Origin of the sequence: Acidiphilium rubrum (genome assembly GCF_900156265.1) — a bacterium.
Classification (GTDB): domain Bacteria; phylum Pseudomonadota; class Alphaproteobacteria; order Acetobacterales; family Acetobacteraceae; genus Acidiphilium; species Acidiphilium rubrum.
On sequence record NZ_FTNE01000022.1, the window covers coordinates 14985 to 60722 of the forward strand.

The following is a 45738-nucleotide window of genomic DNA, read 5'->3' on the forward strand; positions in this document are numbered from 1 at the left end:
GGGCCGTGGATTTTGAGGCGGTAGCCGTTGTCGGCCACGGAGCGTTGCAGGGCGCGGAAGATCATCGCGAAGCGCTCGGACGGGTCGGCGGGCATGAAGGGCGCGTTCGAGATCATGGCGGGAGATAAGCATGGGGGGTGGGGGGTGAGAAAGGGGTTTGTTAGGGGTTACGTTAGAATTTGAGGTTGTTGGGTGTGGCGGGGCTGGATTGCCGCGCTGCGCTCGCAATGACGTGGTGGGGTTGGGGGTGAGACGGGTTTTGTTAGGGTGTTTGTTAGACTCTTTGGTTTGGGTTTTGGTGGGGGTGGATTGGTGGGGATCGCGGGAGACAAATCGTACGGCTTGCTGTGGTGTTGTGATTGATGGGCTTCGCAAGGGCTCTGCCCATCCTACTTCCTGCTACTTCCTGCTACGTCTTGCTATCAGTTGGCTTGGGCGCAGATTTCGTCGGCCAGGGACAAGGGGTCGACCAGCGTAAAACTTGTCCAGGCGGTGACGTTTGAGTAGGGCCGCAGCGCCGGCGCGATAAAACTTTGTTGGAGGTTTCTGGCGCGCGCCACGGCATTGTAGAAGGGCTTGCCGATGCCGGGGCGCTCGACGAGCAACAATCGGGCGCGGGGCGATGTTGATAGCAGGGCTGCATGAAATGCCGAGCCCATGCATCCGGCGATGACATCCGCGGTGGCGAATCGGTCGACCTGTGCCGCGACAGTCAGGGTCTCCGGGCGCAGGATGTCCCAGCCGCGTGACGCCAATGCGGCTTCGAGCCGATCTTCGCCCTCCAACCGGCCGAATTGCGCCGGCAAGCCGCGGCGCGACAGCCAGACACGGTTGTTGGAACGGGCGTTGGCACGGGCGTTGTCACGGGCGTTGTCTGGCGGCTGATGCGTTGCCAGGGCGTCGACCTGTCTCTCATGCAGGAGATCGGGTGCGACCAGACCCGATTGCGGCAGGATGATTCGCGCGACGGACAGCGGCGCCGAGACGAAGACATGCTCCATCTGATCGAGGCCGAGAAGGCGCCAGAGCTGCTCAAGCCAGCCGGGCCATGCGCGATGTGGCACGGGTAGATCGATCCAGTGCCAGAGCACGGGCAGGTCGGGCCGCTCGCGGATGAACCATAGGCTTGCCAGGGAATCGCGGATGACATGGCCGAAATGGTCCATGAGGACGCCGCCATAGATAAAAATCCGGTGATCGCGCGAAGGGGTCTCGCTGGGCTGGCGCATGGTGAACCAGGGATGGGCGAAATCGGCGATGGGCGCGCCCGATCGGTCGAGAACGCCGAAGCTGTATCCATAGCGACCCGCGCCGTCACGGCGGGACGGCAACAATGTGACATCCGCATGGCTCGACGTTGCGAGCGGGTAGGCCCGTAATGCGGGGATGCCTGGGATGACGCCCGGCGATCCGCCGTCGCCCGCCGGAACGTAACGCCGCTGTTCATCGCGGCCATGCGCCAGGAAATGGGCATAGCCGTTTCTGAATTGTTTGGCATCGACGGCCTGGGCGACATCGGCGTGCTCCAGCAGGTAGCCGCGCTCGGAGAAGTTCGGCGACGGGTCGAACGCGGTTGGCGAGTCGTTCGCGAGGTAGTGATGCAGCGGGCAGGTCCAGACGCCTTGCATGATGGCTTGCGCGACGCTCGGGTATCGTTTGAGATACCATGCGGGATCGAACATGGTGGAGGCGATGGGCGTGAAGCCGGGCACTCGGCTGTGGCGCAGGAATGTGGTGAACGGGCCATCCTGTGCGATCCTGCAGGCGATGTCGTAGGTCGCCAGGGCCTGATAGACATCGGGGTCGAACAGGGGGTGGCCGGAGAGCCCCTCGAACTGTCCGAACTTCAGGAAATGGGCGTAGGCATCGCCGTGGGTGGAGGGGTCGAACGCCTGAGCGTGACGGCGGGCGAACCGGGCGGCGTAATAACCGGCATCGAACAGCCAGGCGGGGTGGGGGTCGAAAGGGTCTGGCATCGCACGACGGTCGTTCACGCCGGCAGTATTCATGGAAAACCGGGATTTGTCGAACCCGGCGTCACGGGGTTGGGGATGGGTATCGAGCGATAGCCATCCCGCCCCGGTTTATTGGTGGGCGAGCGCGTCGATGCGGGCCTGGGCGGTGATCAGGCGATCGGAAGCGTTGCGCCAGGCGGTGGGGTCGGCTTCGTCGACGTCGCGGTATTCGGTTTCGGCGGCGGCGAGTTGTTCGGCGGCGGTGTCACGGTTGATGTCCGCGAGTTTCATGATTTCGTCGGCGAGGACCGTGCAGCGGGTTTCGGTGATTTCCGCGAAGCCGCCGGAGACGAAGAAGCGGTCGATGATTTCATCGTCCTCGTAGATGTCGATCATGCCGCCGCGCAGCGAGGTGATGAGTTTGGCGTGTTCGGGCAGGATGCCGAGGTCGCCTTCGGTGCCGGGGATGACGACCATGGAGACCTGCCGCGCGAGCAGCAGGCGTTCCGGGCTGATGATTTCGAGCGCGAGGGTCATGATGCGGTTGTTTCGGCTCAGACGTTGGCGTTGAGGGATTCGGCTTTTTTCACCGCGTCCTCGATGGTGCCGACCATGTAGAAGGCGGATTCCGGCAGATGATCGTATTCGCCGGCGCAGATGGCCTTGAAGCTGCGGACGGTGTCTTCGACGGCGACGAACAGGCCGGGCGAGCCGGTGAAAACCTCGGCGACGTGGAAGGGCTGCGAGAGGAAGCGTTCGATCTTGCGGGCGCGGGCGACGGTGAGTTTGTCGTCCTCCGAAAGCTCGTCCATGCCGAGAATGGCGATGATGTCCTGCAGGGATTTGTAGCTTTGCAGGATGCGCTGGACTTCGCGGGCGGTGTTGTAGTGTTCCTCGCCGACGATGCGCGGGTCGAGCGCGCGGGAGGTGGAGTCGAGCGGGTCGACCGCCGGGTAGATGCCTTTTTCGGAGATCGCGCGGTTGAGCGTGGTGGTGGCATCGAGATGGGCGAAGGAGGCGGCGGGGGCGGGGTCGGTGAGGTCGTCGGCGGGGACGTAGATCGCCTGGACCGAGGTGATCGAGCCTTTTTTGGTCGAGGTGATGCGTTCCTGGAGCGCGCCCATGTCGGTCGCGAGTGTCGGTTGATAGCCGACGGCGGAGGGAATGCGGCCGAGCAGGGCGGAAACCTCGGCGCCGGCCTGGGTGAAGCGGAAGATGTTGTCGACGAAGAACAGCACGTCCTGGCCTTCCTCGTCGCGGAAATATTCGGCCATGGTGAGGCCGGAGAGGCCGACGCGCATGCGGGCACCGGGCGGCTCGTTCATCTGGCCGTAGACCAGGGCGACTTTGGAGCCTTCGGTGGTGTTCTCGCCGAGTTTGATCACGCCGGCATCGATCATTTCGTGGTAGAGGTCATTGCCTTCGCGGGTGCGTTCGCCGACGCCGGCGAACACCGAGACGCCGCCGTGGCCTTTGGCGATATTGTTGATCAGTTCCTGGATGAGCACGGTTTTGCCGACGCCGGCGCCGCCGAACAGGCCGATCTTGCCGCCTTTGAGGTAGGGGGCGAGCAGGTCGATGACTTTGATGCCGGTGACCAGGATTTCCGAGGAGGTGGCCTGATCCTGGAAGCTGGGGGCGTCGCGGTGGATCGGCATGGTGGTTTTCGCACCGATCGGGCCGCGTTCGTCGATCGCTTCGCCGATCACGTTGAGGATGCGGCCGAGCACTTCGGGGCCGACCGGGACGGAGATGGCGGCACCGGTGTCGGACACTTCGGCGCCGCGGGCGAGACCATCGGTGCTGTCCATCGCGATGCAGCGGACGGTGCGTTCGCCGATTTCCTGGGCGACTTCGAGCACCAAGCGGCGGTCGCCGACCTTGGTTTCGAGCGCGTTGAGGATGAAGGGGAGCTCGCCTTCGAACTGAACGTCGATCACGGGGCCCATGATCTGGGTGATGCGGCCGGTGTTGTTGCTTGCCATGATATTGTTTTCCTATCTCGGGCTCACAGCGCTTCGGCGCCGGAGATGATCTCGATCAGTTCGCGGGTGATGTTGGCCTGACGGGTGCGGTTGTAGTTCATGGTCAGGCGGTTGATCATGTCGCCGGCGTTGCGGCTGGCGCCATCCATCGCGGTCATCTGGCTCGCGTAGAAGCCGGCGCTGCTCTCGAGCAAAGCGCGGTAGATCTGGATGGCGAGGTTGCGCGGCAGCAGGCGGTCGAGCAGGGAGCCGTCATCGGGTTCGATTTCGTAGTCGGCCGTGCCGGATTGTTCGGGTTTTTCGTTGTCGTTCGCGGGGCCGCCGGCGGCCGGGATGAGCGGGGTTTCGGCGACGGTCTGGACCATGACCGAGACGAATTTGTTGAACATCAATGTGCAGACGTCGAATTGGCCGTCGTTGAAGGCAGCGATGATGCGATCGGCGATCGCTTCGGCGTCCTTGAACTCGACGGTTTTGCGGCCGACGAAATTGACGTCGCCCATCATGATGTCCGCCATGTCGCGGCGGAAGGAATCGCGGCCCTTGCGGCCGACCGCGAAGAGCTGGACGGTTTTGCCTTCGGCCTGCAGGGCGCGGACGCGGGCTTTGGCGGCGCGGCTGAGCGAGGAATTGAACGGGCCGGCGAGGCCGCGATCGGCGGTGACGGCGACGATCAGGTGGCGCTTGTCCGCCCCGGTGCCGACCAGGAGTTTCGGCGCGTTGGGATTGCTGGCGGCACCCTGGGCGAGGGCCGCCATCATTGACGCCATGCGGGTGGCATAGGGTTGCGCGGCCTCGGCCTGGCTCTGGGCGCGGCGCAGCTTGGCGGCCGCGACCATTTTCATCGCCTTGGTGATCTTTTGCGTCGATTTGACGCTGGAGATCCGGTTGCGGAGGGATTTCAGGCTGGGCATCGGTTGGGTCCGCCGATCACGCGAAGCTGTTGGCGAAGGATTTGATGAAGTCGATCAGTTTCGCCTCGGTGTCCTTCTTGATTTCACGGTCGTTGCGGATCGCGTCCATGATTTCGGGCGACTGGGCTTTCAGCTCGGAGAGGAGTTGGGCTTCGAAATCGCCGATCCGGTCGATCGCGATGGTATCGAGATAGCCGCGGGTGCCGACGAAGATGGAGACGACCTGCTCTTCGACCGGCAGCGGCTTGTATTGCGGCTGTTTGAGCAATTCGGTGAGGCGGGCACCGCGGGCGAGGAGTTTTTGGGTCGAGGCGTCGAGATCGGAGGCGAACTGGGCGAAGGCGGCCATTTCGCGGTACTGGGCGAGCTCGAGTTTGATCTTGCCGGCGACCTGTTTCATCGCTTTGATTTGCGCGGCGGAGCCGACGCGCGAGACCGAGGCGCCGACGTTGACGGCGGGGCGGATGCCTTTGAAGAACAATTCGGTTTCGAGGAAGATCTGGCCATCGGTGATCGAGATCACGTTGGTCGGGATGTAGCCGCCGATGTCGCCGGCCTGGGTTTCGATCACCGGCAGGGCGGTGAGGCTGCCGCCGCCGAATTCATCGGACATTTTGGCGGCGCGTTCGAGCAGGCGGGAGTGGAGGTAGAACACGTCGCCCGGATAGGCTTCGCGGCCGGGCGGGCGGCGCAGCAGCAGCGACATCTGGCGGTAGGCGACGGCCTGTTTGGAGAGATCGTCGTACACGATCAGCGCGTGCATGGCGTTGTCGCGGAAATATTCGCCCATCGCGCAGCCGGTGTAGGGGGCGAGGAATTGCATCGGCGCCGGTTCGGAGGCGGTGGCGGCGACCACGATGGAGTACTCCATCGCGCCGTTTTCCTCGAGGGTGCGGACCAGCTGGGCGACGGTGGAGCGCTTCTGGCCGATCGCGACGTAGATGCAGTAGAGCTTCTTGTTCTCGTCGTCCTGCGCGTTGAGCGGTTTCTGGTTCAGGATGGTGTCGATGATGACGGCGGTCTTGCCGGTCTGGCGGTCGCCGATGATCAGTTCGCGCTGGCCGCGGCCGATCGGCACCAGGGCGTCGATCGATTTGATGCCGGTCTGCATCGGTTCGAACACCGACTGGCGGGGCATGATGCCGGGGGCCTTGACCTCGACCATGCGGCGTTCGGTGGACTCGATCGGGCCTTTGCCGTCGATCGGGTTGCCGAGGGCATCGACGACGCGGCCGAGCAGCCCCTTGCCGACCGGGACATCGACGATCTTGCCGGTGCGGGTGACGGTGTCGCCCTCGCGGATCGCGCGGTCTTCACCGAAGATGACGATGCCGACATTGTCGTTTTCGAGGTTGAGCGCCATGCCCTTGACGCCGGCGTTCGGGAAATCGACCAGTTCGCCGGCCATGACGTTGGCGAGGCCGAACACGCGGGCGATGCCATCGCCGACGGAGAGGACCTGGCCGGTTTCGGCCACGTCGGTTTCGGTGTCGAAACTGGCGATCTGTTTTTTGAGGATTTCGGAGATTTCGGCGGGACGGATGTCCATGTCAGGCGGCTCCCTTCATTACAAAGCGCAGCCGTTGCAGGCGCGATTTCAAGCTGGTGTCGTAGAGTTTCGAACCGATCTTCACAACCAGGCCGCCGAGGAGGCTGGGGTCGACCGTTTCGCTTATGGTGACGCGGCCGTAGCCGGCTTCCGCGAGGCGGGCGGCGAGTTGGGCGCGCTGGGTATCGGTGAGGGGATGCGCGGAGGCGACATCGGCGGTGATGATGCCGCGCTTTGCCGCGACATAGGACGCGAATCCGCTGATCAGCTCCGGCAGGTCGCGCAGGCGGCGGTTCATGATGGCGGTGCCGATGAAATGGCGCACGAGGTCGGAGAAGCCCTGGCCGGCCAGCACGGCTTCCATCGCGCGCGCGCCTTCGGCGGCATCGATCGAGCGGCTGGCGATGAGCTGGCGGAGCGGGGCGGAGTCGCTGATCAGGGTGCCGAGGGCGGAGATTTCGTTGACGGTCTGGTCGAGCTGCTTGCGCTCATCCGCGAGGTCGTAGAGCGCGCGGGCGTAGCGGGCGGACAGACCGGAGGCGCGGTCGGCGGGCGATGATGCGGCAATGGTGGACGACACAAGTTGGACCCTGCTCTCGGTTCATTCTGACGTTTCAACCCCGGAAGGACGTCTTGCGATGATCGTGCAATCACCATGGGCGCGTCTGTCCGTTCACTCCTTCGAGCGATGCGCGCCACTAGCATAGGCATCCTGTCCGCGCAACGCATTCGAGGTCAGGAATGAGATGGGAGATCACAGGAACGAGATGGGATCGATGTCGATATCGATGCGGGCGGCGCGGGGCAGGGTGGCGCGGGCGAGCCAGGCGCGGATGATCGGTTGCAAAGCGATGGTGCGGGGGGCGCGCAGCAGCAGGCGGCGGCGGTGGCGGCCGCGCAGCATGGCGAAGGGCGCGGGGGCGGGGCCGAGGACGATGACATCGTCGGTGGGGGCGGTGCGGGCGAGGGCGTTGGCGGCGGCATCGGCGATTTCGGCCTGATCGGCGCTGATGATCACGCCGGCGAGGCGGCCGAACGGCGGCCAGTGGCCGGGTTCGCGCAAGCTGGCTTCGGCGGCGCGGAAGCCCGCGAGATCGCCCGAGCAGAGTGCGTGCATCACCGGATGATCCGGCGCGAAGCTTTGCAGGATGACGCGGCCGGGCAAGGCAGCACGCCCGGCGCGGCCGGCGACCTGGTGGAGCAGCTGGGCGCTGCGTTCGCCGGCCCGCAGATCGCCGCCGCCGAGGCCGAGATCGGCATCGACCACGCCGACCAGGGTGAGGTCTGGGAAATGCCAGGCCTTGGCGATCATTTGGGTGCCGATGATGATGTCGACATCGTGCGCGATGATGGCGCGGGTGGCGGCGGCGGCTTGTTCGGGCGTGGTGATGACGTCGCTCGCCATGACGATGCGGCGGGCATCGGGGAAGAGTTCGGCGACCTCCTCGGCGATGCGTTCGACGCCCGGGCCGATCGGGACGAAGCTGTGTTCGGCGCTGCAGGACGGGCAGAGGGTGGGCTGGCGCTCGGTGTGGCCGCAATGGTGGCAGAGCAGGCTGATGCGGGCGCGGTGTTCGACCAGCCAGGCGGTGCAGTTGGGGCAGGTGACGCGGTGGCCGCAGGCGCGGCAGAGGGTGAGCGGGGCGTAGCCGCGGCGGTTGAGGAACAGCATCGACTGGCCGCCGGCGGCGAGCGTGGCGGTGAGGGCTTCGATCAATACCGGGGAGAGGAATTTGCCGCGCGGCGGCGGGGCGAGGCGGAGATCGAGGGTTTCGATGCTCGGCATCGCGGCACCGCCGTGGCGGGCGGTGAGGGTGATGTGGCGGTAGCGCCCGGCCTCGGCATTGATCGCGGATTCCAGGCTCGGCGTGGCGGATGCGAGGATGCAGCCGGCGGCGGCGAGGCGGGCGCGCACCACCGCCATGTCGCGCGCGTGGTAGATGACGCCGTCTTCCTGTTTGTAGGCGGCTTCGTGCTCTTCATCGACGATGATCGCGCCGAGATCGGTGAAGGGCAGGAACAGGGCGGAGCGCGCGCCGAGCACGAGCTGGGCGGTGCCGTTGGCGATGGCGTGCCAGTTGGCGCGGCGCGTCGCGGGCGAGAGGCCGGAATGCCAGAGGGTGGGGGCGGCGCCGAAGCGCGCGGCGAGGCGGGCGGTGAACTGGGTGGAGAGCGCGATTTCGGGCAGCAGGACCAAGGCCTGGCGGCCCTGGCGCAGGGCTTGCGCGACGGCTTCGCAATAGATTTCGGTCTTGCCTGAGCCGGTGACGCCTTCGAGCAAGGTGACGCTGAACACCTGGGCATCGATGCTGGCGCGGATGGCTGCGGCGGCGGCGGCTTGTTCGGGCGAGAAGGTGGGGGGTGCGGCATCCGGATCGAGCCGCGGGGCGCCGGGGTCGCGCCGGATTTGGGTGAGCAGCCCGGCATCGGCCATGGCGCGCACGATGGCGGGCGAGACGCCGGCGGCGGCGGCGAGGGCGGCGGTGTCCGGCCGGTCGAGCGTGGCGAGGGTATCGAGCACGGTTTGGCGGCGGGGGCTGGTTGCGGTGGTGGGGGTGGTCGCGGCCCAGCCGAAGCGGTCGGGCGGGCGGTCGAGCAGGTTGGATTTCAGGGCGAGGGCCAGCACCTCGCCGCGCGGGGCCATGGTGTAATTGGCGACCCAATCGATGAAGCGGCGCAGGGTTGCCGGCAGGGTTGGTGCGTCGATGATGGCCGCGATGGGTTTCAGGCGCTGGTCCGGCATGGCGGCGTCGGGCGGATCGTCCCACACCACGCCGGGCACCATGCGCTTGCCGAGCGGGACGGTGACGATGGTGCCTTGTGGCAAGGTGCCGGGCGTCGTGACGAGAGCGTCGGGCAGGATATAGTCGAACGCGCGGTCGAACGGGTAGGGCAGCAGCACCGCAACGCGGGTCGCGGTCATTGCGCTGGCTCAGACGTTGAAGCGGAACAGCAGGACATCGCCGTCCTGGACGGTGTAGTTGCGGCCTTCGATGCGCAGCTTGCCGGTATCCCGGGCACCGGCTTCGCCCTTGTTGGCGATGTAGTCATCGTACGCGATGGTTTCGCAGGCGATGAAGCCGCGTTCGAAATCGCCGTGGATCACGCCGGCGGCGGCGGGGGCGAGCATGCCGCGCGTGATGGTCCAGGCGCGGGTTTCCTTCGGGCCGACGGTGAAATAGGTGATCAGTCCCAACAGCTCGTAGCCGGCGCGGATCACGCGGTCGAGCCCGGAATCGGACAGGCCGAGGCCTTCGAGGAATTCGGCGCGTTCGTCGAGCGGGAGTTGGGCGACCTCGGCCTCGATCGCGGCGGAGACGACGACGGACCGTGCCCCCTGGGCGGCGGCCATGGCGGCGACGCGCGCGGATTGGGCGTTGCCGGTGGCGGCCGAGGCTTCCTCGACATTGCAGACGAACAGGACCGGCTTGGCGGTGAGCAGGTTGAGGCGCTTGACCGCTTCCTCCTCGCCCTTGGGGATGGCGGTGCGGGCGGGTTTGCCGGCTTCGAGCGCGGCGAGGATGGGTTCGACCAGAGCGAGTTCGGCGGCGGCGATGCGGTCGTTGCCGCGGGCTTTTTTCTGCAGGTTGGGGACGCGCTTGAGCAGGCTGTCCAGATCGGCGAGCATGAGTTCGGTCTCGACGGTTTCGGCATCGCGCAGCGGGTCGATACTGCCTTCGACATGGGTGACATCGTCATCGACGAAGCAGCGCAGCACATGGACGATGGCATCGACCTCGCGGATGTTGGCGAGGAACTGGTTGCCGAGACCCTCCCCTTTTGCGGCACCGCGGACCAGGCCGGCGATGTCGACGAATTCGAGGCTGGTCGGGACGATTTTCACCGATTTGCCGATTTTCGCCAGGGCGTCGAGCCGAGGGTCGGGCACGGCGACGCGGCCGACGTTGGGCTCGATGGTGCAGAACGGATAGTTCGCCGCCTGCGCCGCGACGGTGGCGGTGAGCGCGTTGAACAGAGTGGATTTGCCGACGTTGGGGAGGCCGACGATGCCGCAGTTGAAGCCCATGGTTTTGCCTAGTGGTTGGGTGAGGAAGAAGACTTCTTTTTTGGAAAAAAGAAGCAAAAAACTTTTATTTGCTGGTTCGGGGGCGCACGGCCGTCAGGGGCAATGCACTGGAGTCAGAAAGTTTTTTGGTTCTTTTTTACAAAAAAGAACCCTTACCCTACCCCCTTCGTCTCCAGCGCCACCCTGGTCATGAACTCCTCTGGCTTGCCCTGCGCCAGCAGCGGCGCTGCATCCGACACCGACTCCAGCGTCGGGATCAACCAATCCTCGTCGCCCTTGGCGAAATTGCCCAGCACCCAGCCGTGGACGCGCGCTTTGTCACCCGGGTGGCCGATGCCGAGGCGGACGCGCCAATACTCCGGCGAGGCGAGATGCTGGTCCATGCTGCGCAGCCCGTTGTGGCCGGCGGCACCGCCGCCGTGCTTGACCCGGATTTTGCCGGGAGCGAGGTCGAGCTCGTCGTGGAAAACGGTGATGGCAGCGGGTTCGAGCTTATAGAAGGCGGCGGCCGGCTGCACCGAGAGGCCGGAATCGTTCATGTAGGTCAATGGTTTGAGGGCGACGATTTTTTCGGTACCGATCGTGCCCTCGGCCACCAGACCGGAAAACCGCCGCCGCCAGGGGGTGAACCCGTGGCGGTCGGCGATGATGTCGATCGCCATGAAGCCGATGTTGTGCCGGTGCCGCGCCATTCCCGGTTCGGGATTGCCGAGGCCGACCCACAGCTTCACGGCGGGTTACTTCTTGGCGGCGGGCTTGGCGGCGGCCTTGGCAGGAGCGGCCTTCGCGGCCGGTGCTGCGGCCTTGGCCGGACCACCCTTGCCACCCTTGGCCGGTGCGGCCGCCGGTGCGGCACCCGGCTCGGGCGCTGCTTCGGCGATGACCGTGGGGGCGGCGACCGTCGCGACCACGAAATCGCGGTCGATGATGGTCGGGCGGGTCTTTTCGGTGCCCTTCAGATCGTGCCAGCGGATGTTGTCGTTGATGTCGAGCGGGCCGAGATCGGCTTCGAAATGATCGGGGATCGTATCCGGATCGCACCAGACTTCGACCGAGTGACGCACGACGTTCAGCACGCCGCCGCGCTTCATGCCGACCGAGAGCAATTCGTTCATGAAATTGACCGCAACCGCGACGCGGACCGGCTCACCAACGGCGAGGCGCTGGAAATCGATGTGTTCGGGCTGGTCGGTCACCGGGTGGAACTGCACGTCGCGCATCAGGGCGCGCGTCTTGCCGGTGGCGGTTTCGATTTCGTACAGGCGCGAACGCCAGCCGCCGCGCTTGAGTTCGCGCATCACCACGCGCGGGTCGATCGCGATCAGGCTCGGGTCCTGTTTCGCGCCGTAGATCACGCCGGGCACCATGCCGGCTCGCCGTGTCGCACGCGCCACCCCCTTGCCGGCCCGCGCGCGATCCTCGGCCGCAATAGTCTCGAAATTGGCCATGTGTCGCTCCTTTAACCAATGAAAAAAGGTCGGCCTCCAGGGGTGCCGACTGGGGCGGGCAGTAGCGGATTGGGGGGGGTTAGGCAAGCGGCGGCGGGGTTGCGGGCGGGCGTTATTGACCCGCGTGGGGTTGCGGGGTGGAAAACGGCCGGTGACGGGGCGCACGGAAACTGTTAGCTTTTCGGTAACGTGGGGGGTGTGCATGATTTCATACGGTCCGTTTGGTAATCCGGTCCGGGCGAAAATCGGGCTGAACCGTTTGATCGGTCACAAGCTTGGCGTCACGCGTGCGGCGAACATGGGGATCATGTGGCGAGACGGGGATCAGTGCCAGTTCCTCCAGCCATGTCTGCCGTATCCGAACGGGCATTCGGAACTGATGGTCGTGACGGCGGATCATGTGAAGAAGCCGGCGCCGAAGCTCGATGATGTATCGGCTGGTAAAATGGCTTGGGAGGTGGCGAATGACGTGGCGGACGCGGCGTTCGTTTATCTTTCGGTAGCTGCCGCGACCGCAGCGATCAGCGTTGCCGTCGCCGCTGCTGCGGATGCCACTTTGACGGCTGGTGTTATTTTCATGGTGGCGTTCACGGGCGTTGAAGCTGTGGATGGGTTGGCTCTTCTGACGGCCGATGGAGCGATGACAGTTGTGGACGCGATTGATAAAGCCACCGGAACAAATTACGCGCGGTCCCTGAAATCGAGCAAAATCTACAATTTCATCGAGACTTGGGGGCCGATTATCGCATTGCCGGCGGTTGCGCACGATATATTCCTGGCATCCAGTATTCCGCGCGATGTGCGTCTTTTGACTGAATTACGGGCCCAGATGCTGACGCGCGCGAGAGCGGTGCTGCGGGAAATGAGGGCGACGGAGGCGTTCATCGGCGCCGAGGGCGATCTGGCGGCACGCGATTCATATGAGTTCCTCAAGGAGAGCGTTCATGAGTTGCGGGAGAATCTGGTGGATATCAAGCGCGATCTAAAGCTACTGACGCGTGTTGCATTGCCGGCTGATGCGATCGGTCTGATCAACGATGAAATTAATTGGCACGATATTCGCGATGGTGCGATGGCGGATTTGACCAGCATGGATGTTTCGATACGGAGCGGTTTCACCGGCATCGATGCTGCGGCGGGACGATGGGCGCATAGTGCAGGGGCGTGGTTAGGGGCCGGCACGGCCCGCGCCGCTTCTCATATGCCGCGGCAGGTTGGGTCGAGTTACCAAGCTGCCCGGTTCGGTGGTCTTCATAATAGTCCGGGCGAGGCCAAATTGAAGATTAAGAGCATGTTTCCGATCACGCTGCATCTGATTGGCGGAACCCATGCCAAGCGGGTAAAGGGTAAGAAATGAAGAACTTTCGATTCGATGCAAGGGTACGTGATGATGATCGTTTTGCTGAGGGGAAGCGTTTCGGGTTTTATTTGATTTGTGCGATGTATTCTTATGCTTTTGCACTCATGACTGCTGGAGTTTTGATATTTCGTAGGAGTATAGACTTTGATATAAATTTAATGGTAGTCGTTGGTATAAGTTCCGGCGTTGTCTTTCTGTTTTTTATGTATTTTGGCGCCATCAGAAAGCGAATGATCGTTATTCCCATTCTCAGGGCGTGGACGATCGGCTTTCTTACGTTGCAATGTTTGGTCTTTGTGGTCGCAGTTGCGGTCTGGTTGCATTACGGGGTGCACAATCCGGCGCTTGCAGGGGCAGACAGCGCGCTGGCGGCGGGACTTTCGTTGATCGGCCTGTTTTTCGGAGTGTTCGGCCTGGTGCGTGGCATGAGGCATCGGTGGTTTGAGGCTGTGCTGCTGCCGCGGTAGCGGGGCGGCTTCATGGGCATTGCGGCTACTGCGGGACGATGGGCGCATCGTGCAGCGCATGGTTAAAGGGGCGGTACGGCCCGCGCGGCTTCTCATGTGCCGCGGCAGGTGGGGTCGAGTGACCAAGCTGCCCGGTTCGGTGGTATTCATAATAGTCCGGGCGAGGCCAAATTGAAGATTAAGAGCATGTTTCCGATCACGTTGCATCTGATTGGCGGAACCCATGCCAAGCGGGTGAAAGGCAAGAGATGAAAAATTATCGGTTGGATTCAGGGGAAGGTGAAGATGACCGTTTAGCGGAGGGGAAGCGCTTCGGGTCTTATTTGATTTGTGCAATGTATTCTTATGCTTTTGCACTCACGACTGCTGGAGTTTTGATATTTCGTAGAAGTATGGATTTTGATACTCAAATAATGGTGGCCGTGGGTATAAGTACCGGCGTTATCTTTCTGTTTTTTATGTATTTTGGTGCCATCAGAAAGCGAATGATCGTTATTCCCATTCTCAGGGTGTGGACGATCGGCTTTCTTACGTTGCAATGTTTGGTCTTTGTGGTCGCACTTGCGGTCTGGTTGCATTACGGGGTGCACAATCCGGCGCTCGCAGGGGCCGACAGCGCGCTGGCGGCGGGACTTTCGTTGATCGGCCTGTTTTTCGGAGTGTTCGGCCTGGTGCGTGGCATAACGCATCGGTGGTTTGAGGCTGTGCTGCTGCCGCGGTAGCGGAGCGGCGTGATGATCGAGCGTTTTCTGGTTCTTTTTTGCAAAAAAGAACAGGGCTCCTGGCTTTCCAAGCGTTCAATTGGCGGGTCAGTCGGCGGCGGCCTGGATCGGGTTGATGGCTTCGTCGTGCCAGGCGCTGTCGCCGGTGAGGCGGAGGCGGCGGGTGTGGTATTTCACGATGGTGGAGCGGTGGCCGACGCTGATGATGGTGGCGCGGGGCAGGGCGGTGGTGAGGGTTTGGTACATCAGGGCTTCGTAGTCTTCATCGAGGGCGGAGGTGGCTTCGTCGAGGATGATGACGTCGGGTTCGAGCAGGATGCAGCGGGCGAAGGCGATGCGTTGTTGTTCGCCGGGGGAGAGTTCGCGGTCCCAGGGTTCGGCGGTGTCCAGTTTGGTGGCGAGGCGGCCGAGGCCGACGCTGGTCAGCACGGCGGCGACGCGGGTGGGGTCGAGCGGTTGGTTGTAGGGGAAGGTGAGGCTCTGGATCAGGGCGCCGTTGGGCAGGTAGGGGCGTTGCGGGATGAACAGCACGCGACCGGCGGGGGTGTGGACGCTGCCCGCGCCGAACGGCCAGATGCCGGCGATGGCGCGGATGAGCGTGCTTTTGCCTGAGCCGGTCGGGCCGCTGATCAGCATGCGGTCGCCGGGGGCGACGTGGAGGTTGAGGTTGGCGATCAGGCAGCGATTGTCGGGCAGGCCGAGGGCGAGGTTGTCGATATCGAGGGCGGGGGTGCTGTTGGTGGCGTAGGTGATTTTCGGGGCTGCGGCCTGGGTCTGATGGTGGCGGAGACTGACTTCGAACGTGTAGAGACGATCGAGCACGGCGCGCCATTCGGTGATCGACAGGTAGCCCGAGCCGACCGAGCTGAAATTGTTCAGGATAAAGGCGAAGGCCTGCTGGGTCTGGTTGAAGGCGGATGAAATCTCGATGATGCCGCCGACCAGGATGGTTTTTGCGAGGTAGGCCGGGATTGTTACGATCAGCGGCACAAGGACGGCGGCCTGGTTGAACGAAAAGGTGAAGCCGTTGACGTAGAGGTTGCGATAGATGCGGCGGTGGAAAATATCGACCACCGGGCCGAAGCGGGTTTTCAGGCGTGCGGCTTCGGCGCCGCCGCTGTGGGCGGTGGCGATGGTTTCGGAATTGTCGCGCACGCGGATGAGTTCGAAGCGGAAATCGCCCATGACTTTCTGCTGGATGTTGTTCAGATAGAACAGCGGGCGGCCGATTTTCAGCACGAACCAGGTGCCGGCGATCGCGTAGAGCAGGTTGACCCAGAGCAGCGCGCCGGGGATTTTGACGCCGAAGAAGACCAGCTTGGCGCTGAGCGACCAGAGCAGCACGCCGTAACTGACGATGGTGACGACGGCCTGGAGGGCCGAGATCGGCAGGTTGACGCTCTGGCCGGTAAAGAAATCGATGTCATCGGACATGCGCTGGTCCGGGTTGTCGATTTCCTGGGCGTCGAGTTGCAGACGGTAATGGGTGTTGTTGCTCATCCAGTGGTCGATGATGCGGGTGGTGAGCCAGCGGCGCCAGCGGATTTGCAGGATCTGGATGCAGAATTGCTGGGCGGAATTGATGACGACCCAGCCGAGGGCGAGGGCGCAGAACACCCCGACATTGTACCAGATCAGGCTGATTTGGTATTTCTGCAGCGCGTTCCAGAACGCATTGTACCAGGTGGTGAAGCCCAGGTTGAGGCCGACGATCGACAGGGTGAGGGCGATGATCAGGGACGCGAGGCCGATGGCGCGCCAGCGTTCTTCCGAGCGGAAATAGGGCAGGGCGAGATAGCGGAGCCTGTAGAAAAATCCGGTGCGGGCAAGGTCAGCGTCCATCAATCTCTCCTAGAAGCATCGGCATTGGCCGTGGCGAGCGTCCCTGATTCGTAAAAGTTTTTTGGTTCTTTTTTTCAAAAAAGAACGCCTTACTTTTTCATCTACGCATCGATCTGCATAGCCCCCGACTGCCGGCGCCAGAGATTCGCATAAATCCCGCCGCGCGCAAGCAATTCCTCGTGTTTGCCTTGTTCGACGATGCGGCCGGCGTCGAGGATGATCAGGCGGTCCATGCGTGCGATGGTCGAGAGGCGGTGGGCGATGGCGATGACGGTGCGGCCTTCCATCAAGCCGGCGAGTTGTTCCTGGATGGCGGCTTCGACTTCGGAATCCAGCGCCGAGGTCGCTTCGTCGAGCACCAGGATGGGTGCGTCCTTGAGGATGACGCGGGCGATGGCGATGCGCTGGCGCTGGCCGCCGGACAGTTTGACGCCGCGTTCACCGACATGGGCATCGAAGCCGCGCCGACCGTCCCAGTCTTCGAGTTCCTCGATGAATTCGAGGGCGTGGGCTTCGCGGGCGGCGTCGAGCACGTCCTGCATGGTGGCTTCGGGGCGGCCGTAGCGGATGTTTTCGGCGATCGAGCGGTGCAGCAGCGAGGTATCCTGCGTCACCATGCCGATGGCGCCGCGGAGGGATTCCTGGGTGAGGGATTTGATATCCTGGCCATCGATGGTGATGCGGCCGGTGGCGGGGTCGTGGAAGCGGAGCAGCAGGTTGACCAGGGTGGATTTGCCGGCGCCGGAGCGGCCGATCAGGCCGACGCGTTCGCCGGGCTGGATATCGAGCGAGAGATCGTGCAGCACGCCGCCGCGCGCGCCTTTTTCACGGATGCGGCCGTAGTCGAAGGTGACGTGCTCGAATTTGATCAGGCCCCGGTGGAATTTGAAGGGGATGGCATCGGGTGCGTCGCCCATCTGGCGGGGTTGGGCGATCGAGCGCATGCCGTCCTGCACGACGCCGAGGTTTTCGAAGATGGCCGAGATGCTCATTGAAATCCAGCCCGAGAAATTCGCCATGTTCCAGGCCATCGGCAGGGCGGTGGCGACGGCGGCGAGGCCGATTTTGCCGTGGACCCAGAGCGCGATGGCGACGGTGCCGGTGCCGGCGACCATCAGCGCGTTCAGCACGGTGAGCGAGAAGATCCAGCCGGTGACCATGCGGGTCTGGCGGCGGAAGATCCGGGTATGGTTATCGACGGTTTCCTGCACGAAGGAATCTTCATCCGACGAGCGGGCGAAGAGTTTGACGGTCAGGATGTTGGTGTAGCTGTCGACGATGCGCCCGGTCAGGGCCGAGCGTGCCTCGGACACGCCGCGCGAGCGTTCGCGCAGGCGCGGCACGGTGAAGACCATCAGGCCGGCATAGGCGATCAGCCAGGTCAGGATGGGCAGGCCGAGCCGCCAGTCGGCGTGGCTGAGCAGCAGGATGGCGGCGGTGCCGTAGACGATGAAGTACCAGACGGCGTTGGTGGTCATCACCATCGATTCCCGCAGGGCGGGGCCGGTCTGCATGACGCGGTTGGCGATGCGGCCGGCGAAATCGTTCTGAAAGAAACTCCAGCTTTGGCGCACCAGATGGAAGTGGTTCTGCCAGCGGATCAGGTTGGTCAGGCCGGGGTTGATCGCCTGGTTGGTGAACAGATCCTGCATCAGCCGCGCGGTCGGGCGGAGGATCAGCACGACGAAGCCCATCAGCGCGAGGATGCGCCAGTGGAGCGCGAGCAGGTTCTGCGGCGCCGTGTGGGACAGCATGCTGGTGATCTGGCCGATGAACAGCGGCAGGGTGAGGTCGAGCCCGGCGACCATGATGCCCGAGACGAACAGCCCGGCAATCAGCCAGGGTGCCTGGCGAAGAAAATGGACATAGAACCGGCCGAGCGCGCGGGGTTCGCCCTGGACCGGCAAGGGGCGGTGGGGTGGGCGCGCGGTCGGGTTGAGCAGGTGTTCGAAAAATGAAAACATCGGGGTTGATCGCCGCCGCGGCCGGGTAGCGTCAAGCAAAAAATGGCGGTGGGAGCGGCAATTATTTTCTGTCTTTCAGCGGCTTGCGGATGGTTGTTTGGGAGCTTTGCGGCTTCAGGACGGTCATAAAATACTGCCGTGGGGGGCGCTGTCGCAATTTCGTGATCGGGTCACGGGAGTTTGGCTTGAACTGGCGGAGGCGGATGCCAACGCTAAGCAGAGCCGATCGCGGCCGGTTTTCGTCACATTCATTCATATTGAATGTATGTAAATCATATCTTGCCGAGGTCTCCGGCGCACCGTAAGAGATTTCCCAACAGGAGGATCAACATGGCCAGCAGCAGCGACCACGCCAGCAACGAGCTTGCGCTCGCCCGTCAGAAAGAGGTGCTCGCGCGCCCGATGACCGAGACGCGGATGTTGGCCAATGCCGTGCGCGCCCTGTCGATCGATGGGGTGGAGGCTGCCAAGAACGGCCATCCCGGCATGCCGCTCGGCATGGCCGATGTGGCGACGGTGCTGTGGACCAAATTCATGAAATACGACGCGGCCGACCCGCATTGGGCTGATCGCGACCGGTTCATTCTCTCGGCGGGCCATGGCTCGATGCTGCTGTACAGCCTGCTGCATCTGACCGGCTATGAGAATATGTCGATCAACGATCTGAAGGCGTTCCGTACGCTGGGGTCGACCACCGCGGGGCATCCGGAGCGCCATGAGCATCCGGCGATCGAGATGACGACCGGGCCGCTCGGGCAGGGGATTTCAACCGCGACGGGTTTTGCGCTGGCGGAGAAGATGCTGGCGGCGCGGTTCGGCAAATCGCTGGTGGATCACCGGACCTGGGTGATCGCCTCGGACGGCGACATGATGGAGGGTGTTTCGCACGAGGCCTGCGCGATCGCGGGGCATCTGGCGCTCAATAAGCTGACCGTGCTGTATGACGATAATTCGATCTCGATCGACGGCGGCACCGAGATTGCGATGACCGATGACGTGGTCAAGCGCTTCATCGGGTACGGCTGGGCGGCGCGGCGGATCGACGGGCATGACCCGGCCGCGATCGAGGATGCGATCAAATGGGCGATGCGCAGCCGCAAGCCGACGCTGATCGCGTGCAAGACCATCATCGGGTTCGGCGCGCCGCATAAGGCGGGAACGTCGGGCACGCATGGCTCGCCGCTCGGCACCGACGAGGCGGCCGGGGCGAAGGCGCTGCTGGGCTGGACCGCGCCGCCGTTTACCGTGCCTGAGGATATTCTGACGCCGTGGCGCGCGGCGGGCGCCAAGGGTGCGGCGCCGCGGCGCGCGTGGCTGAAGCGGATGGCGAGCAGCAACCGGCGCGCCGAGTTCGATGCCGCGATGGCGAGCGAATTGCCGGCGGCCTATGCGGACGCGATGGATGGGCTGCGCGCCAAGATCGCGGAGACCAAGCCGAATATCGCGACACGCCAGGCGAGCCAGATGGCGCTCGAGGCGATCGTGCCGGTGGTGCCCGAAATGGTCGGCGGTTCGGCCGATCTGACGCCGTCGAACAACACCTTCGTCAAGTCGATGGGGACCTGCGTGCCGGGCGATTATGCCGGGCGCTATGTCCATTACGGCGTGCGCGAGCATGGCATGGCGACGACGCTGAACGGCTTGGCGCTGCATGGCGGTATTATTCCCTACGGCGGCACGTTTTTCGTGTTCAGCGATTACTGCCGCCCGGCGATCCGGCTGGCGGCGATTTCGAAGGCGCGTTCGATTTTCGTGCTGACGCACGACAGTATCGGCCTTGGCGCCGATGGGCCGACGCATCAGCCGATCGAGCATCTGGCGTCGTTCCGCGCGATGCCGAACGTGCTGGTGCTGCGCCCGGGCGATGCGATGGAGACCGCCGAGTGCTGGGACATCGCGATGCACCACAAGGACGGGCCGGTGCTGCTGGTGTTGAGCCGCCAGGCGATGCCGGCGCTGCCGCGCGACCATGGTGCGGAGAATCTGTCGGCGCGGGGTGGCTATATTGTGAAGGGTGCCACCGGGGCGCGGCGCGCGACGCTGATCGCCACCGGATCGGAAGTGTCGATCGCGATCAAGGCGCAGGCGATGCTGGCGGCCGAGGGGATCGGGGTGGCGGTTGCCTCGGTGCCGAGTTTCGAATTGCTGGCGCGCCAGGATCATGGCTACCGGATGGAAGTGCTGGGCGAGGCGCCGCGCATCGGCATCGAGGCGGCGAGCGGCTTCGGCTGGGAGCGGCTGCTGGGGGATAGCGGCACGTTCATCGGTATGCACGGGTTCGGCGCGAGCGCGCCGGAGGCGGATTTGTACAAGCATTTCGGCATCACGCCGGAGGCGACGGTTGCCGCCGTCAAGGCGAAACTATAACGGGATTTCTGGGTTTTTAACGGAGGCTTAACGAATGGCTGTCAAAGTCGCGATCAATGGTTTTGGTCGCATCGGTCGGTTGCTGCTGCGCGCGATGATCGAAAGCGGGCGGACCGATATCGAATGCGTGCTGATCAACGATCTGGGCAGCGTCGAGGATAATGCGCATCTGTTGCGCTATGATTCGGTGCATGGGCGGTTTCCCGGTCATGTCGAGGTCAAGGGCGACAGCCTGGTCATTTCCCACGCCGGGCGGATTTATGCGCCGATCAGGGTTTCGGCCGAGCGCGATCCGGCGAAGGTGCCGTTGCAGGGCGTCGATGTGGCGATGGAGTGCACCGGGCTGTTCACCAAGCGCGATGCGGCGGCCAAGCTGATCGAGGCGGGGGCGCGCAAGGTGTTGGTCTCCGCACCGGCGGATGGGGTGGATGCGACGATCGTCTACGGCGTCAATCACCAGACGCTGACCAAGGACATGACGATCATTTCCAACGCGTCCTGCACCACCAACTGCCTCGCACCGATGGCGATGGTGCTGCACGAGGCGTTCGGCATCGAGCGCGGTTATATGGTGACGATCCACTCCTATACCGGCGATCAGAAGACGGTGGATACGCTGCACAAGGACCGCCACCGGGCGCGGGCGGCCGCGCTGTCGATGATCCCGACCTCGACCGGTGCGGCCAAGGCGGTCGGGCTGGTGCTGCCGGAGTTGGCGGGCAGACTGGACGGCACCGCCATCCGCGTGCCGACGCCGAACGTGTCGCTGGTCTCGCTCGATGTGAATTTGAAGAAACACGCGAGCAAGGACGAGATCAACGCGGCGATGAAGGCGGCGAGCGAGGGCAAGCTCAAGGGTATTCTGGATTATTCGACCGAGGCGCTGGTGAGTTCGGATTTCAACCATGTCGCGTTCTCGTGCAGCTTCGATGCGCCGCAGACCGCCGTGGTCGATCATGCGCTGGCGCGCGTGATGGGCTGGTACGACAATGAATGGGGGTTCTCGAACCGGATGAGCGATACCGCGGCGCTGTTCGGGTCGCTGTAATGGCGTACCGGACGCTCGACGGGGTGGCGGTTGCGGGCAAGCGCGTGCTGCTGCGCGCGGATCTGAACGTGCCGTTGCGCGATGGCAGAATTACCGATCTGACCAGGTTGGAACGCCTCTCGCCCACCATCGTCGAGTTGTCCGGCAAGGGTGCCAAGGTCATCGTGCTGTCGCATTTCGATCGGCCGCAGGGCAAGCGGGTGGAGAGCATGTCGCTCCGTCCGGTTGCCGCGGCCCTTGGCGAGGTGCTCGGCCGCGCGATCGGCTTCGTGGATGATTGCGTCGGCGAGCCGGTGGCGCGCGCGGTCGCCGCGATGCGCAACGGCGATGTGCTGGTGCTGGAAAACACCCGTTTCTACGCCGGCGAGGAGGCGAATGATGTCGCGCTCGCCACGCTGATCGCGACGCATGGCGAAATGTTCGTCAATGACGCGTTTTCCGCCGCACACCGCGCCCATGCGACGACCGAGGGGATCGCGCGGCTGCTGCCCGCCTATGCCGGCCGGCTGATGCAGGCGGAGCTCGATGCGCTGAACGCGGCGCTGGGCACGCCGGCGCGGCCGGTGGGGGCGATCGTCGGCGGGTCGAAAGTGTCCACCAAGCTCGATCTGCTGACCAATCTGATCACCAAGGTCGATCTGCTGGTGATCGGCGGGGCGATGGCGAACACGTTCCTGGCCGCGCAAGGGGCAGAGCTTGGCAAATCCTTGCAGGAACCCGCGCTGCACCAGACGGCGCGCGACATCATGGCGGCGGCGGCGGCGCATGATTGCCAGATCCTGCTGCCGGTCGATTTCGTGGTGAGCGAAACCTTCGCGGCCAATCCGGCGACCCAGGTGGTCCCGGCCCAGGCGGTGCCGGCGAATGCCATGGCGCTCGATGTCGGGCCAGCGACCACGGATGCGATCATCCAGGCGATCAAGCGCCTGAAAACGCTGATCTGGAACGGCCCGCTGGGCGCGTTCGAAACGCCGCCGTTCGAGGCCGCGACCATGCGCCTCGCGGCCGCGGTGGCGGCGGCGACCGATTCCGGCATGATTTCGGTGGGCGGCGGCGGCGATACCGTGGCCGCGCTGAAACAGGCCGGGATCATCGAGCGGATGACCTATGTGTCGAGCGCCGGCGGGGCCTTTCTGGAATGGATGGAAGGCAAGGCGCTGCCGGGGGTTGCGGTCCTCACGGCCTGAGGCGTTCGCCGCCGCCTCAGCCGAGGCCGCCGGTTCGGACGATGAAATCGGCGATCTCGGCGACGCCCCGGCCCGCGCGGATATTGGCGAACACGAAGGGGCGTTCGCCGCGCATGCGTTTGGCATCGCGGTCCATCACGCCGAGATCGGCGCCGACCATGGGAGCAAGGTCGATCTTGTTGATCACCAGCAGATCGCTGCGGGTGATGCCGGGGCCGCCCTTGCGGGGGATTTTGTCGCCGGCCGAGACATCGATGACATAGAGCGTGATATCGGCGAGTTCGGGGCTGAAGGTGGCGGCTAGGTTGTCGCCGCCGGATTCGATCAGGATGAGATCAAGGCCCGGAAAGCGGTGCTGCAGATCGGCAACGCCGGCGAGGTTGGCGCTGGCATCCTCGCGGATGGCGGTATGCGGACAGCCGCCGGTTTCGATGCCGAGGATGCGTTCGGGCACCAGCGAGCCGGCGCGGGTGAGGAACTCGGCGTCTTCCTTGGTGTAGATGTCGTTGGTGATCGCCGCGATGTCGAACCGGTCGCGAAAGGCGCGGCACAGCGCGTCCATCAGTGCGGTCTTGCCGGAGCCGACCGGGCCGCCGACGCCTACCCGCAGCGCGGTCTTGGTTTTGTGGTGCAGGGCGGTTTCACTCATGAGCGGAATAACCTCGTGTATTGGGTTTCATGGCGCATCGAGCCAATGTCGGCGGCGATGCAGCAGGCGGCGATATCGTCCAGCTCGGCACCGCGGGTCTGCTCGGCGATGGCGCGGATGATCGGTTCGAGTGCGGCCTGCACGGCAAGGCCGGCGCTCTGGCCGAGCGGGATCAGCCGCACGCCGGCCAAGACCAGAGTGGCGCACCAGGCGTGCAGATAGGCGATGGTGGTCGCCTCCTGATCGGTACCGGTGGCGCCCGCGAGGGCGCCGACCGCAACGGGGTAGGCGATCGGGCCGATGGCTGCCAGAACGGCGGCGAGGTCGGGGGGCAGCCAGGGTTTCGCGGCGGCGACGAAGGCGGTGCCCTGGTTGAGCGTTTCGGCGGCGAGTTCGCGGGTGGGCGCGCAGGCAGCGGCGAAGGCGGCGATGCGCGGCAGATCATCGGCGCGATAGGCGTGGCGGAGCAGGATGGCATCGGTGCGGCCGGCACCGTAGCGTAGCAGAGCGCCGATCCACTCGCGCAGCATCGCGCCGTCGGTGACATCCCTGGCTTCCACCGCGTATTCCAGCCCGTGCGAATAGGCGAAGCCGCCGGTCGGGAAGGCGGGTGAGAGCCAGGTGAGCAGATGCAGCAGATCGTCAGCCATGATCGTGCGCATAGGCGCCGGATTCCGGGTCGAACGCGGCCTCGCTGTGCGTGATGGTGCCGCCGAGGCCGGTGACCATGGCTTCGATCACGTGATCGGACCGGATCAGCAGGGCGGTGCCACGGAACGCGACATCGAGATGGCGGTTGCCGAGATGCCAGGCGAGACGGACCAGCAGATCAGGATCGCCGGTGATTTCGGCGAGCGGTTCGGTCGCCGCAATGACGCGGACGATGCCGTCGTCGCCGCAATCGAGCCCGTCGCCGTCGCGGAGATGCGTAGTCTCGGCAAGGTCGAGCAGGAGATCGGCCCCGCCATCGGTGCGCAGGCGGATGCGCCGGCGGTGACGATGGTGATAGTCGAGCGTGATGGTGTCGGCTGGCTGCCAGTCGCCCTGTGGTCGAACCGCGGTGGCGCGCATCAGAACAGGAAGTAGCGCTGGGTCATCGGCAGGGTGGCGGCCGGTTCGCAGGTGAGGATTTCGCCATCGGCGCGGACTTCGTAGGTTTCGGGGTCGACCTCGATATGCGGGGTGGCATTGTTATGAATCATGTCGCGCTTGCCAATGCCGCCGCGCGTGTTGACGACGGGGCGGATCATCCGCGCGAGGTTCAGGCGCTGGGCGATGCCATCGTCGATCGCGGCTTGCGAAACAAAGGTGATGCATGTGGCGCCGATCGCGCGGCCGAACGCACCGAACATCGGGCGCGCGTGGACCGGTTGCGGGGTCGGGATCGAGGCGTTGGGGTCGCCCATCATCGCAAAAGCGATGCTGCCGCCCTTGACGATCAGATCGGGTTTTACCCCGAAAAACGCCGGGGTCCAGACCACCAGATCGGCCAGTTTGCCCACCTCCACCGAGCCGATCTCGCGCGACAACCCGTGCGCGATGGCCGGATTGATGGTGTATTTCGCGACATAGCGCTTGATCCGCGCGTTATCGGCCGCGCCATCGCCCGCGAGCGCCCCGCGCTGGGTCTTCATCTTGTGCGCGGTCTGCCAGGTGCGGGTGATCACCTCGCCGATCCTGCCCATCGCCTGACTGTCCGACGACATCATCGAAAGCGCGCCGAGATCGTGCAGAATATCCTCGGCGGCGATGGTCTCCTTGCGGATGCGGCTTTCAGCAAAGGCGAGATCCTCGGGGATCGACGGATCGAGGTGATGACACACCATCAGCATGTCGAGATGCTCGTCGATCGTGTTGATCGTGTAGGGGCGGGTCGGGTTGGTCGAACTCGGCAACACGTTAGGCAGGCCGGCGACCTTGATGATATCCGGCGCATGGCCGCCGCCGGCACCCTCGGTATGGAAGGCGTGGATGGTGCGGCCCTTGAAGGCCGCAATGGTGTCCTCGACGAAGCCGCTTTCGTTCAGCGTGTCCGAATGGATCATCACCTGCACGTCGAACGCATCGGCCACCGAAAGGCAGGTGTCGATCGCGGCGGGGGTGGTGCCCCAGTCTTCGTGCAGTTTCAGCGCGCAGGCACCGGCGCGGATCATTTCCTCCAATGCCGCCGGGCGCGAGGCGTTGCCCTTGCCGGCGAAGCCGAGATTGACCGGCAGACCCTCGGCGGCTTCCAGCATCCGGGCGAGGTGGAACGGGCCCGGTGTGCAGGTGGTGGCGGCGGTGCCGGTGGCGGGTCCGGTGCCGCCGCCGAGCATGGTGGTGATGCCCGACGCAATCGCCTCCTCCACCTGCTGCGGACAGATGAAATGGATATGCGCATCGATGCCGCCGGCGGTGATGATTTTCCCTTCACCGGCGATGATTTCGGTCCCCGGCCCGATAATAATGGTGACCCGCGGCTGGATGTCCGGGTTGCCGGCCTTGCCGATGCCGCTGATGCGGCCCTGGGTGATGCCGATATCGGCCTTCACGATGCCCCAATGGTCGATGATCAGCGCATTGGTGATCACGGTATCCGCCGCACCCTCGGCCTGGCTGCGCTGGGACTGGCCCATGCCGTCGCGGATCACCTTGCCCCCGCCGAATTTCACCTCCTCGCCGTAGATGGTGAAATCGCGTTCGACCTCGGCGAACAATTCGGTATCGGCGAGGCGGATGCGGTCGCCGGTGGTCGGGCCGAACATGTCGGCATAGGCGGTGCGGGAAAGCCGGGCCATTACAGCGCCCCCACGGTCAGGCCGCGCAACCCGTAGACGATGCGATCGCCGCGCAACGGCACGAGGATGACATCGCGCGTCTGGCCGGGTTCGAAGCGGATGGCGGTGCCGGCCGGGATGTCGAGCCGATGGCCGTGCGCTTTGGAGCGATCGAACCGCAGGGCGGCGTTGGTTTCGGCGAAATGGTAGTGGCTGCCGACCTGGATCGGCCGGTCGCCGGTGTTGGCGATGGTCAAGGTGAGGGTTTCGAGGCCGGCGTTCAACTCGATATCACCCTCGGCACACATGATTTCACCCGGAATCATCGCACTATTCCCTTCATCGGATCGGATCGTGCACGGTGACCAGCTTGGTGCCGTCCGGAAACGTCGCTTCGACCTGAACATCGGGGATCATCTCGGCGATGCCCCCCATCACCTGTTCGCGGGTGAGGACATGGGCACCCTGTTCCATCAGTGCGGCGACGCTCATTCCGTCGCGCGCGCCTTCGACCACGAAATCGGTGATCAGGGCGATGGCTTCGGGGTAGTTGAGCTTGACGCCGCGTTCGAGGCGGCGGCGCGCGACGATGGCGGCCATGGCGATGAGGAGTTTGTCTTTTTCGCGGGGGGAAAGGTTCATGATGCCGGCTCATGGCGTGCAAGTTGAAACAGCAGATGGGTGCGTACGGTCGGCCATTCCGGCGCGGTGATGCTGTACACACACGTATCGCGCAGATTGCCGTCCTTGTCGCGCTGATGATGGCGCAGGACGCCATCGAGCTTGGCACCCAGCCGTTCGATCGCGCGGCGGCTCTGGTGGTTGAAGAAATGGGTGCGGAACTCGACCGCGATGCAGTGCAGCGTCTCGAACGCGTGGCCGAGCAGGAGGCGTTTGGCTTCGGTGTTCAGCGGGGTTTTCTGCACGCGTCTGGCATACCAGGTCGAGCCGATCTCGACCCGCCGGTGCACCGCATCGATGTTCATATAGGTGGTCATGCCGACGATTTTGCCCGATGCGTCGAACACCGCGAAAGGCAGCATCGAGCCGGCCTCCTGCAAGGCGAGGCGGCGGTGGATTTCGGTTGCCATGGAATCGGGTGCCGGGATTGCGGTGTACCACAGGCGCCACAGGCTGCCGTCCTGCGCCGCTGCGATCAGCCCCTCAGTATGGGCGATGCTCAGCGGTTCCAGCCGGACGTGCTCGCCGGTGAGCGTGACCGCGCGGAACGCGCCTGCGGGTGGCGGTGCATTCAGATCCATCAACATCCCCATACCCGTGGCATCGGCCGGTCCTGACGCAGGACCGACAAGACGCGCAGCGAGGCTACCCGCAGCGCCGCGCCAGTGTGTGCCAGAAGCCGCACCAGAAGCAAGCCGTTCCAGGCGCTGGCCCCGGCTGTGATGGCAACATCATTGACGCCCACCGCTTCGCGCACCGCATCGAGATGGGCGGCGGCATCGGGCGCCGCGAGCAGGATGGTGGCGATGGCGCTCGCGCCGCCGAACATCGCGCGATGCGTCTGTGCTGTGGCGAAATCGCGCGGTGGTTTTAGTGAATCGCGGAATACCAGTTCGTTGTCGCGGTGGAGTTCCACCGTGTCGGTCAAGTCGAGCGCCGCGATGGTTTCGCCCATCGCGGCGCGGCCGAAAATCAGGGATTCGATGCCGAGGTAGCGCGCCGAGCCGGCCAGATCGATCCGCAGGCTTCGGTTGAGGGCGGCGTTGTCGAACAGGATGGTTTCCTGCGGCAGATATTCGAGTGTTGCGGCAGCACCTATGGCGATGCGCGTGGTGATGCGCGATGGCAGGTCGCCGATGCCGGCACGGTAGATGCGCTCGGCACCCTGGCTGCTGAGCGTGAGCGCGGTGCCCGGGGCGGCGGTGATATCGATCTGGTTGAGATCGCCGCCCGCGATGCCGCCGCCGGTGTTGAGCAGGATGGCGGTGGTTGCGGTGTCGGGTTCGGAACGAACCACCCTCAGGCGCAGGGGGCCCGATTGGTGCAAGCGGTCCAGTACCGTCGTTTGATCGCGCAGGCGAACGCTCAATCTGATGTGACCGACTGCGCGCTGGGCGCACGACTGGCGAACGAAAAACCTATCGGGCACGGAACCGACAATGAGGGAACGATCGGCACTGCCATTGGAGCGCTTCAATTGGTGCGTTTCATTGGGGGGTCTGGAGGATTAAATCGATCTGATCGAGCTGCGTTCCCGGAAGACCGTAGGCGAGAATCACCTGCGCGTCTGGCGATTTTGTCGCGCCGCCGAACGGCACTGCCCAATAGACCTGGGTGCCACCGTGGGGCCCTGCGATGATTTTTCTCGGACGGCCCAGTCGAGGGTTCGCCGAGAGTGCTTGCTGCAGACCCGGTCCGGATGCGCCCAGCACAGAGACGCCACAGACTGTGATGTTCGATGCGCCGTTCCGCGACGGACCGCTGATGACGCTCAGAAGCAAAGGTGCGGCTTTTGGCATGATCGGAACAAGCCATTCTTTCTGATGCGCCCCAGCGCCGATCATGCGGTTTTGAAACACCTGATAGCCGGCGCTCGATGCAGCCTGATCGACCGATGCAAAGGTCGGCGGCGCTTGCAGGCAGGATTTCCCGAACAAGGCACCGGCGAAACGGGAGCGGCCGGACGATGGCGCGGCGCTGGCGGTCGGCAGGATCACCGCAGCGCCTGTCAGTACGATTGCGCTCAGAACTGCCCGTCGTGCCGAAGCCCGCATATCATGATTTCCCTTGGCGAAGTAACGCGGTCTCATATCATGGTTGATGGCCCGGCCAAACCGGGCGGATTGATCGCGCTCAGTGGCCGATCATCCAGGGTCGCTTGCCGGGGAAGGATTTCTTGACATTGGCATTGGGCACGACCGGCTTGCAGCAGCCGCAACTGGCCGGGTGCTTGCCGGTGCGGCGCGAGGTTTCCGGCGCGTTGGCGCTGCGCTCGTTGGTGGCGAAGGCGCGGCGCTGGGCCGAGCCCATGATCGCGAGCATCGGCACCGAGAGCAGGGCGCGCGGCGCGGCATCGCCGCAATCGGGGCAGGGCTGCGGCTGATCGAATTGGGCGATCGGGGCGATGGTTTCGAAACCGCCGCAGGTGGGGCATTCGTATTCGTAGACCGGCATTTCGGCTCCGTGGGCTAGGGACAGGGAAGATAAGCAAGCACTTCTTTTTTGTAAAAAAGAAGCAAAAAACTTTTTTTAATCTGGGGCACGGGCGTTTTCAAAGGCATGGGCCCAAACAAATAGAAGTTTTTTTGCTTCTTTTTTTTCAAAAAAAGAAGTGCTGTCCTCGCCTTACCTAAACGTCAGAGATCAGGCGCAAGCAGCACATCCGACCCTGCCATATCCCGCGGCACCGGTCCATCCGCGCTCGGATTGATATCGAAATCGAAAATCTCGGTCGGCAGATAGAGTGTCGCGCAGGCGTTCGGGATATCGACGACGCCGGAGATATGGCCGTGGACGGGTGCGGTGCCGAGGATGGCGTACGCCTGGGCGCCGGAGTAGCCGAATTTTTTCAAATAATTGATCGCGTTCAGGCAGGCCTGCTGGTAGGCGACGAAGACGTCGAGATAGTGCTGGCCGCCTTGGTCATCGACCGAGATGCCTTCGAAGATCAGGAAGTCGTTATAGTCGGGCTTGATCGGGCTGGGTTTGAAGATCGGGTTCTTGATGCCGTATTTGGCGACGCCGCCCTTGATCAGCGAGTGGATGCCGAGGTGGATCCAGCCGGGCATTTCGATCGCACCACAGAAGGTGATTTCGCCATCGCCCTGGCTGAAATGCAGATCACCGACAGACAGGCCGGCGCCTTTGACATAGACCGGGAAATAAACCCGCGCGCCGCGCGAGAGGTCCTTGATGTCGCAATTGCCGCCGTGTTCGCGCGGCGGCACCGTGCGGGCACCGGTTGCTGCGGCGGCGTCGCGCGCTTCGCCCTTCAGGCGGCCCATATGCGCGGTGCCGGGGAATGGGGCGTTGGCCAGCGGCGGGATGCGGGTGGGGTTGGTGGCAATGAAATCGACCTCGCGCTTGTTCCAGGTCGCGAGCAGGGAGGGGTCGGGCAGGCAGCCGATCAGGCCGGGGTGGACCAGGCCCGCGAACCGCACGCCGGGGATATGGCGCGAGGAGGTGAACATTCCCTTGATGTCCCAGATCGATTTCTGCGCCTGGGGGAAATAATCGGTCAGAAACCCGCCGCCGTTGTTTTTCGAGAAGAAGCCGTTGAAGCCCCATTCATTGCCGGGCAGGGTGCCGATATCGAGAATATCGACCACCAGGAGGTCGCCGGGTTCGGCCCCTTCCACCGCGATCGGGCCGGACAGGAAATGGACGGTGGTGAGGTCGATATCGCGGACATCGGCGGCGGATTCGTCGTTCTTGATGAAGCCGCCGGTCCAGTCATAGGTTTGCAGGATGAAATCATCGCCGGGTTTCACGGTCGCCACCATCGGCACATCCGGGTGCCAGCGGTTGTGGATCATGTCGTTTTCGTAGGGGGATTGGCTGAGATCGACCTTGATCAACGTTTCCGTCATGGCATTCTCCTGAAAAACCGGTCAATGATACATCCAATCGTCCGGCTTAATCGGGTCGGGCTGAATACGGGGTTCGGCGTATAGGCATGCGCGACATCGCGGGCGAAGACCCGCTTGGCCTCAGGGAAAGAGACGTCGCGTTATGGAAAGGGACACTCGTTTGGCTTTGCGCCAACGTATTACCGCGCCGCGTCGTTCGTATAATCAATGGGTTGCGAACGAAACGATGGAGGATTACGCGCTGCGCTTCACCGCGCTGAGTGCGCGGCGATTCTCGGCCGGGCGCGTGGCCGATACCGCGTTCGGCGCCACCGCGTTTCTGGCGCTCGAAGCGATCGGCGGCGCGATCACGCTGCGCTACGGCTTCGCCAATGCGATGCCGGCGATCCTGATTGCCGGGCTGATCATCGCGCTGACCGCCGGGCCGATTGCGCTGGTCGCGGCGCGGGCCGGCGTCGATATCGATCTGCTGACGCGCGGCGCCGGGTTCGGCTACCTCGGCTCGACGGTCACCTCGTTGATCTATGCCTCGTTCACCTTCATTTTTTTCGCGATCGAAGCCTCCATCCTGTCGGGAATGCTGGCCTATTGCCTCGGGATTCCGGAATGGCTCGGCTATATCATTTCAGCCGGCATGGTGCTGCCGATGGTCGCGTTCGGCATCACCTTCATCAGCCGGTTTCAGTGGCGCACGCGCGGTCTTTGGCTGGTCCTGAATTTTTCGCCGCTGATCGCCATCATGCTGCTGGCCGCGCGCGGGCGGGTCGATCTCGGGCCGTGGGTGCATTTTGGCGCGGGGTTCCGCTGGCTCGATTTCGGGGCGGCGCTGTCGGTGATCGTGTCGTTGATCGTGCAGATCGGCGAGCAGGTCGATTACCTGCGGTTTCTGCCGCCGCCGGCGCAGGGCGAGCGGGCAGCGTGGTGGCGCGCGGTGATCATCGCCGGGCCGGGTTGGGTGGTGCCGGGCATCGTGAAGCTCGCGGCCGGATCGCTGCTGGCGGTGCTGGCGGTACGCGCGGGAGCGGCGATCAGCGAAGCGGGGCAGCCGGTGATGATGTACCGCGCCGCCTGGGGCCTCGTTCTGCCGCACGGATTGGCGTTCCTGGTGATTCCGCTGACCGTGGCGCTGGTGCTGGTCGCGCAGTTGAAAATCAACGTCACCAACGCCTATGCCGGGTCGATCGCATGGTCCAATTTCTTCTCGCGCCTGACCCATCGGCATCCCGGGCGAATCGTGTGGGTGTTCTTCAACGTGGCGATCGCCCTGATGTTGATGGAGTTGGGGATTTATCGGGCGATCGAGCATATTCTGGCGTTCTATGCCGTGCTCGCCTGCGCCTGGGTGGGGGCGATTTTCGGTGATCTGGCGATCGCCAAGCCGCTCGGGCTGGCGCCCGCGCGCATCGAGTTCAAGCGGGCGCATCTGTTCGACATCAATCCGGTTGGGCTTGGCGCGATGGGGCTGGCCGTGCTGCTCGGCAGCGCGGCGATGGGCGGGTTGCTCGGGCCGGTGGCGCGCGCGTTTGCCCCGATCGTGGCGCTGGTGATCGCAATCGGCGCGGCCCCGGCGATCGCGGCATTGACCCGTGGGCGGTTCTACCTCGCGCGTAAGCCGCGCAAATCGTGGCAGGGCACGGCGTCGCGCGTGTGCGTGGTCTGCGCCAATGCGTTCGAGGGCCAGGACATGGCGCATTGCCCGGTCTATGCAGCACCCATCTGCTCGCTGTGCTGCACGCTCGAGGCGCGCTGCCATGATGCGTGCAAGCCGCAGGGGCGGTATGGGATGCAGCTATCCGCCGTTTTCAAAGCCGCACTGCCGGCCTCGATCTATCGCCGCCTGTCGCCGGCGACGCTGCGGTTTGCCTTCGTGTTCGCGGTCGCGGTGCTGCTGCTCGGCGGCCTGCTCGCGGCGCTGTACGGCATCGCGGGTCCGGCCGATCCTGCCTCGTCCGCGCTGCTCGCGCGGGCGCTGTGGCGGGCGTTTCTGCTGCTCGCGATCGTGGCCGGCGTGGTCGCGTGGCTCGGCGTGCTGGCGCGGGAATCCCGCCGTGCCGCAGAGGGCGAGACCGCGCAGCAGACCCGCCTGCTGCTCGCCGAGATTGCCGCGCACAAGCGCACCGATGCCCAATTGGCGCGCGCGCGCGAGGCGGCGGAATCGGCCAATCTGGCCAAGAGCCGTTTCGTGGTCGGCATCAGCCATGAATTGCGCTCGCCGCTCAATGCGATTCTGGGGTATGCGCAATTGCTCGAGGTTGACCCGACGATTCCGGAAAAACGCCGCCATGCGCTGCGGGTGATCCGGCGCTCCGGCGAGCATCTGTCCGGGCTGATCGAAGGGCTGATGGATATCGCGAAAATCGAGGCCGGGCGGATCGAGATCGAGCGGCGCGACATCCGGCTCTATGATTTCCTCAGCCAGATCGCCGACATGTTCCGCCACCAGGCCGAGGCGCGCGGGATCGGCTTCGTGTTCGATTGTCCGCAGACCCTGCCTGAAACCGTGACGACCGACCCGACGCGGTTGCGCCAGATTCTGATCAATCTGCTGTCCAACGCGATCAAATTCACCACCACCGGCGAGGTGCGGCTCGCCGTGCGGGTGCCGGGGCAGGTGGCGGAGTTCACCATCAGCGATACCGGGCCGGGCATCGCGCCGGAGCATCGGGCGCGGATTTTCGAGCCGTTCGAACGGATCGCGCCCAAGGCCGGCGCGGCGCCGCCCGGCATCGGGCTCGGGCTGACCATCACCAAGCTGCTCGCGCAGATTTTGGGCGGCGATATCAGCGTGACGTCCGAGCTTGGCCGGGGCAGCATCTTTACCGTGCGGCTGATGCTGTCGCACCGGGCTCGTGGGGTGGCGATTGCGCCGCCGCGCCCGGCGGTGACGGGCTATGCCGGTGCGCGCAAGCGCGTGCTGGTGACCGATGACAACGCGACCCACCGCGCCTTGCTGGAGGATGCGCTGACGCCGCTGGGATTTACGGTGCTCTCCGCACCGGATATCCGCTCCTGCCTCGATCTCGCGCAATCGACATCGCCCGATCTGTTCATTCTCGATCTGACGATGCCGGATGGCGATGGCGTTTCGCTGGCGCATCGGCTGCGCGCGGCCGGGCATCAATCGACGCCGATGATCCTGGTTTCGGCCGATGCGGGTGAGGTTGCGCGATTACGCGCGGGGGACTCGCCGTTCGATGCGCTGTTAGTCAAGCCGGTCGATCTGCGGCAGTTGGTGGCGGACATCGGCAGGCTGCTCGGGCTCGACTGGGAAACCGGGATGACGATGCCGATGGTTGCAACGGATGCTGTGCCAGCCTCGATGCGTCTGGTGCCGTATGCCGGTGAGTTGCGCCGTCTCGCTGAAATCGGGTTCGTGCGGCCATTGCGCGAGCGGATCGATGAATTGACCGCCACCGACCCTGGGGCAGCACCGGTGTTAGGCGAACTGCGCCGCCTGCTCGATGAGTTCCGCCTGCCGGAGTTGATCGCCGCACTCGCCGACCTCGATCGGGACGCCGCATGAATTTCCGCCCCACCATTCTCGTCGTCGATGATGATCCGGCGATGCTCGGCTTGCTGACCGAAACGCTGGAGGCGGCCGGCTATAACGTGCTGGTCGCGTTGCAGGGCGAGATGGCGCTGAGCATCATCGGCCGCATCACCCCCGATGCCGTGCTGCTCGATGCGATGCTGCCGGGGATCGATGGGTTCGAGACCTGCCGCCGCATCAAACAGCTCCCCGCCTGCGCGCTGGTGCCGGTGATTTTCATGACCGGGCTGGCCGAGACCAATCACGTGATCGATGGCTTGCAGGCCGGCGGTGTCGATTACGTGACCAAACCGGTGCGACCGGACGAGGTGGCGGCGCGGCTGAAGGTGCATCTGGCCAATGCCGGGCTCACCCGCAGCGTGCAGGCGGCGATGGATGCGGCGGGGCGGTTTCTGCTCGCGTGCGACCGGCGCGGCAAAATATTATGGAGCACGCGCCAGGCGGCGAAACTCGCGGGGCTTGGCACCGGCGAGCCCTTGCCGGCGGCGATTGCGTCCTGGCTCGCCGAGCGGATCGCGCGCGAGATCACCAGCGAGACGCAGATGCTCGATCTGGCGGACCGCGTGGTCGAGATCGCGCTGCTCGGCCAGATCGGACCCGATGAGTTTTTGTTGCGGATCACGCAGCAGGATGTCGAGGCCGATCTCGCGCGGTTGCGCACCCATGCGGCGCTGACGCCGCGCGAGGCGGAGGTGCTGTTCTGGCTGGCGCGCGGCAAGTCGAACCGCGACATCGGGGCGATTTTGACGGTCAGCCCCCGCACGGTCGATAAGCATCTGGAACAAATATACGTCAAACTCGGGGTCGAAAACCGCGCTTCGGCGGTGGCGATTGCGATGCGCGCACTCGGCTCTACGTAGCTTCGCGTAGGGTAGCGCGCGATAAGCCGCATTCCTTTGCGAGGGCCATACATGGCCAGATGATTTTACTATTTGGTAATCTCTGTCCCTCGAAAGGTGCAACCATGTCGATCGTCATGCCCGACGGCGCCACCAAGCCGAAACGAAAATTCAACCGCTTTGTCAGTAATCCGGTCATTGAGGACTATTCGCTACGCTATGCGCCCAAGAGTTTCCGAACCTGGTCGCAATATGCGGTGTTCTCGGCGGCCCTCGGCGGCATCGCCTATCTGGCGGATCAGGCGATCGGCGGATCGCTGGCGGTGCAGTATGGCTTCACCAACGCATTCTACGGCATTCTCGCCGCCGCGACGGTGATTTTCCTCACCGGCATCCCGATTGCGTATTACTGCGCGAAATACAATGTCGACGTTGATCTGCTGACCCGCGGTGCGGGGTTCGGGTATTTGGGTTCGACCATTACTTCGGTCATCTATGCCAGTTTCACCTTCATTTTCTTCGCCCTCGAAGGTTCGATCATGGCGCAGGCGTTCAACCTGTATTTCGGTATTCCGCTGCCGATCGGCTACGCCATCGGCTCGCTGATGATCATCCCGCTGGTCGCTTTCGGCATGACGCTGCTGTCGAAACTCCAGACCTGGACCCAGCCTTTGTGGCTATTCCTGCTGTTCTCACCGCCGATCGCGGTGCTTGCGGTCGATCCGCACGCGATCAGCCAGTGGACCAGCTTTGCCGGGTCCTCGCCCTCCGGCACCGCGTTCAACCCGCTGCTGTTCGGTGCCGCGGCCGGTATTGCGCTGTCGCTGATCGCGCAGATCGGCGAACAGGCGGACTATCTCCGCTTCATGCCGGACAAGACCAAGCATAACTCGATCGGCTGGTGGCTCGCCGTGCTCGGCGCCGGTCCGGGCTGGGTCATTCTTGGTGCGGCGAAGCAGTTGATGGGCTCGTTCTTCGCCTCGGTCGCGTTCAACCACGGTACGCCGCTGGCCAAGGCCAATGAACCGATCCAGATGTATCACGCCGGTTTCACCGCCATGTTCGGCGCCGGCATGGTCGCGATTTCGGTCGCAACCTTCTTCGTCATCCTCTCGCAGATCAAGATCAACGTGACCAACGCCTATTCGGGTTCGCTGTCGTGGTCGAACTTCTTCTCGCGCCTGCTGCACGCCCATCCGGGCCGCATCGTCTACATCTTCCTCAACATCGGCATTTCGCTGACCTTGATGGAAGCCAACATGTTCAGCTTCCTGGGCAAGATCCTTGGATTCTACTCGAACGTCGCGGTCGCCTGGATCGGTGCGGTGGTCGCCGACCTCGTGATCAACAAGCCGCTGCTGAAGCTCAGCCCGTCCTACATCGAGTTCAAGCGCGCGCATCTGTACAACTTCAACCCGGTTGGCTTCGGCGCCATGGTGATCGCCTCGATCATTTCGGTTGCCGCGTTCTTCGGAGTATTCGGTGCCTACGCCGCCGCCTTCTCCTCCTTCATCGCACTCGGTGTCGCCTTCGTCGCCTCGCCGATCATCGCGATCGCGACCAAAGGCAAATACTACATCGCTCGTACAGCGCCCTATGTTTCTGGTAGCGATCACAGCACCCTCAACTGCGTGTCCTGCGGCTATGAGTACGAAAAGCAGGACATGACGACCTGCCCGTTCCATGCCGGCAGCATCTGCTCTCTCTGCTGCTCGCTGGACAGCGATTGCGGCGATATGTGCAAGAAACCGGACGTCTCTCCGGCGCTCACCTTCGGCGCGCCTTCGGTGACGTGATCGGCGAATTCGATTGAGTAACGCGGGCCGGATGGCAGCATCCGGCCCGTTCGTTTGCGGCACGCTTCTTGCGATGCCGTTTGGTGATTATCGTGTGGATCAGATCAGGAGTGATAAATGCTTGACGTGACGAAAGGACGATCGGTCGTCGTGGCGGCGGCGGTTTCGCTGGGGCTCGCGGCGATCGGGTTGCAGGCGGCGCAAGCGGCGCTACCGCCGGCCATGATGAAGTCGAAGACCATCCGCTACTGCAGCGCGATCAACCTGCCGCCGATGGAGTTCATGAGCCCGCAGACGAAACCTGAAGGTGTCGACATCGACCTTGGCGATGCGCTGGCCAAGAGCCTCGGGCTGAATGCGGTGTATATCAACATGCCGTTTGCCGGGTTGATCCCCGCATTGCTCGCCGATCATTGCGACGCGATCATTTCGCAGCTGTTCATCAAGAAATCGCGCCTGCAGGTGATCGATGAGATTCCCTATATGTTCTCGCACGAAGCGGTGCTGCTCAAACCCGGCGCGCCGAAAGTGCCCGACCTCGAGGCATTGTCGGGCAAGAAAGTGGCAACCGTGACCGGCACCACGGCGACGGTGCTGCTCGACAAGGCAAACGTGGCTCTGAAAGCGGCTGGCAAGACGCCGATCGACATTGTCGCGTTTCCGGAAAACACCCAGGCCTTGCAGCAATTGCAGTTCGGCCAGGTCGCGGCTTATGGCGTGGCCTACGAGACCGCGCGCTACTACGTGCACAAGGTACCCGGCCAGTTCGCCATGGGTGGGCCACCCTATTTCAAGATCGCAACCGGGATCGGCCTGCGCAAGAACGAGACCGCGCTCAACCAGGCGCTGTCGGCATCGCTCGCCACAATGATGAAGAACGGCACCTATGCGACGATCTTCAAGAAATGGGATCTCGGAATCGACATGCTCAAGCCGGCCGGTGGTTGAGCGCCGATGCATTTCGATTGGCCATATTTCTGGCATCAGTTGCTGGAACCCGACGGCGCGTTCATCCAGGGGCTATGGCTGACCATTTTGATCAGCGTCGGCGGGCAGGTCATCGGTCTGGTGATCGGCCTGCCGATGGCCCTCGCGCGGCGTTCGGCTTCGGTATTCCTGATGTGGCCAGCGCGGTTCTATATTTTTCTGATGCGCGGTACGCCGCTGCTGGTGCAGATCGTGTTCATCTACACCGGCCTCGCGGCAGCGGGAATTCTGCGGTTTCATGATTTCATCGCCGGGCCGTTCACCATTTCGGGCAATGTGCAGGCCGGGATTCTGGCACTCGGGCTGAACGAGGGCGCCTATATGGCCGAGATTTTCCGCGCCGGAATCGATGCGGTGGATCGCGGCCAGACCGAGGCAGCGAAATCGCTCGGCATGGTGCCGGGGCAGATCCTGCGCTTCGTCGTGCTGCCGCAGGCGCTGCGGATCATTCTGTTGCCGATCGGCAATCAGTTCAACATCATGCTGAAAAACTCGACGCTGGTCAGCGTGATCGGGGTTTCCGAAATGCTGCTGGTGACCGAGACGATCAACTCCGCGACGTTTCGCACCTTCGAGCTTTATTCGGTGCTCGCGCTATATTTTCTGGTTCTGACATCGATCTGGGGTGGGGTGATGCGCTATGTTGAGTGGCGGATGGATCGTGGTGCCGCGCGCGGCGATACGGCGGTGATCGGCACGCTGCAGGGCGAGCACATCTGATGGCGGACGTGCTGGTGCAGGCGGAGCGGGTCGAGAAATTCTTTGGCCCGAACAAGATCCTCGATGGCGTCAGCTTCACCGTGACGCGCGGCGAAACCGTGGTGCTGATCGGCTCATCGGGTTCGGGCAAGACAACGTTGCTGCGCTGTATCAATCATCTGGAAAAAATCGAGGCGGGACGCATCACGGTCAACGGCTTTCTGATCGGCTATCGGGACCGGCGCGGCGTGCTGATCGAGGATCGGGAGCGCAATATCGCGCGTCAGCGCCGCGATGTCGGCATGGTGTTTCAGCGGTTCAACCTGTTCGCCAATCTGAGCGCGCTCGACAACATCATCCTGGCGCCGATGCGGGTGCGCGGGGAAAACCGGGCGGTGGCGACCGAACGGGCAATGCGGCTGCTCGCGCGCGTCGGCCTCGCGGAAAAAGCGCGCAACTTTCCAGCCTCGCTCTCGGGCGGCCAGCAACAACGCGTCGCGATCGCCCGCGCCCTCGCGATGGAGCCGGCCGTGATGCTGTTCGATGAACCGACCAGCGCACTCGACCCGGAAATGGTCGGCGAAGTGCTGGCCGTGATGCGTGGGCTGGCGCAGGACGGCATGACCATGATGATCGTGACCCACGAAATGGGCTTCGCGCGCCAGGTGGCCGACCGCATCATCGTGATGGACCAGGGTCGCATCGTGGAAGACGGCCCGCCCGAACGCTTGTTCAACGCCCCCACACACCCCAAAACCCGCACTTTGCTCGCAGTGAGGCATTGATTGGCTGAGGTTGGATTTGACGGGCGGTTAAGGAAGGCCAGGGGCTCAGCCCTTAGTGGGGGGTCGAGGGGGCAAAGCCCCCGCCTTCCTTACTCGCTCTTCAAAAACAACAGCAGTTTATCGATGGCTTCCTGTTTGCCGAGTCCTTCGAGGGCGCCGTATTCTGCGGCCAGTCGTTCGAGCGCGGCCTCGAAGATCTGGCGTTCGGAGAAGCTCTGGTCGGGTTGGCCGGCGTTGCGGTGCAGGTCGCGGACGACTTCGGCGATGGCCATTGGGTCGCCTGAGTTGATTTTGGCTTCGTATTCCTGGGCCCGGCGTGACCACATGGTGCGTTTGACGCGGGCGCGGCCTTTGAGGGCGGCGAGGACTTCGTCGAACTGTTTGCGGCCGGACAGTTTGCGCAGCCCGGCGGTGCGGGCTTTGTTGACTGGCACGCGCAGGGTCATGCGGTTTTCATCGAAGGTGATGTGGATGAGTTCGAGTTTCTGGCCGGCGATTTCTTCGGCGGCGATGCGCTCGACCTTACCGACGCCGTGGGTCGGGTAGACCACGTGATCGCCGGCCTTGAAGTTTTCCGCTTTGGCGATCGCGCGTTGCGGCAGCATTGGGCGCGGGCCGGGGGGCGGCATGGCATCGCGCTCGACGGCGGCGGGGGTTTCCTTGGGGGCAGGGGATTCGACGGCGATCTCGTCATCGGGTTCGGGGGCGGTTTTGGCGGCGGCTTGGGGTGTGGCAGTCATATCGGGTGGGGCGCCTTTTTTTGAAATCGAACGCACCGCGGCGGGTCTCATTGTCGCGGCTGGTTCCGGTGCGGGTTCAGCAGATTTGGCGGGCCGGGCGCGCGCCGGCGCGACCTTCGGATTTGTCGAGGGCTTATCGATCGTTTGCGTCGATTTTGCGGCGGATGATTCAGTCGCCGCCGGCGCTTTAGCGGCTGCCTTGCGCGCGGGCTTCACCGGTTTTTCGGCCTCGGCCTGGTCCTGTGTCATGATTACCCTCGTCGATGAACGGATGCGGCCGGAAAATGCCGCAGAGGGTCATGATAGTATCACAAAAACGTCGAGTCGGGAACGCTGCCCTGCCGGGCGGTCAGGCGACGCCCGGTTCGGCGGAGAACAGCTCGGCTTTGCCGGGTTTGTCTTTCCAGGCATCGGCATCCTCCGGCGGGGTGCCCTTGCGGGTGATGTTCGGCCAGGTGAGGGCAAAATCGCGGTTTTTTTCGAGCCAGGCGGCCGCCTTGTCGTCGGAATCGGGCACGATGGCTTCGGCCGGGCATTCCGGCTCGCAGACGCCGCAATCGATGCATTCGTCGGGATGGATGACGAGCATGTTTTCGCCGACATAGAAGCAATCGACCGGACAGACTTCGACGCAGTCCATGAACTTACATTTGATGCAGTTTTCGGTGACCACATAGGTCATCGGGCACTCCTGAGACATGAAAAAACTTAACCGCGATATGCCCCCTACATGGCATTTGCGCAAGATTGGCCGGAACCGGCTTCTTTGACCTCGTCGTACAGCAGCCGCGCTTCCTCGGCCGGGCCGCGCCGATGGGCGAGGCTGCGGACCCGCACCACCAGCACATCGCGCGGCAAAGCCAGGGTGAGCACATCGCCCGGGCGGAGTTTGGCGTGGGGTTTTTCGGTCATCTGCCGGTTGATCCGTACGCAGCCGGCGCCGATCAATGTGGCGGCGATGGCGCGGGTGCGGGCGAAGCGGGCATGGAACAGGAATTTGTCGAGCCGCTGCCAGCCGACATCTTCGATCTGCGCCGCCTGGCGGGGATCAGGAGGCTTCACGCCGATAGGCGGCGAGCACCGCGAAAGGATGGTCGGGGTTCGGCGGCGGCGCGGGTTCGGCGGGCGGGGTGATCACCGGCTTGCGCGGGGCGGCGATGGCGATGCGCGGCGGTTGCGGCGGGCCGAACTGGGTGTCGTCGAGCAGTTCGGCGGCGATCAGCCGCAGGCCGAGGCCGCGCAGCACCGGTGCCAGATCATCCTGGCCGATGCCGAGGCGCGAGGCGAGGCCCGGCGGTACCGGCGCGGGGCGGCGGCGGGCGGCGTAGCGCAGATCGGCCGCGATCCGTTCGGCGATGTCGAGCCGGACCGCGCGGGGCCCGCAATCGAGCCAGCCCATGAAGCTCGCGAGCCCGGCCGGCCAGTCGGGTGTCGCGATCGAGACCATGCCGGGGGCGGGCAGCGGCGGCAGCCAGCGTTTGCGCCACGCGGCCCACAGAATGGCGCGCAGGGTTGCCGGCCGGGGCTTGAGCAGGGCGGGCAGATAGAGCGCGAAGGTGCCGGCGCGGACGCCGATGCGGCGCAGTTGAGGGCGCAGCGCCGCATCGATCGGTGCGGCGGGCAGCACGCCCGCCTGTTCGGCGAGGCGGTGGACGACGCCGCGCAAGGCCGGGTTCTGCTCGGCGGCGCGGGCGGCGGCGAACAGGGGCATCAGGTCGTGGGCGATGATCGTATCGACATAGCGGGCGAGGCGGGCGCGCAGGGTTTCGCGCTGGGCACCATCGAGGAATTCACTGTCGATGATTTCGATGGCGGGTGCGAGCAGGGCGCTGCCCTGGCGCAGCCGTGCGATCGGCGCGCCCTGCCAGGCGATCACGCCATCGGGTTGCAGGGTGAAGGCACCGTCCGGTGCGGCTTCGACCTTGGCGACCCGGCGCGGCATTTCGCCGCCCAGGGCGCGGCGGGCGGCGCGCAGGACCAAGCGCTTGTCGGCGCCGCCGATCGTGGCATCCGGCTCGAAGCGGAACCCATCGACCCGGCCGACCGGATGGCCTTCGACCACAACCTCGCCGGCGCCGGTGACCGCCGAGATCAGGCCGGCGGGCTCGCCGGCATCGAGGCCGCGGGTGATGCGGGCGGCGCGGCGATCGACGAAGCGGGCCATCAGTTTTTCATGCAGCGCATCCGACAGGAGGTCTTCCGCCTCGCGGGCGCGGCCCTGCCAGACCAGGGCGTTGCGCACCCAGTCCGCCCTTGCCGCGATATAGGCCCAGATGCGCACATCCGCGAGGCGCTGCATCAGCGTGTCGATATCGCCATCGGTCCGACCGAGCACCGCGATTTGTGCGGCGACCCATTCCTCGGGCAGCACGCCATCGTCGAGCAGATGCTGGAACACGCGGGCGCACAGCTTGGTGTGGATATCGGTCGCGAGTTTGCGGAAATCCGGGATCTGGCAGGCTTCCCACAGCAGGCGGACGGCGCGGGGGGTGCGGGCGCGGTCGCTGATCGCGCGGTCGCCGGACAGGGAGGACAGGGTCAGCAGGTCGGACGCATCATGGCCGCGGGTGAGGCCCTGGCGGTCGGGGGCGGAGAGCAGGCTGGCGAGCAGCGCCTCGATCGAGGTGAAATCGAGGGTGGAATTGCGCCAGGCGAGTTGTTCGAGCGGTTCGAACGCATGGGCTTCGACCGCGGTGACCAGATCATCGGTCAGGGGGCGGCAGCGGCCGGTGGTGCCGAAGGTGCCGTCGCGCATGCCGCGGCCGGCGCGGCCGGCGATTTGTGCGATTTCGGCGGCGGCGAGCGGGCGGGGGCGGTGACCATCGAATTTCGAGAGGCCGGCGAAGGCGACGTGATCGACATCCATGTTCAGACCCATGCCGATCGCATCCGTTGCGACCAGGAAATCGACCTCCTTGTCCTGATACAAGGCGACCTGGGCGTTGCGCGTGCGCGGGCTGAGGCGGCCCATCACGACGGCGCAGCCGCCGCGGCGCGAGCGGACCGCTTCGGCGATGGCGTAGACCTCGGCGGCGGAGAAGGCGACGATCGCCGAGCGCGGCGGCAGGCGCGAGAGTTTGGTGGCACCGGCGAAGCTGAGTTGCGACAGGCGCGGCCTGGTTTCGATTTCGGCTTCGGGCACCAAGCGTTTGAGGAGTTTGCGGATGGTCTCGGCGCCGAGGAACATGGTCTCGACCATGCCGCGCGCGTTCAGCAGACGATCGGTGAAGACGTGGCCGCGATCGGCATCGGCGCAGAGCTGGATTTCATCGACCGCGATGAACTCCACCGGCCGGTCGAGCGGCATGGCCTCGACCGTGCAGGAGAACCAGCGGGCATCGGGGGGGACGATTTTTTCCTCGCCGGTGATCAAAGCGACGTTGCGGGCGCCTTTGATGCTCACCATGCGGTCGTAGTTTTCGCGGGCGAGCAGACGCAAGGGAAAGCCGATGATCCCTGAGGAATGGCCCAGCAGACGCTCGATGGCGAGATGCGTCTTGCCCGTATTGGTGGGGCCAAGCACCGCTTTCACACGCGGGGCGAATCCGGACATGAGGGGAGTGTGGCGATTTCTGGACGGAAAGCAAGGCCGGGGGGTGGTTGGGCAGGGGAGGTTTAGGCCTTCTTTTTTGTGAACAAAAAAGAAGCAAAAAAAACTTTGTCAATTGGGGCTCGTGCTTGGGGCGGCGCTGCCGATCGATGTCAGGGCGAGGCCCAGGCGGCGGGGGTCGTCGCCTTCGCCGGCGGCTAGCGGGGATGCCGGGGCCAGCATGTGAAACGACAGGCGGATCGCGCCGTTGATCCCCTGCCAGAGCGAGATCGGCAGCGCGAGGGTCGGGGCGGGGCGATCCGGCTTGGCGTAGTCGCGGCGGTGGAAATCCCAGCGCGCCAGCAGGCGGCCGGCCGATCTGACCTCGACCGAGCGGACCGTATCGGCCGGCTCGGCCGACGGAAAATAATGATGACACCGGATTTTGAGCTGGCCGTGCCACTCGGCGATCAGCGCGACCGGCAGGTCCAGCGTGGCGACCGGGGCGATGGTCCAGCAGCCCCAGTCTTCGGCGGCGGCCCAGCCCTCGCCGAGCAGGCCGAGGCTGCGGCTCGCGGCGGTGAAGCTGATGGCGACGGGCATCAGCCGTTCGAGCCGGGCGCGGCCGCCGAGCCAGGCATCGAGCCGGATCAGGCGGGCTTCGATGGCAGCGCCGGTGCGGTGCAGGTCGGGCGGCAGGTCGAAGCGGGGCAGGACGCGTTCGAGGAACGCGGCGATGCCGGCAGGCGCGTCGGGCATTCTGGTCGCCAGGATGGTCTCGTACAGGGTTTCGTAACTGGCGATCATGTCGTCCAGCGAGAGTTTCCGCGCGACGATGGCGGCGACCTGTGCGGCGTTGTGCGGATCGCAGGCGGCGATGGCGGCGGCGACGGCTTCGGGCGTTACCGGGTTGGGCAGGACGCGGCGGCCGAATGTGCCGTCGGGGTAGTCCTGCGCATCGGCCACGGTCAACAATCCGCCGAAGCCGAATTCGTCGCACAGGATGACCGAGGCGCCGGTCGCCGCGGCTTCGGCGGCGCTGCGCGACCAGGCGAACACGATATCGCTGGCGGCCATGCGGTCGGGCAGGTCGGCGACGCTGTGGTCGACCGCTGGACCGACTTCGGTGAGGGGAATGCCGGCATCGGCGCAGGCGGTGCGGACCGCGGCGAGCCAGGGGGCGCGGGATTTTGTGACGGCGAGGGCGGTGCGCGGCACGGCGGCAAAGGTAGTGCGGCAGCGAAACCGGGCGAGATCGACCGCGTTGGGCACCAGATGGATGTGCGCCGCCGGCGCACCTTCGACCAGCAGGCGGGCGGCACAGGCCTGATCGACGCCGACATAGGCGCCGATGCGGGCATCGATGATCGGGGAATCATAGGCCATGGCGGAATCGTGGCAGACAAACAGGACCCGGCTGGCCGGAAAGCGGACCATGGCGACGGCGAGCGCGGTGTTGTGGTGGCCGTGGATGATGTCCGGGGTGAAGCCGATCGTGTCGATCCGGTCGGTGACCGGGACGCCGTTGGCCATGACGGTTTCGGCCAGGGCGCCGAGCCTGGGCGCGTAGATCGCGACCTGATGGCCGCGCGCGAGCAAGGCGAGCGCGAACTCGGCCGTCATGACTTCGGTACCGGTGCGGTTGCGCAGCGCGATATTGGTGATCAGGATCGCGGTCGTGATGATCTCCCTGTGCGGCCGGTTGCGGAATGGCTGTTTCGCTGGCGACTGGCACAGCAGTTTGGCTCATTTCACGATCTGGCGATAGCAGGCTTCACGGGGTCGGGGCACGTAGAGAGCCATGCGGCCTATAGTAATTACGTTATCGTAACGAAATAGGCGTGCGACATCATGGCCCCTTGCGCCAGAGTTTTTTGACGTTGAAGGAGGGGACGAAGGGCTGGTGCCATGGTGGCACGGGTGGTGGGGGTGGGCCGAGGATTTCGCGGAGTTGTTCGGGCGTGAAGTCGATGCTGCCGTCGGGGTTGATTTTGTATTGGTCCATGAAGCTGGGCTGGCGCTT

40 protein-coding genes are annotated in these 45738 nt (G+C 64.4%); 12 read left to right on the forward strand and 28 right to left on the reverse strand.

Annotation, left to right across the window (positions count from 1 at the left end; genetic code table 11):
* Window positions 1-422 precede the first annotated feature (422 nt).
* The 10 genes from BW994_RS14240 to BW994_RS14285 all read right to left on the reverse strand — a co-directional run bounded on the left by BW994_RS14240 (window position 423) and on the right by BW994_RS14285 (window position 11878).
* Entirely contained in the window at window positions 423-1994 is a 1572-nt protein-coding gene (locus BW994_RS14240) for a glycosyltransferase family 61 protein (protein WP_139334122.1), read from the reverse strand.
* A 90-nt stretch (window positions 1995-2084) separates the two neighbouring features.
* The gene (gene atpC, locus BW994_RS14245; RefSeq protein ID WP_029312863.1) at window positions 2085-2492 is read right to left on the reverse strand and encodes an ATP synthase F1 subunit epsilon; all 408 of its coding nucleotides are present in this window, start codon (window positions 2490-2492) and stop codon (window positions 2085-2087) included.
* A 17-nt stretch (window positions 2493-2509) separates the two neighbouring features.
* The gene (atpD, locus tag BW994_RS14250; protein ID WP_029312862.1) at window positions 2510-3940 is read right to left on the reverse strand and encodes a F0F1 ATP synthase subunit beta; all 1431 of its coding nucleotides are present in this window, start codon (window positions 3938-3940) and stop codon (window positions 2510-2512) included.
* 23 nt (window positions 3941-3963) lie between these two features.
* On the reverse strand, window positions 3964-4854 hold the full coding sequence (locus BW994_RS14255; protein WP_076454654.1) for a F0F1 ATP synthase subunit gamma: 891 nt from the start codon (window positions 4852-4854) through the stop codon (window positions 3964-3966).
* Between the two features lie 16 nt (window positions 4855-4870).
* Window positions 4871-6403: a F0F1 ATP synthase subunit alpha gene (atpA, locus tag BW994_RS14260; RefSeq protein ID WP_029312860.1), complete on the reverse strand. Its 1533-nt coding sequence runs from the start codon at window positions 6401-6403 to the stop codon at window positions 4871-4873.
* 1 nt (window position 6404) lies between these two features.
* Complete coding sequence (locus BW994_RS14265; RefSeq protein ID WP_029312859.1) at window positions 6405-6983, reverse strand: F0F1 ATP synthase subunit delta; 579 nt, start codon at window positions 6981-6983, stop codon at window positions 6405-6407.
* A 174-nt stretch (window positions 6984-7157) separates the two neighbouring features.
* Window positions 7158-9326, reverse strand: coding sequence for a primosomal protein N' (locus BW994_RS14270; protein WP_051657493.1), 2169 nt, complete (start codon window positions 9324-9326; stop codon window positions 7158-7160).
* Window positions 9327-9335: 9 nt separating this feature from the next.
* Window positions 9336-10430 carry a redox-regulated ATPase YchF gene (gene ychF / locus BW994_RS14275; RefSeq protein WP_029312857.1) on the reverse strand — a complete coding sequence of 365 codons (1095 nt, stop codon included), beginning with the start codon at window positions 10428-10430 and terminating at the stop codon, window positions 9336-9338.
* Window positions 10431-10582: 152 nt separating this feature from the next.
* Complete coding sequence (pth, locus tag BW994_RS14280; RefSeq protein ID WP_029312856.1) at window positions 10583-11161, reverse strand: aminoacyl-tRNA hydrolase; 579 nt, start codon at window positions 11159-11161, stop codon at window positions 10583-10585.
* 6 nt (window positions 11162-11167) lie between these two features.
* Window positions 11168-11878, reverse strand: coding sequence for a 50S ribosomal protein L25/general stress protein Ctc (locus BW994_RS14285; RefSeq protein WP_029312855.1), 711 nt, complete (start codon window positions 11876-11878; stop codon window positions 11168-11170).
* A 202-nt stretch (window positions 11879-12080) separates the two neighbouring features.
* On the opposite strand from BW994_RS14285, the gene BW994_RS14290 reads away from it, so the two are divergent.
* The 3 genes from BW994_RS14290 (at window position 12081) to BW994_RS14300 (ending at window position 14427) form a co-directional block, all read left to right on the forward strand.
* Window positions 12081-13235 (forward strand): hypothetical protein, encoded by a 1155-nt coding sequence (locus tag BW994_RS14290; RefSeq protein ID WP_029312854.1) that lies wholly within the window; start codon window positions 12081-12083, stop codon window positions 13233-13235.
* Window positions 13232-13705, forward strand: a complete 474-nt coding sequence (locus BW994_RS14295) for a hypothetical protein (protein WP_029312853.1) — start codon at window positions 13232-13234, stop codon at window positions 13703-13705. The genes BW994_RS14290 and BW994_RS14295 overlap by 4 nt, the downstream gene beginning before the upstream one ends.
* Before the next feature lie 392 nt (window positions 13706-14097).
* Window positions 14098-14427 (forward strand): hypothetical protein, encoded by a 330-nt coding sequence (locus tag BW994_RS14300; protein WP_217696466.1) that lies wholly within the window; start codon window positions 14098-14100, stop codon window positions 14425-14427.
* An 87-nt stretch (window positions 14428-14514) separates the two neighbouring features.
* On the opposite strand, the gene BW994_RS14305 is transcribed toward BW994_RS14300, so the two are convergent.
* Window positions 14515-16269: an ABC transporter ATP-binding protein/permease gene (locus BW994_RS14305; protein ID WP_029312851.1), complete on the reverse strand. Its 1755-nt coding sequence runs from the start codon at window positions 16267-16269 to the stop codon at window positions 14515-14517.
* Between the two features lie 101 nt (window positions 16270-16370).
* Entirely contained in the window at window positions 16371-18233 is a 1863-nt protein-coding gene (locus BW994_RS14310) for an ABC transporter ATP-binding protein (RefSeq protein WP_029312850.1), read from the reverse strand.
* A gap of 330 nt (window positions 18234-18563) precedes the next feature.
* Between BW994_RS14310 and tkt the strand changes: the two genes are divergently transcribed.
* The 3 genes from tkt to BW994_RS14325 are packed head-to-tail and all read left to right on the forward strand — an operon-like array spanning window position 18564 to window position 22835.
* Window positions 18564-20600 (forward strand): transketolase, encoded by a 2037-nt coding sequence (gene tkt, locus BW994_RS14315; RefSeq protein ID WP_029312849.1) that lies wholly within the window; start codon window positions 18564-18566, stop codon window positions 20598-20600.
* Between the two features lie 34 nt (window positions 20601-20634).
* Window positions 20635-21648, forward strand: a complete 1014-nt coding sequence (gene gap, locus BW994_RS14320; protein WP_029312848.1) for a type I glyceraldehyde-3-phosphate dehydrogenase — start codon at window positions 20635-20637, stop codon at window positions 21646-21648.
* The gene (locus BW994_RS14325) at window positions 21648-22835 is read left to right on the forward strand and encodes a phosphoglycerate kinase (RefSeq protein WP_029312847.1); all 1188 of its coding nucleotides are present in this window, start codon (window positions 21648-21650) and stop codon (window positions 22833-22835) included. Before gap ends, BW994_RS14325 begins: the two co-directional genes overlap by 1 nt.
* Before the next feature lie 16 nt (window positions 22836-22851).
* Here the strand turns inward: BW994_RS14325 and ureG are convergent, their stop codons facing one another.
* The 11 genes from ureG to fmdA all read right to left on the reverse strand — a co-directional run bounded on the left by ureG (window position 22852) and on the right by fmdA (window position 30790).
* On the reverse strand, window positions 22852-23484 hold the full coding sequence (ureG, locus tag BW994_RS14330; RefSeq protein ID WP_051657492.1) for an urease accessory protein UreG: 633 nt from the start codon (window positions 23482-23484) through the stop codon (window positions 22852-22854).
* Window positions 23481-24134, reverse strand: a complete 654-nt coding sequence (locus tag BW994_RS14335; protein WP_211252800.1) for an urease accessory protein UreF — start codon at window positions 24132-24134, stop codon at window positions 23481-23483. The genes ureG and BW994_RS14335 overlap by 4 nt, the downstream gene beginning before the upstream one ends.
* Window positions 24127-24555 (reverse strand): urease accessory protein UreE, encoded by a 429-nt coding sequence (locus tag BW994_RS14340; RefSeq protein WP_051657491.1) that lies wholly within the window; start codon window positions 24553-24555, stop codon window positions 24127-24129. Before BW994_RS14340 ends, BW994_RS14335 begins: the two co-directional genes overlap by 8 nt.
* Window positions 24555-26261: an urease subunit alpha gene (gene ureC / locus BW994_RS14345; RefSeq protein ID WP_029312843.1), complete on the reverse strand. Its 1707-nt coding sequence runs from the start codon at window positions 26259-26261 to the stop codon at window positions 24555-24557. Before ureC ends, BW994_RS14340 begins: the two co-directional genes overlap by 1 nt.
* Window positions 26261-26566 (reverse strand): urease subunit beta, encoded by a 306-nt coding sequence (locus BW994_RS14350; protein WP_029312842.1) that lies wholly within the window; start codon window positions 26564-26566, stop codon window positions 26261-26263. Before BW994_RS14350 ends, ureC begins: the two co-directional genes overlap by 1 nt.
* Window positions 26567-26579: 13 nt before the next feature.
* The gene (locus BW994_RS14355) at window positions 26580-26882 is read right to left on the reverse strand and encodes an urease subunit gamma (protein ID WP_029312841.1); all 303 of its coding nucleotides are present in this window, start codon (window positions 26880-26882) and stop codon (window positions 26580-26582) included.
* Window positions 26879-27502 carry a GNAT family N-acetyltransferase gene (locus BW994_RS14360; protein ID WP_029312840.1) on the reverse strand — a complete coding sequence of 208 codons (624 nt, stop codon included), beginning with the start codon at window positions 27500-27502 and terminating at the stop codon, window positions 26879-26881. The genes BW994_RS14355 and BW994_RS14360 overlap by 4 nt, the downstream gene beginning before the upstream one ends.
* Window positions 27502-28218 (reverse strand): urease accessory protein UreD, encoded by a 717-nt coding sequence (locus BW994_RS14365; protein WP_162176813.1) that lies wholly within the window; start codon window positions 28216-28218, stop codon window positions 27502-27504. Before BW994_RS14365 ends, BW994_RS14360 begins: the two co-directional genes overlap by 1 nt.
* Window positions 28219-28408: 190 nt before the next feature.
* A complete protein-coding gene (locus tag BW994_RS14370) occupies window positions 28409-28918 on the reverse strand; it encodes a hypothetical protein (protein WP_029312838.1) in 510 nt (169 codons plus the stop codon).
* Window positions 28919-29054: 136 nt separating this feature from the next.
* The gene (locus tag BW994_RS14375) at window positions 29055-29375 is read right to left on the reverse strand and encodes an FmdB family zinc ribbon protein (protein ID WP_029312837.1); all 321 of its coding nucleotides are present in this window, start codon (window positions 29373-29375) and stop codon (window positions 29055-29057) included.
* Between the two features lie 182 nt (window positions 29376-29557).
* Window positions 29558-30790, reverse strand: a complete 1233-nt coding sequence (gene fmdA, locus BW994_RS14380; protein ID WP_029312836.1) for a formamidase — start codon at window positions 30788-30790, stop codon at window positions 29558-29560.
* Window positions 30791-30950: 160 nt separating this feature from the next.
* Here fmdA and BW994_RS14385 point away from each other — a divergent pair, with 160 nt between their 5' ends.
* The 6 genes from BW994_RS14385 to BW994_RS14410 all read left to right on the forward strand — a co-directional run bounded on the left by BW994_RS14385 (window position 30951) and on the right by BW994_RS14410 (window position 39446).
* Complete coding sequence (locus BW994_RS14385) at window positions 30951-34313, forward strand: hybrid sensor histidine kinase/response regulator (protein WP_029312835.1); 3363 nt, start codon at window positions 30951-30953, stop codon at window positions 34311-34313.
* A complete protein-coding gene (locus tag BW994_RS14390) occupies window positions 34310-35200 on the forward strand; it encodes a response regulator (RefSeq protein WP_029312834.1) in 891 nt (296 codons plus the stop codon). Before BW994_RS14385 ends, BW994_RS14390 begins: the two co-directional genes overlap by 4 nt.
* A 104-nt stretch (window positions 35201-35304) precedes the next feature.
* Complete coding sequence (locus tag BW994_RS14395) at window positions 35305-36975, forward strand: purine-cytosine permease family protein (protein ID WP_029312833.1); 1671 nt, start codon at window positions 35305-35307, stop codon at window positions 36973-36975.
* A 117-nt stretch (window positions 36976-37092) separates the two neighbouring features.
* On the forward strand, window positions 37093-37923 hold the full coding sequence (locus BW994_RS14400; protein WP_139334124.1) for an ABC transporter substrate-binding protein: 831 nt from the start codon (window positions 37093-37095) through the stop codon (window positions 37921-37923).
* A 6-nt stretch (window positions 37924-37929) separates the two neighbouring features.
* A complete protein-coding gene (locus tag BW994_RS14405) occupies window positions 37930-38682 on the forward strand; it encodes an amino acid ABC transporter permease (protein ID WP_029312831.1) in 753 nt (250 codons plus the stop codon).
* Complete coding sequence (locus BW994_RS14410) at window positions 38682-39446, forward strand: amino acid ABC transporter ATP-binding protein (RefSeq protein WP_029312830.1); 765 nt, start codon at window positions 38682-38684, stop codon at window positions 39444-39446. The genes BW994_RS14405 and BW994_RS14410 overlap by 1 nt, the downstream gene beginning before the upstream one ends.
* A gap of 89 nt (window positions 39447-39535) precedes the next feature.
* Here the strand turns inward: BW994_RS14410 and BW994_RS14415 are convergent, their stop codons facing one another.
* The 5 genes from BW994_RS14415 to BW994_RS14435 all read right to left on the reverse strand — a co-directional run bounded on the left by BW994_RS14415 (window position 39536) and on the right by BW994_RS14435 (window position 45338).
* On the reverse strand, window positions 39536-40186 hold the full coding sequence (locus BW994_RS14415; RefSeq protein WP_076454660.1) for a CarD family transcriptional regulator: 651 nt from the start codon (window positions 40184-40186) through the stop codon (window positions 39536-39538).
* 349 nt (window positions 40187-40535) lie between these two features.
* A complete protein-coding gene (fdxA, locus tag BW994_RS14420; protein WP_029312828.1) occupies window positions 40536-40868 on the reverse strand; it encodes a ferredoxin FdxA in 333 nt (110 codons plus the stop codon).
* A gap of 44 nt (window positions 40869-40912) precedes the next feature.
* Window positions 40913-41248: an RNA-binding S4 domain-containing protein gene (locus BW994_RS14425; RefSeq protein WP_081849158.1), complete on the reverse strand. Its 336-nt coding sequence runs from the start codon at window positions 41246-41248 to the stop codon at window positions 40913-40915.
* Window positions 41235-43739 (reverse strand): helicase-related protein, encoded by a 2505-nt coding sequence (locus BW994_RS14430; RefSeq protein WP_029312826.1) that lies wholly within the window; start codon window positions 43737-43739, stop codon window positions 41235-41237. Before BW994_RS14430 ends, BW994_RS14425 begins: the two co-directional genes overlap by 14 nt.
* A 108-nt stretch (window positions 43740-43847) precedes the next feature.
* Window positions 43848-45338, reverse strand: coding sequence for a glycosyltransferase family 4 protein (locus tag BW994_RS14435; RefSeq protein ID WP_029312825.1), 1491 nt, complete (start codon window positions 45336-45338; stop codon window positions 43848-43850).
* Window positions 45339-45738: the final 400 nt, after the last annotated feature.

Coding starts and splice junctions, on each gene's coding strand:
- atpC (WP_029312863.1), bottom strand. CDS start 2,492: ATGACCCTCGCGCTCGAAATCATCAGCCCGGAACGCCTGCTGCTCGCG.
- atpD (WP_029312862.1), bottom strand. CDS start 3,940: ATGGCAAGCAACAACACCGGCCGCATCACCCAGATCATGGGCCCCGTG.
- BW994_RS14255 (WP_076454654.1), bottom strand. CDS start 4,854: ATGCCCAGCCTGAAATCCCTCCGCAACCGGATCTCCAGCGTCAAATCG.
- atpA (WP_029312860.1), bottom strand. CDS start 6,403: ATGGACATCCGTCCCGCCGAAATCTCCGAAATCCTCAAAAAACAGATC.
- BW994_RS14270 (WP_051657493.1), bottom strand. CDS start 9,326: ATGACCGCGACCCGCGTTGCGGTGCTGCTGCCCTACCCGTTCGACCGC.
- ychF (WP_029312857.1), bottom strand. CDS start 10,430: ATGGGCTTCAACTGCGGCATCGTCGGCCTCCCCAACGTCGGCAAATCC.
- BW994_RS14285 (WP_029312855.1), bottom strand. CDS start 11,878: ATGGCCAATTTCGAGACTATTGCGGCCGAGGATCGCGCGCGGGCCGGC.
- BW994_RS14290 (WP_029312854.1), top strand. CDS start 12,081: ATGATTTCATACGGTCCGTTTGGTAATCCGGTCCGGGCGAAAATCGGG.
- BW994_RS14295 (WP_029312853.1), top strand. CDS start 13,232: ATGAAGAACTTTCGATTCGATGCAAGGGTACGTGATGATGATCGTTTT.
- BW994_RS14300 (WP_217696466.1), top strand. CDS start 14,098: ATGGATTTTGATACTCAAATAATGGTGGCCGTGGGTATAAGTACCGGC.
- BW994_RS14305 (WP_029312851.1), bottom strand. CDS start 16,269: ATGGACGCTGACCTTGCCCGCACCGGATTTTTCTACAGGCTCCGCTAT.
- BW994_RS14310 (WP_029312850.1), bottom strand. CDS start 18,233: ATGTTTTCATTTTTCGAACACCTGCTCAACCCGACCGCGCGCCCACCC.
- tkt (WP_029312849.1), top strand. CDS start 18,564: ATGGCCAGCAGCAGCGACCACGCCAGCAACGAGCTTGCGCTCGCCCGT.
- gap (WP_029312848.1), top strand. CDS start 20,635: ATGGCTGTCAAAGTCGCGATCAATGGTTTTGGTCGCATCGGTCGGTTG.
- BW994_RS14325 (WP_029312847.1), top strand. CDS start 21,648: ATGGCGTACCGGACGCTCGACGGGGTGGCGGTTGCGGGCAAGCGCGTG.
- ureG (WP_051657492.1), bottom strand. CDS start 23,484: ATGAGTGAAACCGCCCTGCACCACAAAACCAAGACCGCGCTGCGGGTA.
- BW994_RS14335 (WP_211252800.1), bottom strand. CDS start 24,134: ATGGCTGACGATCTGCTGCATCTGCTCACCTGGCTCTCACCCGCCTTC.
- BW994_RS14340 (WP_051657491.1), bottom strand. CDS start 24,555: ATGCGCGCCACCGCGGTTCGACCACAGGGCGACTGGCAGCCAGCCGAC.
- ureC (WP_029312843.1), bottom strand. CDS start 26,261: ATGGCCCGGCTTTCCCGCACCGCCTATGCCGACATGTTCGGCCCGACC.
- BW994_RS14350 (WP_029312842.1), bottom strand. CDS start 26,566: ATGATTCCGGGTGAAATCATGTGTGCCGAGGGTGATATCGAGTTGAAC.
- BW994_RS14355 (WP_029312841.1), bottom strand. CDS start 26,882: ATGAACCTTTCCCCCCGCGAAAAAGACAAACTCCTCATCGCCATGGCC.
- BW994_RS14360 (WP_029312840.1), bottom strand. CDS start 27,502: ATGGATCTGAATGCACCGCCACCCGCAGGCGCGTTCCGCGCGGTCACG.
- BW994_RS14375 (WP_029312837.1), bottom strand. CDS start 29,375: ATGCCGGTCTACGAATACGAATGCCCCACCTGCGGCGGTTTCGAAACC.
- fmdA (WP_029312836.1), bottom strand. CDS start 30,790: ATGACGGAAACGTTGATCAAGGTCGATCTCAGCCAATCCCCCTACGAA.
- BW994_RS14390 (WP_029312834.1), top strand. CDS start 34,310: ATGAATTTCCGCCCCACCATTCTCGTCGTCGATGATGATCCGGCGATG.
- BW994_RS14395 (WP_029312833.1), top strand. CDS start 35,305: ATGTCGATCGTCATGCCCGACGGCGCCACCAAGCCGAAACGAAAATTC.
- BW994_RS14400 (WP_139334124.1), top strand. CDS start 37,093: ATGCTTGACGTGACGAAAGGACGATCGGTCGTCGTGGCGGCGGCGGTT.
- BW994_RS14405 (WP_029312831.1), top strand. CDS start 37,930: ATGCATTTCGATTGGCCATATTTCTGGCATCAGTTGCTGGAACCCGAC.
- BW994_RS14410 (WP_029312830.1), top strand. CDS start 38,682: ATGGCGGACGTGCTGGTGCAGGCGGAGCGGGTCGAGAAATTCTTTGGC.
- BW994_RS14415 (WP_076454660.1), bottom strand. CDS start 40,186: ATGACTGCCACACCCCAAGCCGCCGCCAAAACCGCCCCCGAACCCGAT.
- fdxA (WP_029312828.1), bottom strand. CDS start 40,868: ATGACCTATGTGGTCACCGAAAACTGCATCAAATGTAAGTTCATGGAC.
- BW994_RS14430 (WP_029312826.1), bottom strand. CDS start 43,739: ATGTCCGGATTCGCCCCGCGTGTGAAAGCGGTGCTTGGCCCCACCAAT.
- BW994_RS14435 (WP_029312825.1), bottom strand. CDS start 45,338: ATGACGGCCGAGTTCGCGCTCGCCTTGCTCGCGCGCGGCCATCAGGTC.